This is a genomic window from Helicobacter brantae (assembly GCF_003364205.1).
Lineage (GTDB): Bacteria > Campylobacterota > Campylobacteria > Campylobacterales > Helicobacteraceae > Helicobacter_G > Helicobacter_G brantae.
Genome location: NZ_NXLV01000007.1, coordinates 1 through 57671 on the forward strand (window position 1 = coordinate 1; position 57671 = coordinate 57671).

Below are 57671 nucleotides of genomic sequence, written 5' to 3' on the forward strand. Positions count from 1 at the left end.
GGATTGGGGTGGATTGTGGGGAGAGGTGGGACTATCAATGTCAGCAATACTCTTTACAACTATAGTCTTGATTCCTCTCTTCCCTCCAAAATTGATTTGGAAAACTCTACAATTCAAGCAAAAACTCTACTTAATCGAGAAAATGGAGAAATCTATCTCAAAGACAAGGCTCACATAGAAGCTACAACCTTTACTTCAGATACTAACTCAAAAGTTGTTTTTATTGGAAATGGAGATGGATTTGGAAGTATCACAGCCCAAAATCTTACTCTCAATGGAGATAAAATATATCAAGTACAGCTACTCAAAAACGCTTTAAAACTCAAATATCTCATAGCCACATCAACAAACCTACAAGGATTAAGTGATGGGGATATCAACCTTATAGATAATAATGGGATAATTAGTGATAGATATCAAGCCCAAATTGTTACTGAAGGTAATGATACCTATATCCAACTCACGCCCAAAGATGGCTATGTCCCCCCTACACTACCCACTCCACCCACGCCACCTACAACCACACCTAGCACACCACCCACCACATCGCCCTCTCCACAAAGCCCCACTACTACTCCCAACTATATTTCCAACACCCACTCTATCCAAACCGAACTCACCAAACAATACCTCATCCTCACCACCTCAACACTAGAGCAAACCACCCAAACAATCCTCTCACAAATCGAGCAAATCCAAGCCCTCAAATCTATCAGCACCTATGCCCTAAGCAATCTCTATAATCGCTCTATCCAAGCCCAAATCAAACAACCCAAACCCCTCCTAGCCTATAATCAGCCCACACTCTACCCAATGCCTTACACACAAGGAGATTATCTCCCACCCCCACTCATTGAGAGGGAGAAAAAGCTTAGTGTTTTTGCCAACCTCATTGGGGGAGTGTTTGGATATGACAGCCATCTTGGAGGCAACTATGGGATCAATGCAGGAGCGGATTATCTTTTGGGAGATAGCCTCTTTTTGGGTGGATATGGTGTGCTTTTGGGAAAAACATTGCAACAAGAGGGATTGCAAATGCAAGGCTTTCAGTTTGAGCTAGGAGGGTATGGGCGATATTTACTCTCAGATTGGGAGTTTGATACCACTCTCTCTTATGCTCTCCTTGCTCTAAGCACACAAAGAGCTTTCACACTCTACTCTCAAACTTTCTCACAAAATGCCTCATTCAATACACATTTTTTCAATCTTGAAGAGAGGGTGGGCTATCGCTTTGCTTTGAGTGATTTTGACACGCTCAAGCCTTTTGGAGGGGTGGCATTGCATATCTACTCTCAACCAAGCTATGAGGAGAGTGGGGATTTCTCATATACCCAAAATGCAATGTTTTATGGAGCTTTAGGGCTTCTTGCTGGGCTAGAGTATCGCAAAGTTTTTCAATCAAGCTCTATTTATCTTGGAGCTTCATTTCTCTATCAGCTCCCTATTTTTGGAGATATGACTTACTCATTGCAATACCTTGATTCATTGCTGTATTTCAAAAACTCTCAAGATTTTATCGCTCAAGTTCAAGGAGGGGTGGATTTTACCCTCACACCTCGCTCTTTCCTCTCGCTTGATCTCAACTATCGCCATAGCCTTAGCAACTACTTTGATGTGGATTTTATGCTAGGGTATCGCCACCTTTTTTAGATAGCAATCTCTTTGATATCCCCCACTTCCAAAAACATTTGATAGACTTGATAGACTAGGGCTTTGCGATTTTCTCTCAAAGCTTCATTCTCTACATTTACCATTACATTATCAAAGAAGCTCTCTAGTGGAGACTTAAGTGTGAAAAGGGCTTGAATGTATTCTAAAATACTCTCAAACTTTTGCTCCCTAATGGCTTTGGCACACTCTAGCAATTCCCTCTCTTCTTTTTGCTCTAGGAGTGAGGGGGAAACCTCTTTTGCTTCTTTGATATCTTTTGTGATATTTGCCACACGCTTAAAGGTAGAAACCAATGCTTCTTTGTCACTCCCCTCAAAAACTTGATTGAGTGCTAGGGCTTTTTGCACGATTTTATCTAGCTCTCTCTCTCCTCCAGCAATCACACTTCTCAAAATTGAAGCATTGATTTTGATTACCCCCTCAATCCTCTCTAGCAAAAACTCCCATACTTTTTTTACATCAAACTCTGCATAAGAGCAAAGCTTTGCCATATCTTCTAAAGATTTTAAACTCAAAGAGATATTTTGCTCACTCACAATCCTCACAATCCCATTCCCTGCTCTTCTAAGTGCGAAAGGATCTTTAGAGCCACTAGGGATTTTCCCTACACTAAAGAGGGCAAGAAGTGAATCAAGCCGATATGAGAGAGCCACGATTGAGCCAAACTTATCGCTTGGCAATTCCCCTCCCTCGCCTTTGGGGAGGTATTGCTCTCTAATTGCTCTTGCAATCTGCTCATCTCTAAGTGCCACGCCCCTCCTCATCTCCTCAAGTGCATAATACTCTCCCATCACCCCTTGAAGCTCGGGAAACTCTCCTACCATTTCAGAGAGAAGATCGGACTTTGAGATTTTTACAGCCTCTAGCAATCGCTCTAGGCATTTAGGATTGCACCCATTATCTTGGAAAAGATATTCAGCAATCTTGCCCTCTCTTCTGACTTTATCCTCAATACTTCCTAGCCCCTCTACAAAGGCAATCTTGCTCAAATCATAGCTTGAGAGAGGTTTGTTTAAGTCGTTGTGATAGAAAAACATCGCATCACTTAGTCTTGCTCTTAGCACTTTTTCATTTCCCTTAATGATTTGCTCCACACTCTGACTCATTGAGTTAATAACGACTACAAAGCCATTGTAGAGTTTGCCCTCTTTATGGATTGCAAAATAGCGTTGATTTTCTTTCATTGAAGTGATAATCACCTCTTGAGGGAGAGCCAAAAACTCCTCATCAAAGCTCCCTAGCACTGCCCTTGGATACTCAGTGATTGCCACCACTTCAGCCAAAAGCTCTCTATCAATCTCGATACTTACCTTATGCTTCTCTTCTAGCTCTTTGAAGTCTTTGAGGATTCTCTCTTCCCTTTTCTTAGGGCTTAAAATCACGCCATTATTTTGCAAAATCTCCAAATACTCCTCAATACTTGCAAACGCTCTAGGCTCAAACCCACAATCTCGATGCACAAAAGTTTGCAAACACGACTTCACTCCAAAAACCTCAAACTCAACCCCCTTGCCACCCAAAAGAAGGGCTACATTCCTAATAGGACGGATAAAACTCTCCCCCAAGCTCCCCCATCGCATACTTTTGCCAAAGCTAAGAGACTCTAGCCACTCTTTTATCATCTTAGGCAAAAGCTTGGAGCTTTCCACTCCTACCTCTTGCTTACAAAAATACAACACTTCTTTTCCATCTTTGCTTGCTACCCCTATCTCTCCCCCACCACATTTTTTCACAAAACCCTCCCCTGCTTTGCTAAGCCCTTTGGACTTATCCCCATCAATATAGGCAATCTCCACAGGAGGGCCAAAAAGCTCAATCGTTTTATCGGCTTGTTTGAGTGGAAAATCTCTACTGATAAGCACCACTCTTCTAGGGGTATAATCAAACTCAAAATGACAATCCAAACAATTTTCTTCTAGCTTCTCCCTCCATTTCTGTAAAATCTTTGGCTCTTCTTTGAGGAAAGGAATCGCAGGAAGCTCCTCACTTAAAATCTCTATCAATACTTCTGTTTTCAAGAATTATCCTTTTTTGTCGATATTTGCTTTTCTAATTTTATCTAAACAAAAGGGCTTAGATTGAGAAAATTTCTACTCTTACTTTGTGGATTGCTAATCTTAAATGCCAATGAGAATGATCCTTGTCAAAATATTGAGAAGTTTAGCAAAGATCAGCTTCAAACCATTCGCTATGCCTATCACTATGGCAAGAAAGATAATCTAGGCTACACAATGGCAGCCATTGCTTGGAAAGAATCTTGTGCAGGGCTGTATCGTATCAATTTTGAAGATCCAAGTGCAGGGATTTATCACGCTTATCTCCCCAATGTCATCAGACGCCACTATAAACAACGCAATACCCCTTTTAGACGCAATGTCGTGGCTGAAAAACTCATCAGAGAGCCTGAGTTTGCAAGTCAGATTGCACTTGAGGAGTTGCTGTATTGGAAAAAGATTCGCAAAGGGAATTGGAAAGAGATGATTAAATCTTACAACAAAGGCTTTAGCTGGGAGAAAAACAAGCTTCGCAACAAAATGGCAGAGAGCTATTATGAGGATATTTCCAAAAAGATTCAAATCTTGCAACAATATTTTGAGAAAAATCCCAAAATGTTTCACCCAATCACAGATTTCAAAAAGCCCAATCTACCCCAAAGCATAGAGCAAATCAAACTCCTCAAAGAAAAATAGAGCTAAAACTTATATCTCAATCCTACATTCCAGTTTGTCAAAATATCTTTTTTCTCAAACCCATACTTCACCCCTACTCCCCCACTCACTGCGATATTTTCTCCCACATTCCCCACTCCACCTAGCAAGAGCGACATACTTGTATCTACATTATAAGCAGGGGTGAGTTGCAGATTTTCAGCTCCATAGAATCCCACTTTTGCCCCTGCTCCGTCATTAAGAAGCCCTTTTTGCAAAATCGGCAAGAGATAGAGGTAGTTTTCCTCTCCAAAATACTTCCTCATCTCCACCCCTACATTTACACTTAGCTGATAAGTGCTCATCGCTTGGATTCCTAGTTCTGCTTCTCCATCACCCCTAGCACTTGAGTTGATAATCAAAGCAAAGTTTATCCCACCAAAGGGTCGGAAGTAATAAGGACTATCTTCATTTCCCACCTTGAAAACATAGCCATATCTTGCCTCAATATCAGTGGTGTAGAAGTTATACCCTAGCGTTTGCTTGAGTGCTTGAGCGACATAAGAGCTAGTCCCTCCCAAATCAATTTCTGTATGATTTAATCCAATATTTTGAGAGAGGATAATATCTACTTCACTATTCTCAAAGCTCATTCTTGTATAAAGCCCCAAACCAAAGTTGTGAGAGTTGTTGCGTGCATAGTTGAAGCTATAAGCCCCATAGCCATAACTTGCAAAAAATCCTAGCAAATAATTTCTTTGCTCTCCCAAAAGTGTGTCATACCCTGCACTAAAGCCATATAAACTAGAGTTGCCATTTACTTCTTGAGAGAAACTCATCGCTCCATCAAAGTTCGCCCAAAGCTCCCCATAATTCACCCCACTCTCCTCTTCTTCTAGGAGCAAACTATCATCACTACTTGCATATCTTGTCCCTGTGAGTGATTGGATAAGAGAGGAGAGGCGAGTTTTTGCCATAAAGGGGTTTTTGCCTCTCACCATTCGATTTTCCACATTGGAAGTCCTAAGCATCGCAATTAGCTCATAAATCTTATTACTTGCAAACATACTATCCTCTAAGCTACTCATCGCTCCATCAATATACTCAAGAGCTGTTTGCACGACTGCTGTATTGCCTGAAGAGATATATTCTGCCATTCCTACTTTGAAAGCATTGTTATCGCTTTGGAGGATTGACTCTAGGATTGAGGCATTATTGCCTGAATTGATAATACTTGTCATGCTCTCTTTAGCACTGCTATCTTGAATGCTCTCTATAAGTTGAGTTACATTAGTTTGAGAGACAGAGAGATTGAGGAGAAGCTTTTGAGCCTCGATACTCTGCCCTTTGGAATCTGTGCCTGATTGAAGATAGGGAGTAAGTGTGATAGAGGTTAGCCCTGAGGTATTTGTAGTAATATCATCTAATGTAATGCTTGTATAGTTTGCTACTCCTGTCTTTTTGGTTATCCCATCTTTTGTATCAATCAGTGTGATTTCCCCCTCACGCAATGCAAAGAGAGAATCATCATAGCTAGAGCTAGAGGCTGAAGAGGTATTGAGAGAAATCTGCACCAAAGTTCCACTTTTGCTCTCAAACTTCACAGATTGTGCGACAACTTGCCCAAACTTCCCTCCCCCCAAAGGAGAGCTAGAAGTAACATAAGGCACATTTGCACTCAAAGAAAGTTTGCTTCCCTCACTGATACTTAGTGAGGCTAGAGTGGTATTAGAGTTTTGGAGTGTCAAAACCCCACCATTTCCTACTGATACATTCCCTGCTGTGGTGCTTGAGCTTACACCTTTGAGCGTGAGTGTCCCACCACTTGCACTCACACTTGCTCCACCTAGATTCAATCCACTAGCTTGAAGAGTGGAATTCCCTGTCGCACTTACAGAGCTAGAGGAAGAAAGAGTGAGAGAGGAGAGGGTATTGCTACTTCCATAGTATCCCAAGCTCCCACTCTCTAAGATAATATCTGCTGTGGCACTTAGGGCTGAAGAATCTTGAGCGATAAGCTTTAGCTCCCCACCACTAGAGCTAATCGTGTAGTTTTCTTTATCGCTTTTAGCTGAGATTGTGAAGCTTTGAGCTGAGATAGAAGAAGAGCCATAAGAGGTGATATCATCTTTGAGGGTAATGTCGTTGTATGTGCTACCTGTTCCATTTTGATAGATGAAATTCCCCCCATTTCCTCCTTGAGAACTCTCACTTCCTAGCGTGATTGCTCCGAGTTGATCGCCTTTTGTAGATTCTTTGAGAGTGAAAGTGCCACTTGAGACATTGAGGGAGTAAAGCCCTGCATTCCCACTAGAATCATTTCCGACTTTGATTGTCTTGAGTGTGAGGGAGGAAGTGCCACTAGAGGTGATTGCCGAGCCTGAGTTGAGGGTGATTGAGGCGTCAGAGCTACTATTATTTTGGAATTTTAATGCCCCACTATCTAGGGTGATTGAAGCGATTGTGCCTGAAAGGGGGTCAGTGCTTGAAGGGGTTGTAGAATCTTTAAGAGTCAAATCCCCTGTTGTGCTTGTAGGATTGCCATTTTCATCTCTCAATACTCCTACAAAAATATTACTATCTGAAAACTCTAGCTGATTTTCTGTAACACTTGCTTTCCCCTCTGCATTGATATCGTGGAGTGTTACCTTTACTGCTCCTCCATTGGTTGCTTTAAACTTTGCTTCATTGCTTGAATCTCCCGACAAATAGAGTGTTCCCACCAAATCAAGAGTGCTATTTGTTCCATTAAGATTCAATTCTGTATTTTGCACTTTGACAAAAGGGGTGCTAGTGATTGCACCACTAGAATCTGTAAGATTGCTAAATGTAAAATCTTTGGCTTTGAGAGTTACTTTGTTTGTGCTTGTCCCTATGGCTGTAACCCCTCCCCCTCTAAACTCTAGACTTAATGTATTGTCTTCAAGCTTCTTGCTATTATTGAGGCTAATCTTTAATAGACTATCTGAAGCTTGAGTGTTTATTGTGTTGTTGAGTGTGATATTTCCCCCTACCACAAAGCTATCTGAAGCCGTTGTACTTGTGATTGTGAGTTGTCCTGCTGTGCTACCACTCCCCACACTAATATCTACACCAATTCCCTGCTCATTCTTATCCTCATCTCCATAGATAAGCTTTGTAGCTGAGATTGTAGAGCCTCCCAAAATCGTGATACTCCCCTCGCTTGAGGAGAGGTCAAGGCTGTTATCTGCCGTTGTTGAACAATTAAAATTACCTATCAAACACGAAGTAAGGGAAACTTTATTAAGTGTGAGATTGGTAGGGGTAACACTTACTCCTCCACTCCCTCCATAGAGCTTGAGCGTCGAGCTTGAACCATTTGAAAAAGTGGTGTTTGTAAATGTAAAAACTCCTGAATTTTCATTTGTGCCATTGATAACCCCTGTCCCATAGGCATAAAGCTCCAAAGTCGCACCACTGCTACTATTTGAGAGAGAGATATTTTGATTTTGAAAAACAAAATTTGAAGCTTCAAACTTTGTAGTCGCTCCTGTGATTGAAACATAGGCTTGAGTTTCATCTTTTGGAGTCCCATCTTCTATAAAATCTGTCATAAAAGACAAAGTAGAATACTGACTCCCCCCTGTAATGCTTTGTTTTGTGCTAATTGTCGTGCCTTCTGTGAGAAATAATCCCTTAGAATTTGAACTATCATATGATTCTGTCCCCACAATCGTTAAGTCTTGATTTGTATTGATTGTAAGCTTTTCAAGTGTAACTTTACCTTTAAGAGTGAAAAGTGGGGTATTGAGGTTGAGGATATTGTTTTCTAAATCATTGCTTCCTTGAATCTTGGTTTCACCTCCATTTTGCTTCCCTAAAGTGAAACCCTCTTTTGCACTGATATTGAGCGTTGTATTAACCTGACTTGTATTTTTTAACTCTATTGTTTGCTCCTCAATGGTTACACTAGTCCCACTCAAAGTCGCACTTGTGCCATTGGCAATATCAATCGTTCCTGTTGTGCCTTTTGTAATTGTCAAACTAGCAAGATTTCCCTCATTATCAATCGCCTCTAGGGTGGAGTTTGAGAGTGTCATATTGGTGTTTGTGATACTAGAGCCAATCGCTTGGAGGGTTAAGCCTGTGAGAGAAAACTCGTTTGTATTGATTGTTCCACCACTCACACCGATAGTCGGAGAACCACTAGAGCCTGTGAGGGCAAAGCTTGAGCCTGTTCCATTTCCAAGATTGACAGAATTTCCCACAAAGTCTAGTGTCCCATCACCTTGGAAATTGTGAGTGCCTTGAATCGTCAAAGCCCCTGTGGTGGAAATGGTATTTTGCCCTGTGAGGGTGATAGTGGAAGCATTTGTGCCAGTGATAGAAAGTGATGAGCCTAAAGACATTGTCGTATTTTCTAGCCCTAGAGTTCCTGAATCAAGTGTCATTGAATTGGTTGTGGTGCTTGTGAGAGCAATATTTTTGAAGCTTACATTACTAGCGTTGATTGTGTTAAATCCACTTAAAACAACTTTGCCTATCTCACTGCCTTGAGGGGGTGTGATTGTGCTTGGGCTTGGATTTCCTACATCTCCTACAATGCTTACAGGAGCATTTGAATCTCCTAGCGTGAGTGTGCCAGTATTATTTGTGTTTTTGAATGTGAGAGTAGAAGTAGCGACATTGATATTACCCCCACTATCTTTGCTGACTAGATTGCGTAAAGTGATATTTTGGCTTTTGAGTGTGAGAGTGTTGTTTGCTGTCTGAATCGTCGCTCCTCCCCCTAGCACGATGACAGAGCCTTGTTTTCCACTTCCTGCAATAACTTTGAGATCATTACTTGCACTTGATTCTATGCTTGAACCCTCTTTCATCATAATCGTGCCATTGTTTGTAAGGGTTTCTTTGACCACAAGTTTGGAGTCTTTCCCCTCTAGGACAATCCCTCCGTCATTGGTAACATTCTCAATAGTGGAAACATCAAAGGTTGAGTTTGAGGCGACATAGAGATTTGAAGCAACATTAACACTAGAAAAATTCTCTATTTTTAGATTGATATTTGAGCCAAGACTAACTTTGTTTCCTGATGAAGGTGTTTGTCCTATAATCAAATTCTGAATTTTTGGGTCTTCTGTTGAAAAAACAACTTTTGCTTGAGTTTGTCCATTTCCACTTGAAGCAATATTATTTTTTATTGTCAGTCCATTACTTAGAATAAGATTTTCTGCTTGTCTATTGGAATCTGAAAAGTTAAAAGTCAAATCACTACCGTTAACATTGAGATAGTTTGTCCCACCTGTCCATTCTGTTCCGTATGTTACTTGTTGAGGTATAGTGTTTTCACTATTTGGTTTGGTAACTTTGAGATTTCCTGTGGTGGTAGAAGTATAAAAATTTGCTATCAAATTTTTATTGATTGTAACACTATCATCAGCACACAACGCTTGAGAGAGAATCAAACTCAATACAATATAACTTTTTCTCACGCTCTGCTTCCTTAAAACTTATACTTCAAGCCAACGCTCCAGCTTGTCAGCACTTCAGATTTCTCTATCCCCACCTTTACCCCTAGACTACCATTGAGAGCGAGGTTTTCTGTGAGGTTACCCTCTCCTCCTCCATAGATTGCCACGCTTGTTTGGGATTGATAATCTAGGGTATATCTTAGGCTTGGACTATCTACAAACCCCACATCTACCTCACAAGAACTTCCATAAAGATCACGCTCCACTAAAGGCATCAAGAAAAAGTAAGTCCCCTCACTGATATATTTCCTCATCTCCATTCCTACACTCAAATCCATTTTGAACAAGCTCAATGCATTGATTCCCACACTTGCCACTGCCCCACTCTCTGCCCCCTCTTGGTAGGTGTAAGATAGATTTAGTCCTACAAGGGGTTTGAGGTAATAGGGGCTTTCCTCTTCGCCGACTTTAAATGTATAGCCATAGCGTGAGGTAAGTGTGGTCCGATAGAGATTATACTGCATTGCTCCATTGAGTAGGCTTGGCATCGTGGTATTTCCGACATTGATTTCTGAAGTGATGAGGGCGACATTTTGGGAGAGGGAGAGATCAATCTCATTGCTTCCAAAATACGCTCTTGAGTAAAGCCCTAGACTGACATTGTGAGAGGTGTTGTGCAAAAATGTGCCATCAAAGATACCATAAGAGTAAGCGACAAATCCCCCTAGCAAGGCTTGAGGGCTGATTGCGTGATCGTATCCTGCACTCACTCCATTGATAGTGCTATTGCTTCCATTTCCTGTGGCAAGTCCTCCATCATAACTCGCCCACAAAGAGCCATTGCCTGAGAGAGTTTGCTCTTCTTCGCTAAGCAACCCTTCATCGCTTGAGGCATAGCGAGTATTGTGATAGGTTCGGATAAACTTAGCTAACTCAGAGCTTATCTGATGAGGGTTATTGTGTCGTGCCAATCTCCCCTCAATCACAGAGGCTTGAGAGAGGGCGATTTGGGATTGGATACGATCATTGAGGTGCAAAGACTGCGATAAGCTTGTGAAAGTGTCATCAATGTAGTTGAGGGCATTACCCACAACCACGACATTGCCTTGAGCGATATTCTCTGCAAATCCGACTTTGAGGGGGTTGGTGGGGCTTGAGAGGATAGAGTCGATGATAGTTTGGTTGTCCCCTTGAGTAAGTAGGGTTTGCATTTGGGCTTTGGACGAGTTATCGCTGATAGACTCTGCAATCTCTGAAGCACTGCTTTGAGCCACAGAGAGAAGCACTTTTATGGCATTGACTTGGTTTTCTTTGGTGCTGTCAGGGACTAGCTCTGCAGAGAGGGAGAGGGATTTGTATCCTCCATTATCTAGGGAAATATCTTCAAGGGTGATGGGATTTTTACTTCCATTGTTTTTGGTGATTCCCCCTGAAGTTTGCACCACGACTTGTCCCCCCTCTTTGAGTGTGAAAAGCTCTTCTCCCTCTAGGGGTTTATCTAGCACTTTGATGAAAATGAGTGGGGAGTCTGTCCCACCATTTTGGGTGAAATTCACGCTTTGGGCTTGAAGCACCCCAAACTTCCCTCCTCCAAGTGGAGAAGATGAGGAAGTGTAGGGAGCATTGGCTGTGAGGGTGAGGGTGCTATCTAGTTTGATATCTGTTGTGGTGCTTCCATCGCTTGTTGTCGCTGTCAATCCCCCTGCATTGTTGATTGTAACTGCTCCTAGAGTAGAAGTCGCACTCAATCCCTGCAAAGTCAAAACCCCACCACTTGAGGTAATGGTGTTGTCTTTAAAATCCAAAGAGCTTCCTTTGATAAACGAATCTCCATTAGATTGAATAGAGGTAGGAGTGGCTTGAGTGGATTCTAAAAGATTTGTTTTCTCATAAAAATAGACAACTCCTGAATTTTGTCCGAAGTTTGAATAAGTATAATCTAATCCCCCATCATTAAGAGCAATTTTTCCACTTTTGATTGTCAAACTTCTATCACTTGCACTCCTAGCATTGAGCGATAAAGTCCCTCCATTGCTAGAGATAGACACATTTCCATCACTAAAATCAAAGCTCTCTGCACTAATGCTTGAATCCCCATTAGAAGTAATCTTGGTGGTTTTGAGAGAATTGAAATCCACATTGTCTTTTATCAATTCAAGATTTCCTCCTTGTGTCCCTGAACCCAAAGTTACGCTTCCGATTCCATCCCCTGCCGAAGTCGTTTCTTTGAGCGTGAGTGTGCCACTTCCTACATTGATAGAGTAAGTGCCACTGCCATTACTTCCTTTAATGCTTGAGGCTGTGATTGTAGAATCGCCATTAGAAGTAATACTGCCATCAACATTGAGTTGAAGTTCTTGACTTGTTCCATTTTTTACTTCAAGCATTGCGTCTTTTATATCAATACTTTTGACTCCACTTACTGCACTTGATGAGCTGATTGTCAAAGTATTGGCACTATTATCGATTGAGCGTATGGCAATACTTGAATCACTAAAAGTCGCATTCTCTATCTTTGTCTTCCCTGTGGCTATGACATTTCCTAGAGAGAGATTGCCACTGCCTTTGCTGATCGTTGCCTCTGCATTGGCTACCCCCTGCAATATTGTGAGGGCTTGCTTCAAATCAATATCTCCATTTTCAGTAGCACTCAAACTCAAAGTCCCATTGATCGAGCTGACAACTGAACCCTCTCCAAAAGTAAAGCTTTTGGCTTTGAGCGTTGTGGTGGTGTTTTCTCCTGCATTTCCTTTTGCCGTCAATCCCCCATTGATAATCAAATCCACTTCTTGCTTTGTCCCATTGTTTTCTTTGCTATCAAGTTTAATCTCAATTTGCGAAGTGCTAGAATCAGGCTTACTTGCCCCTGCACTTGAGTTATCAATCGTGAGCGTTCCCCCAAAGGTAAAGCTCTCTCCACTTGTGCCACTTGTAAGCGTGAGTTTGCCATCTCCCTGCTCTCCCCCAATAATGGTAATATCCATTCCGATTCCTTGAGTTGTGCCACCACCATAGAAAAACTCACCTGTATCAATCGTTACGCTTCCTTGAGTGGTAATATCATTCCCCTTTGTGGATAAATCAATGGCGTTTTTATTATCAATCTTTGTATTATCAATCTTATAGGTTGTAAGCGTAACATTATTGAGTGTCAAGCCATTTGCCAAAACCTTTGCTCTCTCTGCACTATAAAGGTTTAGACTTGCACCACTTCCATCACTGATTGTCGTATTTTCAAAAGCAAAGTTCCCCACCCCACTGCCTTGAGTGTTACTCAAAGCGACATTACCATAAGAGTAGAGATTGAGTTCAGAGGAAGCATTCATAAGCAAAAAAGACTGATTTTCAAACAATAAAGACGAGCCTTTAATATTGGTTTTTGCTTTTACTGAAAATGTGGGATTTTTTGGAGTTTGGCTAGAAGTAAGGCTTAGAGATTGATAATTTGTATCAATACCTGAAACAAAATCTACATTTTCTACAATCAGAGAGGAATCGTCAATTACAAAAACCATTCCCTCACTCAAATCACTATTGCTACTTTGTGTAGCAACCTTCAGATTTTTTAGCGTAACACTTCCACCAAAAGTTGTAGTTAAAGAGCGGAGTTGAAGAGTTTGGGAATTGCTTGATTCCCCGACAATAGAAACATCTCCATCTTTTTTGTCAGGAAAAGAAGTTGAATCCATCAGTGGAGTGTTTGTTTTTCCCAAAACAATCTCTCCCTCATCATCAATCGTAGCAAGAGTAAGAGTGGTATTACCTGAATTACTAAGAGTGATGTCTTGCCCATAGATTTGCACTCCACTTCCTTTGAATGTGGTTGTGCCATTGTTGATTTTAATTACACCTGTTGTAGCTAAATCTTCTACGCCATTCTCAATCACCAAGACATTATCTTTGTCTGAAGTGTTGATGGCTTGGAGTGTGCCACCACTAAAGGTAGAGGAGATATTATAAGCTGTTGCCTTATCTGAACCATTGATGACTTGGAGTGTCAAGCCTGTATTTTCTACACTTTGAAGTAAAAGCTTTGTTGAGGCTTGAAACCTTAGCTTAGGGGTATTTTCACTTGAATCTGTATTGAGTGTGAGTTTGGTAGAGTCGCCATTTCCTAGAGTAATCGTATTTCCTATGAAGTCCAATGTCCCACTTCCACTGAAGCTATGAGTCCCTTGGATATTGAGGGCATTTGTCCCTGAAGAAATACTATTGGAATCCCCTGTGATTGTAAAAGTTGAGCTACTACCCTCAGCACTCAAAGTCAAGCCTGAAGTGGCACTTGAAGTGATAAACCCTCCATTTAGCTCTAGTTTGGTGTTTTTAAGATTTTCCAATGTTGAGCCACCATCGATTCTTGCATTTTTGAGGATTAGGTCTTTGGTATTGAGCGTGGTTGTGGTGGAGAGGACGACATTTTTTGTGCTTGTGGAAGTGAGGATAGAGCTATCTCCTGTAATGCTTGTGTGCTTATCTGTCGTTGTCGCCTCTGCTAAACCTATCGCTGAACTTGTTCCTGTGCTTGTGCTTGTCCCATTCCCCCCTAGAGTGATAGTGGTAGCTTTTAGAGTAAGCGTTTTGCCTTTATCAATCGTAATATCTTGGCTATCAATTGTGAGAGAACCACCTGTATTAGTATCTCCTGTAAGTGCCATACCCTCTGCTTGAGTTGCGGTTGTTGAAGAAGCGTCAATCGTAACGCTATTTTTCACAAGGATTGTTCCAAACCCATTGTTAGCAGAAGTTATAGAATAACTTCCCCCATTTTTGAAAGTAATTCCACCTTTGAGAATCAGAGTTCCATTATTTTCAATTTTGGTTTTGACTTCCTTTGTAGTCGTTATCTCACAAGTTGCTCCTGAACTGATTGTCAAATCATCAATCGTGCTACTAGCTGAAGCAGTAGAAGGGCATACTTCAGCACACACCACTTGCGACACCAATGCTGACAATGCCAAAGAAATGCCAATCCTCATTCTCACTCCATAAAGTTTTCTTACAAAAGTTTAGATTATACCCTACTCTTGGATAACCTCGATTCTGCCACGCACAGAATTGATACAAAAAATCCTACTTGCCCTCTGTATATCCTCCACCCCTAATTCTACTTCTTCTATCTCTCCACACTCTAGCAACCTCTCTCGCTCTATCCCTCTAAGCAGTTGCCCCTCATAGCGTGGGGTGTAGAGTTTGCCCCCTATTTCTAGCACGATATTGCTCCGTGATCCCTCACTTAGCACCCCCCTCTCATCATAGAAAATCACATCAAAGACTTTAGAGTAGTCTATCTCCCAAGGGCGAAATGAGGTTTTGAAAGGAAGCAAATCGCTCTTTCCTCTCCTCTCTCTCAAAATGAAGCGATTAGAGGTGTGAGGAGTGAAAGGAGTGAGAGAGAGGGTATAGTCCCCATTTCTCTCTAAAACCACTCTAAGGATCTGCTTCCCCTCACACTTCAAGCCCTCTAGCTCACGCTCTAGAGCGTTAGGATAGAGAAACCCCAAAGCTTTGGCACTTTCTCTAAGGCGTTTGAGGTGGGCGTGGAGATAGAGGATATGAGAATCCTCACAAAGCATTGTTTCAAAGAGATTAAAGGGTGGAGAGATAAACCTCATCTTCACTCTCAACTCTTCATACTCACTCTCTGCCTTGCTATCCCATACGATTCCACTCCCTACGCCATAGCTTAGCCTTTGAGTGGTCTTATCTCTAAAAAAGGTGCGTATAGGGATAGAGAAAGTCGCACTCTCTTTATGCACCACGCCCAATGCTCCACAATACACGCCCCTCTCTCTGCTCTCTAAGTCTTGCAAGATTGTTAGCGTGCTTCTCTTGGGTGCTCCACTGATAGAGCCACAGGGAAAAAGGGCTTTGAAGATTTCAAAGAGAGTGAGGCTAGGTTTGAGCGTGGCAGTGATAGTAGAAGTCATCTGAAAGAGTGTGGGGAAAGTGTGGATTTGGAAGAGTTTGGGGACTTTGACACTGCCTTTTTGAGCGATTTTGCTTAAATCATTTCTGAGTAAATCCACTATCATCACATTTTCACTGCGATTTTTTATATCGTTTTGCAAAAACTCTTTTTTGGCTCTGTCCTCTCCCTCATCTCTCCCCCTCTCTATCGTGCCTTTCATCGGCTGAGTAAGAATCTCATTGCCCTTGAGAGTGAAAAAAAGTTCAGGAGAGAGGGAAATCACCTCGCCAAAGGGGGTATGAAGCAGGGCTTGATAAGGGGTGGATTGAGAAGTGAGGAGAGAGTAGAAAATCTCGCTTGAGCTTAAAGTGGAGCTACAAGAAAAAAGCGTGGTGAGATTGCCCTGATAGGTATTGCCCTCTCTTATCTGCTCTCTTAATCTCTCCACTTGCTCTAAATATTCCTCTCTCTTTATCCATTGAGGAAAAAGTGGGGAGAAAATATCTTGGCTTGGGCTTGGAGTATAGGGGAGTGCGTGAGAGAAAATCCCAAAATAGGCTAGAGGGAAGTTTGAGGTATAAGAGGGATTTTCAAAGGCCTTATAAGCCTCATAAGAGAGGAAGCCAAAGCAGTGATAATGCTCTTTGAGGGTTTCAATCTGAGAAAATAGCTCTTGGAGTTGGCTAAGGTTGTAGGCAAAAAGCTCTTGGATTTTGCCTTCAAAAGCGTGAGTGCCAAAGAGGTTATTTGGCTTCATATTTTTCTAGCAAAAAATGGGGCTGATAAGAGAGCTTAGCTTTCCTTAACCCCTCAATCCCCAAATCCTCTTCACGATTTACCCAAAGATAGGAGCTAAAGGCATTTTCTAAAAATTGCTGATTGATAGCTTGATAAATCCCTTGAATAGAGGTGTTGGCTTTTTCGATATGCATTACTACACTTTCCTCATCGACTGCTTCCCCTAGTGCAAACGCCACGATTTCGCCCTCGATTCGGATAAGTCCTCCGATGAGTGAGAGGGAAGTGAGGTTTTGAAGTGAGGAGAAAATCCCCATTTTTTCACTCTCTAGGGCTTCATCTTTGTTTGGGTTGTCCTCATACCATCTCTCATACACGCTTTGCACCTCTTGGGCGTTGCTTGGGGTAATGGATTCAAAGACAAAGTTAGGGTAGGTTTGCAAAAATTTGTTGAGATGATTTTTTTTCTTATGATACTTTCGCCCACTTAGAGCAATGAGTTCAGGGATAGAATAAACATAGTCAAATCGATCACGATTGGGAGCGATAGAAAAACGCTTAGGGAAAAACTCTTCTAGCTCTTGAGCTTGGCTTTGGCTAAGAGATTTGAAAGTGGCATTGGGATAAGAGGTAAGCAAGGCTTCCAATACTGCTTTTCTCTCTTCCCCCTCTCTCTCCCCTAAGCTAAAGGGGTAGAAAAAGTAGGGAGTGGAGTTGGGATAGCAGGTTTTGAGGATTAAAAACTCATCAATCAAACAATAGCTAATCTCTCTAGCAAAACGCCAGATGAAGAGATTGCTGAAGTTAAAGTCTGAGAGTGGGTGGAGGTGAGTGGGCTTGAGATAGGAATCAAGCAAGTTTTTATCTTCTAAAGTGATAGGGGTAAAAGTCATAAGTTTTCCTCTTGTAAATCTTTGGTAAGGGTAAAAATGCTTTGATAAATATGAGCGATTTGATGAGGGGAGAGGGAGCTAATGCTTTGCAAACGCTTAAGGATCTCTTCCTCTCTTTGAGGGCTATATACTTCGATATTGAGCTTGTTTTTTAGCTCTCCGATTTGCTTAGCGATTTTTAGTCTTTCTTGCAAAAGGGTGATAATCTCATCATCGATTCTATCTATCTGCTCTCTTAGCTCTTGCAAACTCATAAAAGCTCCAATTCATTTGCCCATAAAGACTCTAAGCTCTCTCTAGCTTTGATAAGCTTAGGATTTCCCTCTATCAGTGCTACTTCAGCAGGACGAGTCCTTGTATTGTAATTGCTTGACATACTATAACCATACGCTCCTGCATTCTCAAACACGACTAAATCCCCACTCTCAGAGCTTGGCATCAAAACATTTTTGGCTAGAAAATCTCCACTCTCACAAATCGCCCCTACAATATCGCAAGGAGTTTTTGGCTCATTTTCTTTGCCTAAGATATAGGAGTGGTGTTTGGCTTGATAGAGGGTGGGACGCATTAAATCATTCATCGCTCCATCAACGATGATAAAGCGTTTGTGAGAATTGCTTTTCTCTCCAATCACTTTTGTGAGAAATACCCCACAATCCCCCACAATCCTTCTCCCTGCTTCACAAATGATTGTAGGCTCACAATCTTTGAGCGTTGAGAGAATCCCTTGAGCATAATCATAGAGAGGAATAATCTCTTCTCCCTCATAAGCTATCCCAAGCCCTCCCCCAATGTCAAAAAACTTCACTTCTAATCCTAGAGCTAGAAGAGATTTGTAAAAATCAGCCACTTTTTGAGAGGCTTCCAAAATCGGGGAAAGCTCACAAAGTTGAGAGCCGATATGGAAATGCACTCCCACTGCTTCAAGGAAGCTAGAGGTTTTGGCATAGATATACATCTCTTTTGCCACTTCAATCTCTACACCAAATTTGTTTTCATAAAGTCCTGTGGAGATATAGGGGTGAGTTTTGGCATCGATATTGGGATTGACACGCACAGAGATTCTTGCCCTCTTCCCTAGCTCTTTGGCGATTTTCTCTACTCTCTTCATCTCCTCAAAGCTCTCTAGGTTGAGAAACAAAATATCCTCTCTCAAAGCCTCGTATATCTCATCATCTCTTTTGCCTACTCCACTAAAGATGATTTTGTATTTGGGAATCCCTGCTAGAAGTGCTTTTTTGACTTCTCCGATAGATACACAATCTGCCCCTGCACCAAGTGAAGCTAGAAAAGATAGGAGTGAGAGGTTTGAGTTGGCTTTGAGGGCATAGCAAATGAGTGATTTTCTCCCTGCAAACGCATCTTTAAAGCCCAAAAAATTCTCTTTGAGCTTATCAAAATCATAGACATAAAGAGGGGTTTGATAGCGTTGAGCTAGAGAGTGAAAATCCATTGCTTTCCTTAGGTGGGTGAAATAAAAAAGTGATTTTACTCAAAATGTGAATGAGATTTTTAAATATTGAAATGCAATGGGTGTGTTTTGTATCTAATAATGTATAGGCAAAGTTTAGAATTTGGTTGCGGGAGGCGGATTTGAACCACCGACCTTTGGGTTATGAGCCCAACGAGCTACCGGACTGCTCTATCCCGCGATATAAAAATTGGGTGAAGTTTTTAAAGAAGTTTGGCTGGGGTAAAAGGATTCGAACCTCTGAATGGCTGGACCAAAACCAGCTGCCTTACCGCTTGGCGATACCCCAATGAATTAAAAAGCGTGATTATAGAGATTTTTTGTTTAATTGTCAAGAGAAAATCAAAAATTTGGCGAGAAGGTGAGAGAATCGAACTCCCCAGCAACTAGACACCTAGCCACTCAATGGGTTTGAAGCCCAAGGCGAACACCAGAATCGCTTACCCTCCAAAACAAAAAATGAGATAAAATTATATATCAAAATTTATTTTATTGGAGAATTCCGTGAAAGAATTATTACAAACCCTACCTAAAGTCGATGATTTACTCAAAGACTCTAAGTTTGCTTCACTCAAAAGCAAAATCTTAAAACCTCTCATTCAAGAGGTTTTACAATCCTTAAGAGATCAAATCCTCTCTCGCTCCCTCACTCACCTCTCACTTGAAGAGATAAAAAATCAAATCCTCTCTTTGTATGCCAAACGCACTCAAAGCACGATTTTGCCACTTGTAAATGCCACAGGCGTGGTGCTTCAAACCAATCTAGGCAGAAGCTTGTTTTCTAAAGAGATTTTAGATGAAGTCTTTCCACTTCTTTTGCATTACAACAACCTAGAATACAATATAAAAGAGGGCAAAAGAGGAGAGAGATATACTCACATCAAACATTTGCTTTGCACCCTTTTGGGCTGTGAAGATGCAATCGTTGTCAATAACAATGCAAGTGCTGTGCTTTTGGTGCTTAGCACATTTGGGAAAGATAAAGAAGTCATCATCTCAAGAGGAGAGTTAGTAGAAATCGGAGGGGCGTTTAGAATCCCTGAAGTGATGAAGCTCTCAGGAAGCAAACTTGTAGAAGTTGGCACGACAAACAAAACCCACTTGCAAGACTATGAGGAAGCTATCAGTGAGGAAACCTCAATGATAATGAAAGCTCATCAAAGCAATTTTAAGCAAATCGGATTTACTTCAAGTGTGGAGTTTTCTGCCCTAAGCACCCTTGCTAAGAAAAAGGGGGTGATTGATTACTATGATTTGGGAAGTGGATATATGCAAGGACTTTGCACCAAAGAAGAGCCAAGCATTTTAGATCTTTGCAAAGATAATCCCTCACTTCTAAGCTTTAGTGGGGATAAGCTCTTTGGTGGCCCACAAGCGGGGGTGATTGTAGGAAGAGCAGATTTGATAGCAAAGCTTAAAAAAAATCATTTGCTTAGAGCATTGAGAGTAGATAAATTCACTACCCTTGCCCTAGAGGCTACTCTAAGGGCTTATCTCAATGAAGAGCTAGAGAAAATCCCCACCCTCTCTATGCTAAACCTCTCGCTAGAGGTTTTAGAGAGCAAAGCCAAAGCTCTGCACTCTCTCCTCTCCCCTCTTCCCTCTCTAAGCTCTCAAATCATTGAGCTTAACTCTTTGGCAGGGGGAGGGAGTCTGCCTCAAACTCCTTTTGCTTCTTATGGAATCGCCCTCACTCACCCCACACTCAAGGCTTCAGAGCTAGAGAGAGGGCTTAGAGAGAGGGCAATCATCTGTCGAATCGCCCAAGAGAGAGTATGCCTAGATGTGCGATGTATCCAAGAGAGTGAATACCCTCAAATCTACAATGCACTCCAAGAAATCATAGGAGAGAGCAATGCAAAATAATGATATTTTGGTAGGACTTGCAGGACATATCGATCACGGAAAGACTTCATTTATCAAAGCTCTCAATGGATTTGATGGCGATGAGAGAGAAGAAGAGAAAGAGAGGGGAATCACCCTTGATATTAGCTTTTCAAACCTCAAACTCCCTAGAAGAAATGTCGCATTTATCGATGTGCCAGGACACGAGAAGCTTATCAAAAATATGATAGCAGGGGCTTTTGGGGTAGATGTGATGTGCTTGATTGTGGCAAGTGATGATGGGCTAATGCCCCAAAGTATCGAGCATATCCAAATCGCCAATTTTTTGGGAATCAAAAAATGCTTTTGTGTGATTAGCAAAACCGATAAAAGCACCAAAGAGAGGGTGGAGGAAGTAAAAAAAGAAGTGCAAGAATTTTTCTCCCCCCTCGCTCTTAAGCTTGAAGAGATTTTTCCCTTCAGCACCCTCACTCAAGAAGAGGATAAAAAGGCGATTTTGCACTACCTTGAAGCAATGCAAAAACCCCAAAAAGAAGATATAGGGTTTTTTAGATACTACATTGATAGAGCATTTTCTATCAGTGGGGCAGGATGTGTCGTCAGTGGTAGCTCTTTGAGTGGGGAAGTCAAAAAGGGGGATAAGCTTTTTGTATATGATTTAGGAAGAGAAGTGAGTGTAAGGGGGATAAAAATCCACTCTGATTTCTCTTCCTATGCCCTCCCCTCTCATCGTGTGGCACTCAATCTTGTAGGAGTGAGTAGTAATGAGCTTAAGCGTGGTTTTCTCATCTCCAAAAAGGGCTATTTAAGAGGGTTTGATAGTCTTGATGTCTTGCTCTTTGGCTACTCTTCACTCCCCAAATATGCCACTTTGCATATCGGAGCTAAAAAAGTCAATGTCAAAATCACTCCCTTGCATTCCCTCTCCTCGACTCAGTGCTTTGCAAATCTGCAATGTGAGGAGAAAATCTATTCTATCTTTGAAGAGCCTTTTATCCTAAGAAGCGATAATCTCACACTCTGTGGGGGTAGAATCCTAGCCCCAATCACTGATCCAATCAAAAAGATTCAAAAAATAGACTTGCTTTTTGCTCTCCTAAAAAAAGATTTCACTCAAGCCTTCTCACTCCTTACTCTAGCTCACCCCAGAGGGTTTGGAATCATCTCTAGCACTCAGCGATTTGCCCTCTCTCACGCCCAAGCCATTGAGATTGCTAGAGGATTAAAAGAAGTGTTTTTTGATGAGAAAAATCTAGTGCTTTACCCTCATAAAACCACACTCAAACTCCAAGAGAATATCCTAAGCACTTTTGAGAAAAACCCCAATGCCCTGCTCTCTGCCTCAAGTTTGAAGCTCAAAAACATATGGGCAAGTGAGCCATATCTTCAAAGTATCTTGGACTCTTTGCTCTCTAGTGGGAAGATTGAGCTAAAAAATGGACTTTATACAAGCAAAGAGAGTAAAGTCAAAAGTCATAGTGATTTTTTGGTGGATAAGATTTATAATATTTTACTCTCTAGCAACTACTCTCCTGACGCCCCTTACAATATCTATGAATCCCTAGATATTGATAGAAAGAGTGGAGATGACGCACTCAAAAAGCTCTGCTCTTCTTCTAAAGTAGTGCGATTAGAGCATAATCTTTTCATTACTTCAAAGGCTTTAAATGAGATTTTGGCTTTGATGAGGGGTGTGATGGATAAAAAAGGATATATCGATGTAGGGGCTTTAAAAGAGGTTTTACCCCTCTCAAGAAAATATCTCATTGCATATTTAGATTATTTAGATAGTTTTAAGGATATTGCCAAAGAGGGAAATAAACGATTCTATAAGCATACAAGGAGATAAAATGAAGCTTGATATTTTGCAAAACCCACCCATTAGCCTAGAGGATAACGCCTTTTTATTCTCTTCAAACACTCAAAATATCCCCCCAATTTCTCAAGCCATTTTCAAACGCAATCAAAAAGAGATTGAGAGGTTGAGTGGGTATTTTGGGGGAGAGAGTGGAGGGAATTTCTCGTTTTTGAGTGGAGCGTTTTTAGAACTCTTTTTCTCTCTTCACACCTGTGGGCATAAAATTGCCTTAGCACTTAGCAATCATCAGCAATGCTATGAGGCTTATAAACTTATCAAAAATTTTATCCCCATCACTCCAATTTTGCCTAGTGTAGAAAGTGGTGTGATTGAGAGTTTAGAGGGATTTAGAGATTGTGATGTGTTTATTATCCCCTTAGTCAATCAAGATTTACTCACTCTCAATGATATAAACAAACTTATCCAAGAGAGAGAAGATGCGATTTTTATCGTTGATGTTAGCTATGGAGTGAGGTTTGCCTACCCTCTCACACTTAGCCCTAGAATGATATTTTTGCTTGAGGGAGAGAGTTTGGGGTTTTTGAGAGGGAATGGCGTATTTCTCTGCCATAGAGAATATCTCCCCTACTTTCCACGCACTCGCTATATTGATGGGTTTTATAAAAAAATGCTTGAAAAGATTGAGAGCTATAAACCCCTAGAGGATAGAAAAGAAGAGTTTTTCTCACTTTTGCAAGATGAAAATATCTCTTTGTTTGCCCCACTCGCTCACTCACTTTGCAATACTTTGGCATTGCGATTTAGTGGAATCAAAGCTAGAAATTTATTGCAAAGTTTGCAGATTGAGGGGATTGAGGCAATCAATGGGCAAGAATGCCTTTTTGGATTTTCCTCTCCCTCTTTTCTTTTGCAAGAGATGGGATATACTGAACTCACCTCTCGTGAGCTACTCAGTATCAGCTTTGAGGAGTTTGATCCAAACACTCCTAGCATTCTCAAACGCCACTACTACCAACTCAAAAATTTGGAGATATAAAATGATTTCACTTAAAAACGCTTATGAGATTTTGCTCTCTCAAAAACACACTAATCCTATTGAAGAAATTGATATTTTTCACTCTTTGGGAAAGATTTTGGCTGAAGATATTATCGCTACTCGCAACCTCCCTGCTTTTAGCAACTCAGCAATGGATGGATATGTGGTGAGTGAGATTGCAGGGAGCTATAAAATCACACATACTATCCTAGCAGGAGATACTCCTCCTCACACTATCCCTCAAGGGGAGTGCTACAAGATTATGACAGGGGCGAAGACTCCTAGCAATGCTCTAAGTGTAATTCCTTTTGAAAATGCACGCCAAGAGGGAGAAGTGATGATTCCTAGCCAAGAGATTAAACCTCAAGCCAATATCAAGCTAGAGGGGGAAGAGTGCAAAAAGGGAGAGGTTTTGCTAAGAAAAGGAGAGAAGCTCACCTATCGCACCCTCTCTCTTGTCGCTTCTGAAGGGATTGGATCACTCAAGGTTTTCACTCCACTCAAGATTGCAATTTATTCAAGTGGAAATGAAGTGGTGGAGCTTGGAAGTAAGGCAAGTGAGGAGCAGATTTATAATATCAATGGGATTGCATATCACTCACTTCTAAGCTCTTATGGGTTTGAGGCAAATTATAAGGGGATTTTGAGCGATGAGCTAGAGGGGATTAGAGAAGAGGTGAGGAAGTTTAGAGATTATGATGTGATTTTCACAAGTGGGGGGGCAAGTGTGGGGGAAGCTGATTTTTTTGAGAGAGCTTTGAGGGAAGAGGGAGCAGAGATTTTGTTTCACGGAATCAATCTCAAACCTGGACGACCTATGCTTGTAGGAAAAATGGGGGAAACTTTTATCTTCTCCCTCCCTGGTAATCCCCTCAGTGGTATGCTCAATCTCATCACTCTTGCCCTCCCCTCTCTCTTTGCCCTCAGTGGTGCAACCTCCACCCTACCCTGCTCTATCAAAGCCAAAAACAAAAGGGCTTTTTCTCTCAAAAGTGGGAGAAGCAATATGATTTTGGGGAGCTTTGATGGAGAGTTTTTTGAGGCTTATAGGGGTGGTAAGTATGGTTCAGGCTCAATCTTGCCAATCAAAGAAAGCAATAGTATTGCACTTTTTGATGAGAGGGTGGAAGGTGTCAATGAGGGGGAGCAAATCAAGATTTTGCCCCTACCTTTTGAGCTAAAAAATGGGGAAAAACTGCTTGATTGGGTCAATTTTGTGGAGTAGTTTTTCTAAATAAAGAGTAAAATACGCCAAAAATTCTAAGGAGGAAACAATGAAAAAATTCAAAATTGCATTAGCTCTTGCAACAGCTCTTACTTCAGTTCAAGCCCTTGAGTTTGGGACAATGGGAAGCCAAGCCTTTGGTATGGGGGGCGTTGGAGTTGCAATCAAACATTCTCCTTGGGGACTTTACTACAACCCCTCACTTATCGCTGCTGATGATGGGTTTAAAGTAGGATTGCATTTAGGGATTCAATCAAAAAGCCACAATTTCTTTCAGCTCTTCAATCGTAATTTCAAAAACCTAAACTATGATGATATTGCTGAGATGACAAATCTTTTGCAAGATAGTCGCCTCAACCTCACAAGCCAAGATGGTGTCGTGCTTCAACTACCTGACTTTGGAATCGGTGCTTTGGCATTGGGAGGATTTATGAATATCTCTGCAAGTGGTGTGGCTAAGGCAAAATTACCAAATCTCACAAATGGTATAACCAATGTGGATAACATTGATTTGGAAACAAACTACTCTGTCCTTACGCTCCTTGAAGTGCCACTTGGATATGCGTTTGAGTTTGAAACAGTTGCAGGAGATATTAGTATCGGAACGGCTGTGAAGTATATGAACCTCTCAGGCACTTCAGGAAACTTCCAAATCGGCAACAATACAAGTCTTGGCAATACTTTCAAAGATATGCTAAAGATTGATTTGGGCAAGAGTGTTTCTAATGTGGGCGTTGATTTGGGTATCACTTATGAGCCACTTGATTGGCTTGCTATTGGTTTGGTAGGAAAATACCTCAATGCCCCAAGCTTTGAGCTAGGAAATACAACTTATACTATCAATCCTCAAGCAAGAGCAGGAGTAGCACTTAACTTCGATTTCTTCTCTTTGGGACTTGATGCAGATTTGACAGCCAATAAAGGACTAAGCTCTGATATCAAAACTCAAATGATTGGTGTGGGAACTGCTTTGGATTTCTCACTCTTTGCACTTAGAGCAGGTCTTGCAACAGATTTGCAACACACTGAAGATCTTATCTTCTCTCTAGGACTTGGAATCACATTCCTTGATGTGGGTATCCAATTTGGTAAGAAAACAAACCCACTCAATGGTATGCCAATGCCTGATTATCTTGCTCTCCAAGTGGGTGCAGGATTCTCATTCTAATCCCCTCCCTCCCCTTCGTGGGAGATTTCAAATACAATGTATGCAATCATTTTTGAACTTGACAACCAAAAGCTCCAAAAATACTATGGAGAAAACTATCATCAAGCCTACGATGAGCTTCAAATGGAGCTAAAAAGTTTAGGGTTTGAGTGGAAAATAGGGTTATATCTCACTCAAGATAATACCCTCACCACTCCATACAAAGCCATTTCTCTACTCTCAAAGATTGTTTGGTTTAGGCAATCTTTGAAGCAAATCAAAGTCTTTCGACTCAAAGATTGGAGTGATTTTACAGAATTCTTCCAAGAAGAAACAATCTAAGAATTTTGCAAATCTGCATAAAAATGCAAAATCTTACAACTATTTTCAATCACAGCAATTTTTTTAGCCAAAGAGTTCAAATCCCTATCAAAGGCATAGATTCCATAGCCTTTGATAATCAAAAAGCGTTTATTGTTTTGTGTGATGTGATCGGCTATCTCATACATTGCTCGATCATACCAAGTATCATAATTACCTATATCCCAGATCTCCACCTCTTCTCCCAAAATCTGACGCCCAAAAAAATCTAGGGGTCTTAGATGTGTGTGCTTAAGAGAGTAAGACACGCTATAAGGGGGCATTGCATAGGCAATGAATTTGGCATTTTTGTAGTTTTTGTAGATTTGAGCGTGAATAGGAGTGTCGATACTTGATTCATTCCAGCGATAATCCTTGATCGTATTGAGGGCAATCAAACTTTTCTCATTAAGATCATCAAATACAGCTTGTTTGGCATTGATAACAAAACTCTCATAAGTCAATCGTGCCGAGATTGAGCCGTGAAATATCCCAAAAAAGTTTTTTCTAAACATAGAGAGGGAAACTTGCTTTAAAGAGAGCAAAAGTTTTTCATCAATATCATTAAAATGAGCATTTATCATCATTTACTCCTTGCTCAAAAAATAAGGCAAATTATATCAGTGTATGATGAGGATATTTCTCCCTTTTGGGTGCATAATTTTTCGTTTATGATATATTCAAGCTCATATTATATTATTCTTTATCAGTCAATAAACTTTATATAGATAGACTAAAGTTTTTGATTTTTTAGCAAAGTAAATGGATTATTGCTAATTTTTGGTATAATCCATTCCGTAGTTTTTACAAACTATAAATTTTTTGAGATTAAGAGTTCAATGAGTAAAAGAAGACAAAGCCTTTTGGAATCTGTAATTGAAGAATACCTTAGAAGTGGAGAGCCTATTGGCTCACAGACTTTAAAGGCATTGGGAAATTTCAGCATCTCTTCTGCCACGATTAGAAATCATTTCAAAGTGATGATGGATATGGGATTGCTCTCACAACCCCATATCAGCAGTGGAAGGATTCCCACAGCGATTGCTCTCAAAGACTATTGGCGATCTCATTTAGAGCTTGGCTCTTGCAAAAAACTTGATGATTTAAATCAACTCCAAAAGATAAGCCAAGAGATTGGGTGCTTTGCCTCTTATCTCTATCTTGAAGAGCTTAGACTTCAAGAAGTGCAAAGCTATGAGGAAAAGTTTTTGATTTTGAAATTTAGTGAGGAAAGTGAAGTGATTTTGCGATACTCCACTCATCTAGCTAGATTTTTAAATGATCTTGTAGGAATGAGTTTAGAGGATATTCAATCCTTTTCTCATCAGGTTTGTGCCACAGAGCTTTTGAAAACTTTAAAGTCCATTAGTCAAAAAAATACCTTTTATGGTGCAAAATTCCTTGCATCTTTTATGGAGGAAAATCGAGGAGAAAAGCTGTTTTTTGAGATGATTGAGGGCAAAATCTTTAGTCGTCTTAGCAATGGAATCTATTTTGAAGATGTGCTTCCTAAAGGATATGTCTTATTTATACAAGATGTTTTGATTGAGGGAAAAAGAGCTAGAGTCCTCTTCTGTGGAGCACTTGAATGCAATTACCTAAAAACGACATCGATTTGGAAAGGAGAGTAAATGAGCCAAGAGCAAAATGAAGAGCTTCAAAAAGAGCAAGAAGAACTTCAAGACACTCAAGAGGCTGAAAACTTTGAAGAAAAGTTTAAAAATCTTGAGCAAGAATATTTACGCGTTCATGCGGATTTTGAAAATGTCAAAAAACGCTTGGAGCGAGAAAAGTATCAAGCTTTGGAATACTGCTATGAGGGGATTGCCAAAGATTTGCTTCCCATCGTAGATACCCTAGAGAAAGCTCTAGAGAGTGCAAGAGAAGCCAAAGAAGAGGCAATCAGTGATGGAATCAAACTCACCCTTGATAATCTTTTGAAAGTTTTAGGAAAACACGGCATTGAGGTTATCGCACAAGATGGAGAGTTTGATCCCCAACATCACGATGCGATTATGCAAGTGCCTTCAAGTGAGGTAGAGGAAGGACAAATCGTTCAAACCCTACAAAAAGGTTACAAATACAAAGAAAGAGTGATTAGACCTGCAATGGTTAGTGTCGCAAAAAATTAAACTATATCTAAACTAAAGAGGAGAAAAAACAATGGCAAAAGTAATTGGAATTGATTTAGGGACAACAAACTCAGCAATGGCTGTATATGAGGGAAATGAGGCAAAAATTATCGCAAACAAAGAAGGGAAAAACACAACCCCCTCAATCGTGGCTTTCACTGACAAAGGAGAGATCCTAGTAGGTGATCCTGCAAAGCGACAAGCTGTAACAAACCCACAAAAGACAATCTACTCTATCAAGAGAATTATGGGACTTATGTTTAATGAAGACAAAGCAAAAGAAGCTGAAAAGCGACTTCCTTATAAAATCGTAGATAGAAATGGTGCGTGTGCTGTGGAGATTGGGGATAAAATCTACACTCCTCAAGAGATTAGTGCAAAGATTTTGATGAAGCTCAAAGAAGATGCTGAGAGCTATCTAGGAGAGAGCGTAACTGAAGCTGTCATCACAGTTCCAGCCTACTTCAATGACTCTCAAAGAAAGGCTACAAAAGAAGCAGGGACAATTGCAGGACTAAATGTGCTAAGAATCATCAATGAGCCTACAAGTGCTGCCCTTGCTTATGGACTTGACAAAAAAGAAGCTGAAAAAATCGTGGTGTATGACCTTGGTGGAGGGACATTTGACGTTACCGTGCTAGAGACAGGAGATAATGTCGTAGAGGTTCTTGCCACAGGTGGAGATGCATTCCTTGGAGGTGATGATTTTGATAATCGAATCATTGATTGGGCGGTTGAAGAGTTCAAGAGTGAGAGCGGAATTGATCTCAAAGCTGACATTATGGCACTTCAAAGACTAAAAGAAGCAAGTGAAAATGCCAAAAAAGAGCTTAGTAGTGCAAATGAAACTGAAATCAACTTGCCATTTATCACAGCTGATGCCACAGGGCCTAAGCACTTTGTAAAAAAGCTCACAAGAGCAAAATTTGAAAGCTTAATTGATGATTTGATTGAAGAGACAATCAAGAAAATTGATTTTGTTATCAAAGATGCAGGACTAAGCAAAAGTGATATTAGCGAAGTTGTAATGGTGGGTGGCTCTACTCGTGTGCCAAAGGTTCAAGAGAGAGTCAAAGAATTTATCGGAAAAGAGCTTAACAAATCTGTAAATCCCGATGAAGTTGTAGCAATTGGTGCAGCAATTCAAGGAGGAGTTCTCAAAGGTGATGTCAAAGATGTGCTTTTGCTTGATGTTACTCCTCTAAGTCTAGGGATTGAGACAGCAGGTGGAATCTCTACAAAAATCGTAGAGCGTGGTGTAACAATCCCTACTAAGAAATCTCAAATCTTCTCAACTTATGAGGACAATCAACCTGCTGTGTCAATCAATGTCCTTCAAGGAGAGAGAGAGCTTGCAAAAGACAATAAATCTCTAGGAAGATTTGATCTTACAGGTATTCCTGCCGCTCCTCGTGGTGTGCCTCAAATTGAAGTTACATTTGATATCGATGCAAACGGAATCCTCACAGTAAGTGCAAAAGATAAAAACACAGGCAAATCTCAAGAGATTAAAATCAGTGGTTCAAGTGGTTTGAGTGATAGTGAGATTGAAAAAATGGTCAAAGATGCTGAGCTTCACAAAGAAGAAGATATGAAGCGAAAAGAGGTGATTGAGCTAAGAAATCAAGCTGACTCTATGGCTCACCAAACTCAAAAAATGCTTGATGAAAACAAAGCAAATGTAACTAATGCTGATGAGATTCAAAAAGCAATTGATGAGCTTAAAGAAGTGGCAAAAAATGAAAATGCGACAAAAGAGCAAATCGAATCTAAGCTTCAAGCTCTTAGCCAAGTAGCTCAAAGCCTAGCTCAAAATGCTCAAGCCAACGCACAAAATGGTGCAACACAAAACAAAAAAGATGATGATGTCATCGATGCAGAGGTAGAGTAATCTCCTCTTCCCCTTTGGGGGAATCTCCTATCCCATTTTGCACTACTCTAAATTTATATTCCATTTTATGATTTTTTAAGTTATTATAGAGTTCTTACACTTATAAAGGACATATAATGAATTTAGAATTAAAAATATTTACTTTAGTTGTATTTATTGTAGGAATCTTCTCAAGCATTATAGAAATTGCCTCTTTATTTTTGTCAATTGATATGAATTTTTCTTTTTTGTTTTACATTGCATTTTTTATCCAAATCATATTGCTCTATTTCATCACAAAAGAGCAAAAGATCTTTTATTGGAGTGGAGCTTATGTCTTTTTCTCATTGCTCTTTGGAATGGGAGTGAAACAAACAGAAGAGCTTGATTATATGTTTTATATCTATACAGCTCTTACATTGCTCTTTGGGGCTTTGAGTGCTTATACACTCTACAAACTCTACACTTTGCTCTACACACTTACCCAACAAAGTGTTTTTAAATATGCTCTAGTGTTTTCTATCATTGGAATTATTGTCACATTTTTTGCAACAACATTGCAGGGCTACACTCTCAAAGAAGAAATCTCAATGCTTTTGTATCTTTGGCTTATGGCCTATGTCTTTGATATTTTGGATACTACGCTTTACTCTATTGGGGTTTTTAGAGCAAATCCCAAAATATAAAAGAGAAATATCCCACCCCTTACTTCTGCAACTCCCACTCACACAAGCCCATTGATTTGCTTGAGCTCTCTCTTCTAATACCCCTTGCTTCATTCTCCTAGACTTTATGATTGTCTTCTTCACAACAGGTTGGGGATATAATTTAAAAGAGGAGTTTTAAAATCTTTTGAGATCAAAAGTTGAAACTTGCACTGCGTTATTGCTCAAAAAGAGAAATTTTGATTGATTGTTGTTTTTGAGGTTAGACTGCAGAAGGAAGAGGTGCTAAAAATGATTTTAGAATTTATTGAATAAATCTCCCCAAAGGGAGATGAAGTTTTAGAGAGCTTTCTTGGCACTCTCTACGATTTTTGAAAATGCACTCATATCATTCATTGCCATATCAGCAAGAATCTTTCTATCAAGTTCAATATTTGCCAATTTTAACCCGTGCATAAATTTAGAGTAGCTGATATCGTGCATTCTACAAGCTGCGTTGATTCGCACAATCCAAAGGCTTCTAAATTCTCTTTTCTTTTGCTTTCTATCGCGGAAAGCATAATACATACTTCTTTCAAGTTGCTCTTTTGCTTTTCTGAAGTGTTTTCTTCTACCGCTATAAAAACCTCTAGCAAGTTTTAAAATTTTCTTGTGGCGTCTTCTTCTTACCACTCCTGTTTTTACTCTCATTTTTTCTCCTTTACCTATTTCTTAGGTGTGATTTAAATCAAACTTTCCCTTCTTCTTACTATAAGGGGGACAACAACTCATTCTGTAATTACGCCATACACAATAGCTTTTTTACAGAATCCATATTTGCATCATGAACATACTTGGGTGCATTTAGGTTAGCTTTTCTTTGGTGATCTTTCTTAGTCAAGATGTGACTTTTGAAAGCACTACCACGCTTTACAAGGTTTTTCTTCACCTTGAAACGCTTAGCCGCACCGCGATTTGTTTTCATCTTTGGCATTTTCACTCTCCTTTCATAAGATTAAGACTATTTCTTTTTTGGAACAAATAGAATATTAACATATCGTCCTTCAAGTTTTGCCTCTTTTTCTGCAACTGCTATATCTTCTAGCATTTCTGCAACCTTAGCAAGTAAATCCATTCCAATATTTGGAATACCAATTTCTCTTTGCTTGAGGAATACTCGAAATCTCACATGCTTACCATTTTCTAAGAACTCTCTAGCGTGTTTGACTTTGTAATTGATATCATTTTGTGCAATTTGCACAGAGAGTTTGATCTCTTTGATTTCAATTTGCTTTTGCTTTTTCTTAGCTTCCTTTTGCTTCTTTTCTGCCTGATATTTGAATTTTCCATAATCCATAATCTTGCATACGGGTGGATTGGCATTGGGTGAGATTAGCACCAAATCCAAATCGTGCTGAACCGCAAGCTCTAAAGCCTCTCTTGAGCTCATTATCCCAAATTGTTCCCCACCCTCTCCAATACAACGCACTTCCTTTAGTCGGATATCTTCATTTAACAATGTTTCTTCTTTACTCAAAAACTAACCTCTTTCATTTTGGTTTCTACAAGTTTGAGGAAATCATCTTCACTCAACTCATATTGTGATTTTTCTCTCCTATCTCGGATTGGCAAGACTTTGCTTTGCATCTCTTTCTCACCTAGGACAATAATCATCGGCACTCTTTGCTTCTCAGCTGTTCGCACACGCTTACTCAAAGTCTCATTTTTGCTCAAAATCTCTGCATAAGCCCCTAAAGAGAGCATTTTATCTCTCAACTCATTGGCATACTCCACTTGCTCAGAAGAGATAGGAATAATGATGACTTGAGTAGGAGCGATAAAGAAAGGCAATTCCCCTCCAAAATGCTCAATCAAAATAGCAATAAATCGCTCAAATGAGCCTAGAATGGCTCTGTGAATCATTACAGGCTGTTTGGCTGTGTTGTCCTCATCAATGTATTCTAGGGCAAATCTTTGAGGCAAGTTCATATCGATTTGCACCGTGCCACACTGCCATTTTCTACCGATAGCATCTGTGATTTTGATATCAATCTTTGGTCCATAGAATGCTCCACCACCCTCATCAATCCCATAAGGTATCCCACAAGAGCTTAGAGCATCTTTAAGTGCTTGAGTGGAAATCTCCCACACTGCCTCATCTCCGATAGATTTCTCAGGTTTTGTAGAAATCTCCATTTCATATTTGAATCCAAAAGAATCCATAATGCGTTGAGCAAATTTCACAATAGAGACAATTTCATCTCGGATTTGATCAGGTTTGCAGAAGATATGAGCATCATCTTGAGTAAATTCTCTCACTCTCAAAAGTCCGTGCAATACCCCACTTTTCTCGTGTCGATGCACCACACCATACTCATAAAATCTCAAAGGCAATTCACGATAAGAGCGAATAGAGCTTTGATAAACCTTGATATGCCCCACACAATTCATCGGCTTGATTCCATACTCCACTTCATCAATCTCTGTGAAATACATATTTTCACCATAGTTTTGATAATGCCCACTGATTTTCCACAAATCACTTTTGAGGATTTCAGGCCCTCTTACAGGCTCATAGTGGCGAATGATATGAGCTTGGGTAAGGAGTGATTCTAGTGTGCGTCTAAGCCTTGCACCCTTTGGCAACCAGATAGGCAACCCTGCTCCCACATCTTCATCAAATGTGAATAACCCCATTTCATTGCCAAGCTTTCGATGATCTCGCTTCTTGGCTTCTTCAAGTTGGAAGAGATAATGCTTGAGAGACTCTTTATCGGCAAAGGCGATTCCATAAATCCTTGTAAGCATTTTTGCACTCTCATCTCCCCCTAGATATGCTCCTGCAATTTTGGTAAGCTTGAAAGAGTGCAAAAGCTTGGTATTGGGCAAGTGAGGCCCACGACAAAGATCCTCAAAATCCCCTTGAGAATAAATGCTAAGAGTAGGAGAGTCAATCTTAGAAATCACTGCCATTTTGAGATCATCATCTCTAAATCTTGCGATGACTTCCTCTCGTGGCAAAGTGGTTTTGCTGATAGTAAAACCACTTTTTGCTAATTCTTTCATTTTCTCTTCAATCTTTGGCAAGTCTTCTTCAGAGATTTTGCTCCCTACCTCAAAATCATAATAAAACCCCTCATCTACCACAGGACCGACAAAAAACTTGGCTTCAGGATAGAGAGATTTGATCGCTTGTGCCATTAGATGAGCACAAGAGTGGCGAATGATAGAGAGAGAATCGCTAGAATTGTCAAAAACCACTTCCTCACCACTTACTCCCATTTCTTGGGCTGTGGCAAGGTCCAAAACCTTATCTTGATACTTAATGCCTATAACCTCAGACATACAACCTCTATATAACTAAAATTTCCATGAAAGTGTGATTATACACTAATTTTCTTTTTTGAAAACACAATCATCAAAAGCAATAGCCCTACTCCAATATTTATAAACACATCAGCGAGGTTAAAAACTGCAAACTCAAACTTATAGTGCCAAAAGATATAATCCACCACACCCCCACGCTCAAAGCGATCATAGAGGTTTGAAGCTCCTGATCCCACTAGCAAACCAAAGGGGATAAAATACTGCCTTATCAAATCTTTGGAAACCAAAAACACATAAGCCAAGATAAAAATCAGTCCCACCTGAATCCACTTCAACCCCTCTCCAAGGAAAGCAAACATCGAAAATGCCACGCCTTTATTGAGAACAGAAATGATAGAAATCACACTTCCCTCATATCTATATCCCCCCAAAATCAAGCCCTTGATATATTGATCTAGCACAAAACACACAATACTCAACACCAAAAAAACGCTCACTCTCCCATAATAGAGTTTGAAATTTTTGTAAATATTGCAAGGACAAAAAAAGATTTTATTCTCTCCACTCTCTTCCATCTTATGCCTCTCCTAAAGCTTCTTTGAAATACTCTACTAGCTCTTCCATCATCTCCAAAAGCACTTTTTCACTTTTGCCCTCTAAGAGGATTCTAAGCTTGTTTTCTGTCCCTGAGTAGCGAATAAGATGTCGCATTTTAAGGCTTTCTATCTTTTGGATTTTCTCTTGAAATCCTTTGAGGGTTTGCAAATCCTCTTTGGAAGCGACATTAAGATTGACAAGTTTGCTAGGATAGAGAGAGAAAGGATTGAGAAGCTTACTTGCACTCTTTCCACTCCTCTTCATCATCGCCATCACTTGCAAGGCACTCACAAGCCCATCTCCAGTCTTGGCAAAATCCCCAAAGATGATATGCCCACTCTGCTCTCCCCCAAAGTTTAGCCCATAGCGTTGCATTTCTTCTAGCACATATTTATCCCCCACTCCACATCGCACCAAAGAAATTTCATTCTCTCTCAAAAACTCTTCTAGTGCAAGATTACTCATCAATGTAGCAACGATTTTGCCCCCCTTTAACATATCATTATCTTTGAGATAGAGTGCCAATGCCCCCAAAAGCTTATCCCCATCAATCACACTCCCCCTCTCATCAACCACTACTAGCCTATCTGCATCGCCATCAAGAGCAAACCCCACATCAGCCCTGTATTGCTTCACAGCTTTTGCCAAGCCTTGAGGGTGCAGAGCTCCACATTGCTCATTGATATTAAACCCATTGGGCTCATCATTTAGCACCACCACATCAGCCCCTAGCTCACTGAAAATCGCAGGAGCGACACGATAAGAAGCACCATTGCTGACATCTAGCACAATCCTTGTGCCTTGCAAGTTCAAATCTTTGGGGAAAGAGTTTTTAATCTGCACGATATATCGCCCCACCACATCATCAATCCTCTTAGAGCTTCCAATCTCTAAGCCACTTTTGAGGTATTGCTCCAATCCTGCACTATCATTAAAAATCCTCTCTATTTCCTCTTCTGCTTCCTCTCCAAGCTTGTATCCATAACGATTGAAGAATTTGATTCCATTATCTTCATAAGGGTTATGACTTGCTGAAATCATTATCCCCCCATCACATCGCAAATCCTCTGTCAAAAAGGCAATCGCAGGGGTTGGCATAGGTCCTACTTGAATCACATCATAGCCCACTGAAGTGAGGGCTGAAACTAGAGCGTTTTCTATCATATAGCCACTGCGTCGCGTGTCTTTACCTACAAGGATTTTATTGGTAATAGAGTTTTTTCTGAAATACACTCCTGCTGAGATCCCAAGCTTCATTACTTTAAAGGGTGTGATATCCACTCCAGCCTTACCTCTGACGCCATCTGTTCCAAAAATTTTCATTTTTTTCTCCAAATTGTGAGATTTATCTAGCTTTTTATCAAAAATCAAGGCATAATTTTACGCTAAATTTTTCAAAAAAAGGATTAAGCTCAAATGGCAAATCATAAATCAGCGGAAAAAAGAATCCGACAGACAATCAAAAGAACAGAGAGAAATCGCTATTACAGAACAAGAATGAAAAACATCATTCGTGCTGTAAGAGAGGCAGTAAGTGCAAAAGATTTGAGTAAAGCTCAAGAGAGTCTCAAAATCGCTAACAAAGAATTGCATAAGTTTGTAAGCAAAGGGATTTTGAAGAAAAACACAGCTTCACGCAAAGTTAGCCGACTTAATGCGTATGTGAAAAAATTCGCTTTACAATCTGCATAATCTACCATAAGCAGGGCTTCCTGCTTGACTTTATCTCACTCTCAAGGCTATATCTATGCTTGTAGAAAAACTAAAACCTATCATTGCACGCTATGAGGAAATCACGCAATTGCTCTCTTCTCAAGAGATTATCAATGATATCAAAGCTCTCACCACTCTAAGCAAAGAGCAAAGCGACATCGCTCCTATCGCTCAAAGTGCCAAGCAATACATCGCCACACTTGAGGGAATCGAAGAGAACAAAATCCTCCTAGAAGACAAAGAGCTAGGCGAACTTGCAAAAGAAGAGCTAAAAAGCTTGGAGGAGAGGAAGCTAGAGCTTGAAGAAGAAATCAAAATCTTGCTTATCCCTAAAGATCCCAATGATAGCAAAAACATTTATCTTGAGATTCGAGCAGGGACGGGGGGAGATGAGGCAGGGATTTTTGTGGGAGATTTATTCAAAGCTTATTGTCGCTATGCAGATTTGCAGAAGTGGAAAGTAGAAATCATCAGCTCAAGTGAAAACAATGTGGGAGGATATAAAGAGGTTATCGCCCTCATCAAAGGTAATGGAGCGTATTCCAAACTCAAATATGAGGGAGGGACTCACCGAGTGCAGAGAGTGCCTGAGACAGAATCTCAAGGTAGAGTGCATACTTCAGCAGTAACCGTGGCAATAATGCCAGAGGTTGATGATGTGGAAGTGTCTATCAACCCAAATGACTTAAAAGTAGAGGTATTTAGAGCAGGAGGACACGGAGGGCAATGTGTCAATACCACAGATTCTGCTGTGAGAATCACCCATATCCCCACAGGCATTAGCGTATCAATGCAAGATGAAAAATCTCAACACAAAAACAAAGACAAAGCCCTCAAAATCCTCAAAGCTAGGATTTATGAAGCTGAGCTTGAAGCACAAAGAAGCCAAAATGCTGAGGCTAGGAAATCTCAAGTGGGAAGTGGAGATAGAAGTGAGCGAATTAGAACCTACAACTATCCTCAAAACCGCTTAACCGATCATCGAATCAACCTCACACTTTATAGCCTAGAAGAAGTAATGCTTGGGGGGAAACTTGATGAAGTCATCGATCCCCTCATCGCCCATGCTCAAAGTGAAGCTATGGGAGGAATGGGGGAGTAAAACTCTGCTTTCACTCCCACAATTCAAATTTATTAAAAATTCATAAATCTGATTTTATCATAATTTTAATATGTTAAAAAATCGAGAGATTTTTAACATATCCGTGCTAATATGTTAAAAAAATGAGAAGTTTTTAACATATTAAGGAAAAAGATGCAAAACACTATCCAAGAATTCCTCCCCAAACCACTCCCCTATCCTCTAGAGCTTGGCAATGAGATTTATACAAAGCTTATCAAGACTTCAAGAAAACTCAGCGAACTCAAAGGAGTGGCTAGAAGCATCCCAAATCAAAATATTCTCATCAATACCTTGATTTTGCAAGAAGCAAAAGACTCTTCAGAAATTGAGAATATCATCACAACGCACGATGAGCTTTTTCTCTCTCATTTTGATAATCAACACATTTCACAAGCCACAAAAGAGGTGCGTGATTATGCTAGGGCTTTGCAAAAAGGTTTTGAACTTATCAAACAAGATTGCTTGCTTAAAAAATCTCATATTCTCCAAATCCAAGAAATTTTGGAGCAAAATCAAGCAGGATTTAGAAAACAAGCAGGAACAAAACTAAAAAACCAAAAAGGAGAAATAGCATATATTCCACCACAAAACCCTCAAGACATCATCAGACTAATGGATAATTTAGAGCAATATATCAATGATGATTCTCTCCAAGAGCTTGATCCACTCATCAAAATGACACTTATTCACTATCAATTTGAGAGTATTCACCCATTTTATGATGGGAATGGACGCACAGGAAGAATCCTTAATGTCCTTTATTTGGTTTATAAAGATTTGCTTGATTTGCCTATTCTTTATTTGAGTAGCTATATTATTAAACATAAAACAAAATACTATGAACTTCTAAAACACATTCAGCAAAATGGGGATTTTCAAGAGTGGATAGCATATCTCCTTGAGGGGGTTTTGCAAACATCACAAAAAACGATTGAAACTATCGAATCTATCAAGGCACTAATGGATCAAGCCACACTTATTTTGCAAGAAAAAGATCCAAATATTTACAGCAAAGATTTGATAGAAAATCTTTTCTTGCACCCCTATATCAAATCAGAGTCTCTAGTCAAAAATCTTGAAATCACACGCCAAACTGCCTCAAAATATCTCAAGATTTGTGAGAAACACAATATCTTGCATTGCAAAAAATTAGGACGAAATCATTTTTATATCAATACTCAGCTTTTTGAGATTTTGCAAAAAAGTTTTTAGAAGAAATCCCCCAATTCCCTACCACTAGAGGATTCCCCCCATTTTTAGAAGCTTAGAGTTTCCTTCTCTTCTTTGTGTTCGTGGATTATATCTCCTGCTTTGGGTTTATAGAATTTTCTCACCCAGTCATCTACGGGGGCTAGGATTCGATAAAACGCTGGGACGATAAGAAGACTTAGAATCATTGAGATTAAAAGTCCTCCGATGACTGAAACCCCCATAGGAGCTTTCATCGCCGAGCCACTTCCTGTGGCGATAGCTAGAGGAATCATTCCAAACACCATTGCAATAGTTGTCATTAGAATCGGACGCAATCGCAACTCTCCTGCAGTCTCTAGTGCCTTCTCAATCGCCATTCCCTCCTCACGCTTCTCATTTGCCACATCAATCAAAAGCGTTGCATTCTTTCCTACAAGTCCCATGAGTAGCATAAGCCCCATAAAGGAGAACATACTTAGAGGTTGTCCTGCGATGAAAAGTGCGATGAACGCCCCTGCAAAGCTCAAAGGCAATGTAATCATAATGATAATGGGTTGCACCAAAGATTCATAAAGGGCCGCAAGGATAAGATAGATAAGCACAAATGCTGTCATAATCGCCACACCAAAGGCTTCAGCAGTTTCTTGCATTCTCTCACTCTCTCCTTGAGACTTAAAGCCTGTCCCCTCTACCATCCACTCATTTGAATGCTCACTTGTAGCTTTCATCATCACATCAAGTGTCAGCCCACTACCAGGTCTTGGAGTGGCATAAACGGTGATATTTTTCTGTCTATCCATACGAGAAATGCTTGAAGGAGATGAAGTCTCAACCACTTCTACCAAACCATCTAAGAACATCAAATCTCCATTGGAGTTTTTGATTTGAATCTTTTTGAGATCATCTGCACTCACTCTTTGATTATCAGGCACTCTCACGGTAATATCATATTCTTTCCCACCCTCTTTATAATAAGCCACTGCGATCTCTCCTGAAAATGCTGAAGCAATCGCATTCCCCAAATCTTGGGCATTGATACCATATTTGTTGATATAGGCTCGATTGACTTTGATTTTATACTCAGGTTGATCTCCTGTCCAGCTTGAGTGGATTCCTTGCACATTTGGGTTTCTAGCCAAAAATGCCATCAGTTTATCTGCACTCTCTCTTACTTTGTCTTGCTCTACTCCCACGACATTGACTTGATAAGGAGAGTTATCCCCACCACCAAAATCACTCACCTCACTTGCACTGATAATCATTCCTTTTGCATAAGAACTTCCCTTCAATCTCTCCACTACTTCGTTCATAATCTTAAACTGCCCCCGATTACGCTCTTTGATAGGTTTGAGTGAAGCATAGATTTTGGCTTTATACACAGCACCATTAGAGTATCCGATTTCAAGAGTAGTAAATTCCACATCAGGATCTTGACCTACCATTTCTTGGAGTGCCAAAGTTTTGATTTTCATCTCTTCAAGGCTGATTCCTGGATCTACGCTCATATAGACATTAAACTTGCTTTTGTCTTCTTTGAGCATAAACTCAACTCCTGTTTTGCCTAGCAAAAATACAGAGCCTACAAAGATTCCAAAAGTGGCAACAATCAAAAGATATTTGAATCTCAAAACAAATTTTAAAATCTTGAGATAAAAGCTATCAAGCTTTCTGAAGAATGGTTCTGTGATATGGTAAAACTTCGAGTGTTTTGGATTAACCACAATCGCACTCACCATTGGGATTACCGTTACCACAACAATATAAGAAAGGGCGATTGCTAGAGCGATTGTGATACCAAAACTTTTGAAAAATCTCCCCACAACTCCACTCATACTTCCCACAGGGATAAATACTGAAAGAAGCATTGCTGAGATTGCTACAAGTGCAAATCCAATCTCACTCACTCCCTCATAAGCTGCCTCACGCTTACCCATTCCATGCTCTAGCTTTTTGTGGATATTTTCAATGACAACAATCGCATCATCGATGATGATACCAATTGCCAAAGTAACAGCTACAAGGGTAATCATATTGAGCGTAAATCCTGCAAAATGCACCAAGGCAAAAGTCCCTAGAACAGATACAGGGATAGAGATAGCTGAAACAAGCGTAATTGTCGCACTTCTTAGGAATAAGAAAACAATCATTACTGCCAAAAATGCACCCAAAACAAGGTCAAACTTCACATCTGCAATTGAATCCTTGATATATTCTGTGGAGTCATTAACGATATTGATCTCATAGCGATTATCCATCTCTTTGATTTTTGGCAAAAGCTTTTTGACACCATCAGCGATTTCAATATCATTTTTCCCTGCAATCTTTTGGATATCCAAAATCACACCCTGAGTTTTATTGAAAGTCGCAAAAGTGGTATCTTCAGACAATCCATCTTTGATTAGGGCAATATCTTTGAGTTTTACTCCATCAGCCACACGAATATCGCCAATATCCTCAACGCTTTGGCTATTGGAATCAGTGATGATTGACCACTCATTGGTTTTATCTACGATTTTTCCTCCATCAACCTCGACATTTCCATTTTTGAGGGCATTTGAGATTGTCCCATAAGTCAAGCCATATTTATTGACTAAAGTGGGATCAGGTAAGACTTTGATTTCTCTCTCTCTATAACCTTTAAGATCCACAAGCCCCACACCTGAAACTCGCTGAAACACAGGCTTTACTCTATCATTGACATATTTCATCAATTCTGTTTCAGGCACTTTATCACTGCTGACAAAGAGTGTAACAATAGGCGATCCACTTGTATCAGCCTTTTCTACCACAGGGGATTCCACTCCACTATCTAGCTGGATAGAGGACACTTTATCCCTCACATCATTAACGGCTTCATCAATGGGTTTTTCAAGCTTAAACTTCACAACTACAACACTTGCATTTCTCACACTTGTAGAAGTAACTTGATCTACCCCATCAATCCCCATAACAGCCTCTTCGATTTTATCAGTTACCTTTGTTTCAATCGTTTCAGGACTTGCACCCACATAAGTAGTGGAGATTCGCACGATAGGGAAATCCACATCAGGGAAGAGTGAAACAGGCATTTTTTTGAGTGATAAAAATCCAAAAAAGATGAGTGCCAAAGCAAACATCAATGTCGTAATCGGACGACTAATGGCAAACTTATACATTATTTTGTCCTTATATATCCATCACCAAAAGTTCCGGGGATTAGCCCCTCTACAATCGCCTCTGCCTTGACTTTTCTAGTCTTATCATCTGCTGTGGGATAAACCTTGCTAAGCTTTACAACTCTTTTCTTATCATCTCCCAAAGAAAACTCAAACTCATCTCCCTCTTTCACACTCCCTGCATATTTCACATCAAATTCCAAGATGATTTTTGTCTCTTTACTAATAAGTCGGAAAAGAATTGTATTGTTGGCTGACACACCATCTCCAAGCTCCACTTCTTTGCTTGCAATAATTCCATCAAAAGGAGCTTTAAGAATGGTTTTGTTGAGAAGCTCTTGTTGATATTCGACATTATGCTGAGATTGTAAATAACTGCTTTGAAGATTTTTATAATCAAAATAATACTTATCTAGCGTATTGCGATCAACGGCATTTTTGGTTTGCTTATATCTTTGATATTGCTTTTGGGCAAAGAGATATTGCTGTTGGATAGCTTGAGATTGAGCTTGTTGCATTTTGACATTGGCAACTTTATCTTTATTGGCAAGTTGCAAGAGTTGATTTCCTTTCTTAACCACACTTCCTACATTCACATTGATTTCTGCAATCGTTCCACTACTATCAAGAGTAAGATTGGCATCTTGAGTTGGAACCACATTGAAAATCGCATAAACATTTTGTGCTTGGAGCAACCCCAAACCTAAAGCAATATATAAAAGAATCTTTTTCATCTCTTCTCTCCTCTACTTAATATAGTTTTGCAATTCTTGTCCGCTATAAAATACAAAATTTGCCTTTTGCATTTCATAGTTGTTTAAGCTCTCCACATAAGTGGCTTCTGCTGTAAATTTCTGACTTAAAGCATTGAGATAATCCACATAAGTTACAAGCTGGGCATCATATTGTTTGCTGACATTCTCAAATGCAATCATTGCTGATTTCAATCCTGCTTCAGCAGATTTAATCTTAGCTTTGGCTATCTGAAGAGATTTGTAATAAAGTCTAATATCTCTTTTTTGCTCCTCTTTTTTGTAAGCCACATTTTTTGTCGCTTGTAGATAGCTTAGCCCCAATGCCTCTTTTTGCATATATCGCGACATTGAATCAAATTGCATACTGATTTGAATCCCCACAGTGTTTGAAAACTTATCATTTGTCAATGAAGAGATTCCATCAGGATTGTAGTTGAAATTATCATAAAGCGAGATTGTAGGAGCATAAGTAATCTGTCGCTTTTGATAATCAAGACTTTGAGCTTGTTCTGAGAGTGCCACAATGTCTGAACGCACACTTAGATTTTTGAGCTTAGGATCGGCTAATCCCACACGATGCATATTTGTAACCTCTTGGCTAGAGAGCAAAGAGAGATTGAGGCGATTTTGCTCCAAATCAAGCTCTGATTGTGCGATTTGATACTCTGTAAGTGAAGCCTCAGCTTTGAGTGCTTCTACATCGTTAATTGTGCTAAGTCCAGAGTTATAGAGCTTTTGTAATCGCTTAACATTAGAATCAAGCAATTTCTTTTTTTGCTTGAGTGAAGTGAGATTGGAGTAGTTTGTAAAATACGCATAATACTCTTGAACGATTTGCAGATACAAACTCTCAAGAGTGTATTTTTTCTCAGCAATACTTGCACGGATTTCAGCAGACTTTTGCTTGACTTTATTGACAGAGCTAAAGCCTGTGTAGAGATCATAGTTTAAGCCTATGCTCACACTTTGATCTCCGATATAGTCTGTCTTGCTTGAGCTAGGATTGGTTTGATAGCCATAGTTATAGCTTGCAGTGATATTTGGGCCAAACTCCAAATACGCTGACATTTTTTCAGCCTCACTTTTGGCTATCCCATCATTTTTGGCTAGGACTTGATAGTTGTTTTTTGCACTATCAATCAAATCTCTTAATCCAATAGAGCCATCTTTTTCTTTTGGCAAAAGATTATCAATACTAAACTTTGGAGCTCCAAAAGCCTCACCCAAAAAACCTAGACAAAGCAAACATACTGAAAATATATACCTCTTTTTCATTCCCTTTCCTTAAAATTTGGTGTTAATTTGAGTAATTTAACACGATTTTGTAAAGTATATATAAATTACTTATAGCTCTCAATCGCTTTTTGCAAAATTGCTTGAGCTTCTTCTTTGCCTTTGTAATCCTTCACCTTTACCCACTTATTTGGCTCTAGCATTTTGTAGGTTTCAAAGAAATTTTTGATCCTATCCAAAGTGATTTTAGGCAAATCTTGCAAAGATTTAATATCGTCATATCTTGGATCAATTTTACTTACAGGCACAGCCAAAAGCTTCTCATCAATCCCACTCTCATCTTCCATAAGCAATACTCCAATAAGACGACATTTAATCACACTTCCTGCTTGAAGAGGGTATTCATTGAGCACAAGCACATCAGCAGGATCGCCATCATCACTCAAAGTATTGGGGACAAAGCCATAGTTTGCAGGATAAAACATTGCACTATACATCACACGATCCACTACAACTGCTCCACTTTCTTTATCAAGCTCATACTTGATATTTGAGCCATAAGGGATTTCAACTACAACATTGATTTTTTCAGGATTCTCTCCTACGGGGATTTTTGCTAAATTCATTTTCTTTCCTTTTTTTGATTTTTGACTTTTAAGTCTATGATTATACCCCCCCCCCCCTTAAAGCATTTGTCAAGGGGTAAAAATCATTTTTATAGAATCTTATATCTTTGACTTGATATGTTTTTCTATATCAGCGACGATTTCTTCGATAGTTCGCTCACCATTGATTTTAATAAGCAAATTTCTTTCCACATAGAAATTTTGGATTTGTGGAAGTGGAGTGAGATACACTTTCATTCTGTTTTTGAAAACTTCCACATTATCATCATCTCCTCTAGCTCTTCCTAGCACTCTCTCACACGCAACTTCTTCACTTACAACCACTTCAATCACACTAGCGATTGCCACATCACTTCTAGTCTGAAGCACTTTATCCAAAGCCTCCATTTGCTCTACACTTCTAGGATACCCATCAATTAAGACATTTTCTCTTGGAGCTTTCTCAATCGCTCCTACAATCGTCTCAACCACGATATCAAGTGGGACAAGATTACCCTTGCTTACAAAACTATCAATGAGCTTCCCTCTCTCGCTTCCACTTGCCACTTCTGCACGCAATAAATCTCCTGTGGAGTAATGCACCATACTCTCAGGATTGTTTTGTGCGATGATTTGAGCATCTGTGGTTTTCCCACTTCCTGGTGCTCCGATGATCAAAAATAACTTCTTCATTTTATTCTCCTTTCTTTTCTCTAAGTCTAATATGCAATTCTCTCAATTGCTCCAAACTCACTTCACTTGGAGCGTCTGTGAGAGGACAGGTGGCTTTTTGGGTTTTGGGGAATGCAATCACATCACGGATACTATTTGCACCACTAAGCAACATTATGATTCTATCAAACCCAAAGGCGATTCCTCCATGAGGTGGAGCTCCAAAGCTCAATGCCTCAAGCAAGAAACCAAACTTCTCATTTGCCTCTTCTTTGCTAATCCCTAGCAAGTCAAAGACTTTAGCTTGGATATCACTTTTGTGAATCCTGATACTTCCTCCTCCTAGCTCCACGCCATTTAGCACCATATCATAAGCCACAGATTCAATCTCTTCTACATCTTCTTTATCCATATCTTTTGGCATAGTAAAAGGGTGGTGGAGTGCTTTTACTCTACCCTCATCTCTCTCAAACATTGGGAAATCCACAACCCATAGGAATTTGAGTGCGTTTGGATCAATCATACCCATATCATTGGCGATTTTTAATCTCAATCGCCCCATATAATCCCATACCACCTTCTTCTCCCCTGCTCCAAAGAAGACAATATCCCCTACTTCAAGTCCTAGTCGCTCAGAGAGTTTTTGATAACTTGCCTCACTCATAAACTTATACAAAGGCCCTTTAACCTCATCTTCTTTGATTTGGATATAAGCTAGTCCCTTTGCTCCAAACTTTCGCACAAACTCTTCAGCCTCACCCAAAGTCTTGCGAGAGAAGAAACTATCTCCTCCTTTGACTTTGAGGGCTTTGAAGCGATTGTTTTTGCTATCTTTTGCAATTTTGGCAAACATTTCATTATTGGAATCCACAAAGCAATCTGCCACCTCAACCAAAGGCATTTCAAACCTCAAATCAGGCTTATCACTTCCATAGCTCTCCATTGCTTCAGAGTAAGGCATTCTCATAAAAGGAGTTTGCACACTCTTGCCACAAGAGTTGAAAATATCAGAGATGATTTTCTCTCCGATTCCCATCACATCTTCTTGATTGCAAAAACTCATCTCCACATCAATTTGAGTAAATTCAGGCTGACGATCTGCTCTCAAATCCTCATCTCTAAAACATTTTGCGATTTGAAAATAACGATCAAACCCACTCATCATCAAAAGTTGTTTGAAAATCTGAGGGCTTTGAGGGAGAGCAAAAAACTCTCCTTGATGCACCCTACTTGGCACTAGATAATCTCTTGCACCCTCAGGAGTGGCTTTGGTGAGGATTGGAGTTTCCACTTCCAAAAACCCAAGATTATGCAATGTATTTCTCACTACCACACTTGCCTTACTTCTAAGTGCAAAGGTTTGATAAGCCTTAGGAGAACGCAAATCCAAATAGCGATATTTTAGCCTTAAATCCTCTCCCACACTCTCATCACCTATGGCAATAGGAGGAGTAGCAGATTTATTCTCAATCACCAAAGAGCTTAACACCACTTCGATTTTCCCTGTGGCAAGTTTGGGATTTTCTAGCCCCTCTCCTCTAGCTCTCACTTTTCCTTTGATATGCAATACAAACTCATCTCTCACACTTGAAGCAAGTGAGTGAGCTTCACTGCTAGGATCACAAACTAGCTGGATTAAGCCACTTTTATCCCTTAAATCAATAAACACCACACCGCCGTGATCTCGGTAGGTATTACACCATCCACAAAGCTCAACTTCCTCTCCGATATGAGACTCATTAAGCTCTGCACACAAATGACTTCTTAACATAGATTTCTCCGATTGTTTGAGTTTTACAAAACTTTTGATTATATCAAATTCCCCCCAACCCCCTTTGAATTATTTTGCTTTTTTGGGTGCTTTTATGTTTTTCATTCTGTTATGATTTCTAAAATATTTTTCACCAAAAGCAAGGAAACACGATGCAAAACTATTCTGAAATGGTTGAGAAGCTTAAAAAAATGGCTTATGCTTATTATGTGCTAGATGATCCCATAGCCACAGATGAAGAGTATGATAAGCTCTACCACCAAATCAAAGAGTTTGAATCTCAAAACCCCCACCTCATCGACCCCTCCTCTCCCACTCAACGAGTGGGGGATACCCCACTTGATGAGTTTGAGAAGAATGAACATTTACAAAGAATGTGGAGCTTGGACGATGTGTTCAACTCTGAAGAATTGCAAGAGTGGGTTAATCGTATTCACAAAGTCTATCCTTATGCCACCTTTGTTTGCTCTCCCAAATTTGATGGAGCATCACTCAATCTTTGCTATGAAAATGGATTGCTTCAGACCGCAACAACAAGAGGTGATGGGCTAAGAGGAGAGCTAGTAACCCAAAATGCCAAGACAATTCACTCTATCCCCCTTCAAATCCCCTATCAACAAAAAATCGAGATTCGAGGTGAGGTTGTCATCACAAAAGCAAATTTTGAGAAAATCAATGCTGAGAGACTAGAGAGTGGAGAAAACCTCTTTGCCAACCCACGCAATGCAGCAGCAGGTAGCCTAAGACAGCTTGATAGCAAAATCGCCTCCAAACGCAAACTCAACTTTATCCCTTGGGGGTTTGGATACAACCCAAGCACACTTCAAAGCTTCTATCAACTTCTAGGAGAGATTTTCTCCTATGGGTTTTTCACTCCCCCATTTCTCAAACATTGCAAAAGTATTGAAGAGATTGAAAGTGCTTATCAAGAGATTCTCTCCTGTCGTGATAGCTATCCGATGATGTTAGATGGAATGGTGATTATTGTTGATGAGATTTCTATCCAAAAGCAACTAGGTTTTACAATCAAATCCCCTAGATTTTCTTGTGCATACAAATTCCCTGCTATTGAAAAAAGCTCTAAGATTCTTAAAGTGAGTTTGCAAGTGGGTAGAAGTGGAGTGATTACCCCTGTGGCAGAGCTAGAGCCTGTGGAGATTGAGGGGGCGATGATTGGCAGAGCGACATTGCATAACTTCTCAGAGATTGAACGCAAAGATATAAGAATAGGCGATGAAGTGATAATCATTAGAAGTGGAGATGTGATTCCTAAAATCATTAAACCTCTCACTTCTTTAAGAAATGGGAGTGAGAAGCCTATTGCTAAACCCACACATTGCCCCATTTGTCAAAGTGAGCTTTTGATTGAAGAGAAGTTTATCAAATGCCAAAATCTCTCTTGTGAGGCTAGAGTGAAAGAATCTTTGGCTCACTTTGTTTCCAAAAAAGCCCTAAATATCGATGGTTTGGGTGAAAAAATTGTCTTTCAACTCTTTGATGAAGGACTGATTTCTTCAATCAAAGATTTCTACTCACTTCAAAAAGAAGACTTACTTAGACTTGAAGGGTGGAAAGAGAAAAAAGCCCAAAATACTCTTGAGGGGATAGAGAAAACCAAAGGGGTGGAACTATGGAGATTTATCAATGCCTTAGGGATTGAGCATATTGGAGAGGGAGCAAGTAAAAAACTCCAAAGTGTTTTTGGACTAGAAGTGTTTAAGAAGAGATATGAGGATTTTATCACTATTGATGGCTTTGGAGAAGAGATGGCAAAATCACTAGATGAGTTTATCTCTGTCAATTCTCAAGAGATTGCCACTCTCCTCTCTATCATCTCCCCCACCTCTCCTAGCAAACTTCTCTCCTCTACTTCGCCATTTTTTGGCAAGAGCATTGTTCTTACAGGGACAATGAGCCAAGAGAGAGAAATCATCAAAGCCCATTTAGAATCTTTGGGAGCAAAGATAAGCTCAAGTGTAAGCAAAAAAACAGATTTCCTCATCTATGGAGAGAGTGCAGGAAGCAAATTTGATAAAGCCCAAGAGCTAGGGGTGGAATGTCTGAGTGAAGAGCAATATTTAGCTATGGCTAAAGAGTGATTTGAGGTAGGGCATTTGTCTTTTGAGATTTAAGGGGGTGAGGTAAAAATCTCTATTTTTAATTTGAGAGTAAATCTCAAAATTGCTTTGCATTAAGTCTTTGGACTCTTTGTAGCTTTGAGGGATTTCAAAGCCTAGCTTTGAGTTCTGAAGTGAGCTAAAAGTTTGAGGAGAGAAAATAGGCATAAAGTTAAGAAATGTGGGGAAAGAAAAGGTAGGGAAGTTTTCATAGAGGGGTTGAGTAATGCAATGTGTTAGCCCCAAAGCCCTTTTTTCTTCTAGTTTAGTAGTGCTAGAGATAAGATACTCAAACCCTTGAGCGTTTTTAAGTATCTCAATTGAGCTTATTCCCTCTCTATCTCCACTCACACACGCTATCCCCTTAAGCGAGGCATATCTTGCTCCCAAAATCAGCGATTTTGCCACTTCAAGACTTTTGCCACTCCCACTAATACACGCCACAAAGGGGAGTGAGAGAGCGTCTTGAAGCATTTTTGCTGAGATGATTGGAGAGATTTTGACCTCAAATGCAGGATTATCAGGAATAAGCACAAAATCAAAAGGCAAAAATCCCCTCAACTCCCCTAAAAGCTCAATATCACTCTCAAATTCACTAGGGATAAACTCAATTCCAATCATCTTTGTTATAATCCTTGCCATATTTTAATCTTAGGAGTAATTGTATGGATAAAAATCTAATCAATCAAGGGTTTAGTCTATGGTGTGATTTTATTGAGAGGGATTTTCTCAACTCAAAATTCAAAACCCTCATCTCTGAGGGCAAAATCTTAGGAGCGACAAGCAATCCTAGTATTTTTGCTAATGCCTTCAAAAACTCTCCTGCTTATCAATCCCAAATCCAAGCCTTGCAAGGAAAAGAAGCAAAAGAGATTTATGAGAGTTTGGCTATTGAAGATATTCAAACTTCAGCAAGACTTCTGCGAGCACTTTGGGATGAAAATAAAGACAATGGATATATCAGCATTGAGATTGATCCACTCTTTTGTGATGACTCTAAAGCAAGTATAGAAGAGGGAAAAAGGCTATTTCAAAGCATTGGAGAGCCTAATGTGATGATTAAAGTCCCAGCTACAAAAGCAGGATTTGAGGTTATGGAAGAGCTTTTGGCTCAAAATATCTCTATCAATGCCACTTTGATTTTCTCCCCCGCACAAGCCCTTGAGTGTCTTGAAGCTTTTAAGAGAGCAAGGAGCAGAGGTGGGGTAGGAAAAAGTGTCATTAGTGTATTTGTCTCAAGACTTGATCGCTGTGTAGATAGCTCTCTTCCAAAAGAGTTTCAAGCCCAGCTTGGAATCATCAATGCAAAGCATATCTATAATCTCATTGAAAACTTTGGAGACAAAGATACTAGGACACTTTTTGCAAGCACAGGAGTGAAAGGTGGAGATTTGAGGGCAAGTTATTATGTTGATGAGCTTTTATTGCCTCACTCTATCAATACAGCTCCACTTGAAACAATTGAAGCATATTTCTCTCACAATGACACAAGGCTAAAAGATTCAAATGTTGATTTTGATTCTTTTGTAGGCAAACTTCAAAATATCCAAGTGCAAAAAGTATATTCTCAACTCTTAGAAGAGGGATTAAAAGCTTTCAAAGAGAGTTTTGTAGATTTATTGCAAACACTGAAGCGATAAGGGGACCTCCCCTTATCTTAGAAGGGGTTAATAACCTGCCTCATTGAGCTTTCTATAAACTTCACACCCCTTTTGATCTCCAAAATCACACGCTTTTCCAAAAAGCTCTTTTGTCATTGCCTTATCTTCAGGTGCACCTTCTTTATTGTAATACATTGTCCCAGCAGAATAGCACCCCAAAGCCAATCCATTATTACAAGCCATCATATAAAACTCTATGGCCTGTTTGAGATCTTGACGAATTCCTTTACCCTCTTTAAGCATTTTTGCAGCCGCATTACAAGCAATCCCAATCCCACCATTACAAGCTTTGACATAATGCTTGTATGCTTTCATTGGATCTTGTTTGACAGATAATCCCTCCTCAAACATTCTTGCTGTGCTATAACACATAAATGAATCACCCTCATTACAAGCTTCTGAATAGACTAAAAAAGCCTTATGATAATCACCAAACATATACGCTTTTGTCCCTACATCATAGGGGTTAATCTTTTTTCCACAACTCACAAAGAGCAATGAAACCATACAAGCCAAAATAATACAAGCCTTCTTAATCATATTCTATTCCTAACCTCCCAAAAATTTTACAAACCCCTTATATAGAGGATTTGCAAGGACAAAAAGCAAGAAAACCTTTGTAACTATACTTAGATTCTCATCTTTTTGCAACTAAATTATGAAAATGCGTATATAATTGCAAATTTTATTCCAATTTTCAAAGGACACAAAATGTTAGAAGGACAAATTAGAGAGAGTATTTCAAAATCCAATGCAAAAGCATTGAAGAATGATGGTTATCTAATTGCCAATATCTACGGAAAAGGGCAAGAGAATATTCATTGTGCGTTTAAACGCAATGATTTTATCAAAGCAGTGAAAAGCAAAAGCACTTTGGTATTCCCTGTCAAAGTAGGTGGGAAAGAAATCCCAGTAGTTATCCAAGAGTATCAAAAAGATCCTGTAACAAACGACATTTTACATGTTGATTTGATGATGGCTCAAAAGGGTGTAGTTGCAAAATACAAAATCCCTGTCAAAACTCACGGAAGTGCAAAAGGACTCAAAAACAAGGGTGTTTTGATGATTTCTAAGAAAAGAGTAGCAGTGCAAAGTGCCCCTGAAAACTTGCCAAACTTCTATGATCTTGATGTAACTAATCTTGATACAGGAGATGCAATCTTAGTGAGAGATTTGCCACAAAATGAGGGTGTAAAAATCCTTGAGAAAGACTCTGTTGCAGTCGTTGGTGTCATCAAAGCTAAGTAATTATGCAAAAACTTCTCATTGTCGGACTAGGGAATCCTGGTCGGCAATACACAAACAATCGCCACAATATTGGATTTCTAGTCTTAGATTCTCTAGCCAAAGAATTTAACCTTAGTTTTTCTGAAGACAAAAAGCTTGTCAGTGAGTTAGCACAAAATTCCCAAATCATTCTTTGCAAACCCACAACCTTTATGAATCTCTCAGGAGAAGCAGTGCAAAAGGTTTTGCATTTTTACAAAATCCAAGAATTTTGCGTCATTCACGATGATTTAGATTTGCCTTTAGATGAGCTAAGATTTAAGAGGGGTGGAGGCAATGGAGGACACAATGGGCTAAAGTCCATTGATGCTCTTTGTGGGAGTGAGTATGTGCGTATTCGCTGTGGGATTGGACGCCCAGAGAGGAAAGAGCAAGTCGCCTCTTATGTGCTTTCTGATTTTACCTCTCCTCCAAATCACCTCATCACTCAAAGCTCACAAGCCCTAATGCACTTTATCACTCACAGAGATTTATCCTATTTGCAAAATCACTTCACTCACAAAGTGGGACAATGAAAGCGTTTTTATTTATTGGCAAAAATTATATGAAATATTTTTTCATCATCTTTTTGGCATTGGAAATGTTTTTTTTGGGAGCAGATACGATCAAATACGCCGACAAGCTTCCTGATTCAGCAAACCTTATCATTCTTTTCTTCTTCTATGACGCTCTCTATGCACTCAACTATACTCTCCCCCTCTCTTTGGTGCTTGGAAGTATCCTTTTTTATATCAATTTTTTGAAATCCTCTCAACTCTCAGCCCTCCTAGCTTTGGGATATTCAAGGAGAAAAATCCTCTCCCCTCTTCTTATCCTAAGCTCTCTTATCATCTGTGGCTATATTGGGCTTAATGCCACACCCTTTGTCTATGCACAAGAAAAAGCTGAAGTGATTGTCAATAAAAATGCTCTCCAAAATGCCCAAGAAGATATTTTTGTCAAATACAATCAAGACTATGTGTATTTTCAAAAAGTCTATCCCTTACTTAATCGTGCTGAAAATATCAAAGTCTTTGAGTTAAAAAATGGAGAGCTCACCACATTTATCCAAGCCAATAAGGCTACTTTTGAGAATGATTTTTGGGTGCTAGAAAATGCTGAACTAATTAAAATTGATAACAATCGCTTCTCTTTCAATGAAGAGGTTTTGGAGCACCAAAAAATCAAACAACTCAAAATCCTCAAAAACTTTCGCCCCAAAGTGCTAGATACTTTTAGCAAAGACAAACCCACAGTTTCAATCATCGATGCAATCCTCTCAGCCAAAATCCTCATCTCTCAAAAGATTGATTTTGAGAAAGTGAGGGCGATTCTTTATAGCTTTATCATCGTGCCACTTTTTGTGCCACTTACAATCATCATCATCGCCTCTTATATCCCCTCACTTGCACGATATGGTAACCTCGCCCTGCTTACCTTTGCTCTTGTGATTTTCTCCCTTATGGTTTGGGGGGCATTTTTCTCAATCTCAAAGCTTAGCATTAGTGGGATTATCCACCCTGAATTTGGAGTCTTGCTCCCCTTTGCTCTTTTGCTTATTTTCTCGCTTCTAAGCTATGCTCGATTAAATTCTCATCAATAAGGAGATAGCACAAAATGCAAAGCTCTAGTCCTTTTTTCTCTATTGTTATCCCTGTTTATAATACAGAGCAATACATCTCACGATGTCTGACAAGCTGTATTAAGCAGACTTTTGAAAATATTGAAATCATTGTGGTGGATGATTGTGGAAGGGATAACGCAATTCAAATTGCTCAAGAATATGCCCAAAATGATTGCAGGATTCAAATCATCCATAATCCAAAAAATTTAGGATTATTTTTTACAAGGATTGCAGGAGAGAGGATTGCAAAAGGAGAATACATCATCTGTTTAGATAGTGATGATTTTCTTTCTCACTCAATGTGTCAAACTCTCTATGAAACAATCAAGGGGGGGGGGGCTATTGACATCTTGGGATTCTCTTCAGAGATTACTCCACAACCCACAAAAGGAAATTGCCTTATCACATCACCTCTTGGAATATATCAACAACCCAAAATTATTGAAGAGATTAGCTTCCATTGGATGATTTGGAACAAAACCTATCACAAATCTCTTATCAGCAAAGTAATTGATTTTCTTGATACTCATTTTCAATCAATTCCAAAAATCAATATGGCAGAAGATGCACTAAAATTTTTTATCATCTGTCTTTTTGCCAAAAACTATTATGGGATAGAAAATGTATTGCACTATTACTACAAAAATCAGAGTTCTATCACTAGAGATTTAAACAATCTCAAACGCCACAAATCTGCGATTCAAGGCTTTTCTCAAACAATCCTAATGCTAGAGAAAATCAAAGATATTCATCCACTAGCACACAATCAAGCAAAAATTCTTATCCAAATTCTCTCCAATCACAAAAGAGAAACGCAATATTCCTATTGGATTACTCGTGCAAAAAAACAAAAAAACTATATTGGAAATTTACTTAAAGCCATTAAAGCAACAAAATCTCCAAAAAAGAAAATTGTTGCTTACAGAAAGATTTTGGTTTATATAATGAGTTTAGGACTTTTAAAAGCCTAAACTCTCTCTTCTTAGTGCAAGTGAGAATGATCTTGAGTGGGTTGGATAGAGGTATTATCTACCCCACCTTTTTGCTCCACCTCATCTAAAAACGCAATTAGCTTTTGCCCAGCTTTGAGATATTCTTGAGCACTTTTGCTTGTGGGGTGAAAGAATGTAATAGGCTTACCGCTATCTCCTCCCTCTCTCACCATTGGCTCTAGTGGGACTTGAGCTAGGACTTGAGTGCCAAAACTCTCAGCCAATGCCCCTGTCGTGCCTTTACCAAAGATATCATACTCTTCTCCACAATTAGGGCAAATAAATCCACTCATATTCTCAATAATCCCTGCCATTGGGATATTGAGCTTTTTAAACATATCCAAACTTCTAGCACTATCATCTAAGCTCACACTTTGAGGAGTGCTAACTGTGATTCCTGCACTCACAGGCACACTTTGAGCCAAAGTAAGCTGAGCATCTCCTGTGCCCGGTGGCATATCAATCACTAGCACATCAAGCTCACTCCAAAGCACATCTGTTAGAAGTTGCTCAATAGCTCTCATAATCATCGGACCTCTCCAAATCAGACTTTGTCCCTCCTCATACAATACCCCCATACTCATCATCTCTACTCCATAAGCCTTGAGGGGTGCAAGTTTTTTTAGCTCCTCACTCACTTGGGGGCGAGTTTGATTAAGTCCTAGCATTCTAGGGATATTTGGGCCATAAATATCTGCATCTAATAATCCTACTTTTTTACCACTTTGAGCTAGAGCGATAGCAAGATTGACGCTTGTAGTGGATTTTCCAACCCCTCCCTTACCTGAACTCACCATTACAAAATGCTTGATTTGTGGAGCGATATTTTTCTTCACTGCTTTCTTTTCTTGGATTTGTGGGGTTTTGATTTCCACCTCATTTTTTTCAAATCCACACTCTTTGAGAGTCTGTGTAACTTTTTGTAACAACTCTTGAGAAACTTCAGGATTGCTTGAGGGGATTTCTAGTTTTACCACTGCCTCTCCATTCCCACATTCAAGGGATTTGACAAAGCCAAAGCTCACAATATCCTTATCAAAATTTGCATATTTTATCTCAGAGAGTTTTTTCAAAATCTCATCTTTTGTCATCTTTTTTCCTTTCTTTTTTTACAAAATTACTCATTTTCCCAACGCATTTTTAGGCTTTTTATCTTCAAAGCTTAAAAGTTTTGTAAAATTAACCAAAAATACTTCACCGAAATTCTTTGGTGTAACAAGGTAGAATGAATATAATGGACTATATATCACATTTTAAACAAAATACAACCATAATTCTTTTGGGTGCAGGAGATTCTACTCGCTTCTCTCATCACAACCTCCCCAAAAAACAATGGCTTAGAAGTGGGCAAAAACCCCTATGGCAAATCGTATATGAACGATTCCTCTCTCTTGGATTCACTCATTTTATCCTCACTGCTTCCAAAAGAGAGCTTTCTTATATGCAAAGCTACACCCAAGAGCAAGTCGTATGCGGGGGTAACACTCGCTCCCTCTCTATCCTAAACGCCCTAGAGCAAGTCAAAACCCCTTATGTGCTAATCAATGACATTGCAAGGTGGAATATCCAACCTCAAGTCATACAAGAGCTTTTCTCCACTCTCTATCACAACCCCTCTGCCTCTTGTATCGCCCCTGCCCTAGAAGCAGTGGATACAATCTTTTGCACTCAAGGCTATTTCCCTCCTCGCTCACAGCTAAAACTTATCCAAACCCCACAACTCTCAAAAACTCAAATCCTGCAAACTGCCCTCTTGCAAGATCAAGATTTTAGCGATGAAAGCAGTGCGATTTTTTCACTCAAAGAAGAAGTGATTTACACTCAAGGCTCTCCTTTGATGAACAAGCTCACTACCCCTCAAGACTTGCAATCCCTCTCCCTTCCACTTCCCTCAAAGCAAATCTTTGTAGGCAATGGGCTAGACATTCACGCTTTTGAAGAGGGTAAAGTAATGGTGCTAGGGGGAGTAGAAATCAACTCACCTCTAGGATTCAAAGCCCATAGCGATGGAGATGTGGTGTTACATTCTGTGATTGATGCGATTTTGGGAGCGATTGGAGGAGGAGATATTGGAGAGTGGTTTCCTGATACACAAGAAGCCTACAAAAATGCTGATTCTAAGCAATTAGCCAAAGAGATAGTGGATTTTTCAAGAAGTGTGGGCTATGAAATCATCAATCTTGATATTACCATTTTGGCTCAATTCCCCAAAATCTCACCCTACAAAACCCAAATCAAACAAAGTCTCTCCTCTCTCCTCTCCCTCCCTCTCCACAAAATCAATATCAAAGCCACCACAGGAGAGAATCTAGGGTTTGTTGGCAGAAAAGAAGGAGTATGTGTGATGAGTAGTGTGAGTATGCAATTTATTGATTGGAGTAAAAGTGATGAATGTCTTAATTATCGAAAATGAAATCTATCTAGCACAAAGCATTTCTACAAGACTAGAGAGTGCAGGTTATGAGTGCCATATCGTTTCTACAATCCATGAGGCAATGCAAAGAGAGAAAGCTGATGTGATTTTGCTCTCTTCCAATGCTGGAGGCTCACTTTGTGAAATGTTTATCCGTCAAAACTCTCAAGCTATTATCATTATGATGATTGCCTATGTAAGCGAAGACACCGTAACCAAACCCCTCAAAGCAGGGGCAAAGGACTATATCCTCAAGCCCTTTATGATCGATGAATTGATGCGAAAGATAGAGCATCAAAAAGACTTTCAGATGCTAAGCAAACAGCTGATTTTTTATGAAGAGTATTTTTCATTTTTGGAGAGTGAAATCTCCCCACTAGATACAGCCAAATTCTACCCTCCCTTTGTGATAAGGAGCGATTCTCAAAGAGCAGCAGATGTGTATGCAATCAAATTTGCAAGAGACAAAAAACTCACAATGCACTTCTCTACTCTCAAATTCTATCGTTGGAAAGAGTGCTTGCAAAATGCCGATAAAGACACGATTTTATATATCACACATTCAGAAAACCTAAAAAAAAGTGAATTTAAAGAAATGTTAAGCAAAATTGCAGGAA

46 protein-coding genes and 3 tRNA genes (1 of these 49 running past the window's edge) are annotated in these 57671 nt (G+C 39.7%); 23 read left to right on the top strand and 26 right to left on the bottom strand.

Annotated elements, in window-relative coordinates:
* Nucleotides 1-1650, top strand: a 1650-nt coding sequence (locus CQA58_RS04725; RefSeq protein ID WP_147288605.1) for an autotransporter outer membrane beta-barrel domain-containing protein, incomplete at its 5' end; no start/stop codon positions are given.
* Here the strand turns inward: CQA58_RS04725 and glyS are convergent.
* Nucleotides 1647-3689, bottom strand: coding sequence for a glycine--tRNA ligase subunit beta (glyS, locus tag CQA58_RS04730; protein ID WP_115569578.1), 2043 nt, complete (start codon nucleotides 3687-3689; stop codon nucleotides 1647-1649). The two genes, CQA58_RS04725 and glyS, sit on opposite strands and share 4 nt — an antisense overlap.
* 60 nt (nucleotides 3690-3749) lie before the next feature.
* Between glyS and CQA58_RS04735 the strand changes: the two genes are divergently transcribed.
* Nucleotides 3750-4361 (top strand): hypothetical protein, encoded by a 612-nt coding sequence (locus tag CQA58_RS04735; RefSeq protein ID WP_115569579.1) that lies wholly within the window; start codon nucleotides 3750-3752, stop codon nucleotides 4359-4361.
* A 2-nt stretch (nucleotides 4362-4363) separates the two neighbouring features.
* Here CQA58_RS04735 and CQA58_RS04740 read toward each other — a convergent pair whose 3' ends face one another.
* From CQA58_RS04740 to CQA58_RS08245, 9 genes are all read right to left on the bottom strand, one after another.
* A complete protein-coding gene (locus tag CQA58_RS04740) occupies nucleotides 4364-9772 on the bottom strand; it encodes a hypothetical protein (RefSeq protein WP_115569580.1) in 5409 nt (1802 codons plus the stop codon).
* An 11-nt stretch (nucleotides 9773-9783) separates the two neighbouring features.
* Nucleotides 9784-14727 (bottom strand): beta strand repeat-containing protein, encoded by a 4944-nt coding sequence (locus tag CQA58_RS04745; protein ID WP_115569581.1) that lies wholly within the window; start codon nucleotides 14725-14727, stop codon nucleotides 9784-9786.
* Nucleotides 14728-14769: 42 nt separating this feature from the next.
* On the bottom strand, nucleotides 14770-16416 hold the full coding sequence (locus CQA58_RS04750) for a chorismate-binding protein (protein ID WP_115569582.1): 1647 nt from the start codon (nucleotides 16414-16416) through the stop codon (nucleotides 14770-14772).
* Complete coding sequence (locus CQA58_RS04755) at nucleotides 16403-17290, bottom strand: DUF2156 domain-containing protein (protein WP_115569583.1); 888 nt, start codon at nucleotides 17288-17290, stop codon at nucleotides 16403-16405. Before CQA58_RS04755 ends, CQA58_RS04750 begins: the two co-directional genes overlap by 14 nt.
* Nucleotides 17287-17544 carry a chorismate mutase gene (locus CQA58_RS04760; RefSeq protein WP_115569584.1) on the bottom strand — a complete coding sequence of 86 codons (258 nt, stop codon included), beginning with the start codon at nucleotides 17542-17544 and terminating at the stop codon, nucleotides 17287-17289. Before CQA58_RS04760 ends, CQA58_RS04755 begins: the two co-directional genes overlap by 4 nt.
* Nucleotides 17541-18743, bottom strand: a complete 1203-nt coding sequence (lysA, locus tag CQA58_RS04765) for a diaminopimelate decarboxylase (RefSeq protein WP_115569585.1) — start codon at nucleotides 18741-18743, stop codon at nucleotides 17541-17543. Before lysA ends, CQA58_RS04760 begins: the two co-directional genes overlap by 4 nt.
* A 122-nt stretch (nucleotides 18744-18865) precedes the next feature.
* Nucleotides 18866-18942 (bottom strand) — tRNA-Met (locus CQA58_RS04770).
* Between the two features lie 33 nt (nucleotides 18943-18975).
* Nucleotides 18976-19050, bottom strand: a tRNA-Gln gene (locus CQA58_RS04775).
* A gap of 62 nt (nucleotides 19051-19112) precedes the next feature.
* Nucleotides 19113-19210, bottom strand: a tRNA-Sec gene (locus CQA58_RS08245).
* 55 nt (nucleotides 19211-19265) lie between these two features.
* Here CQA58_RS08245 and selA point away from each other — a divergent pair.
* The 6 genes from selA to CQA58_RS04800 are packed head-to-tail and all read left to right on the top strand — an operon-like array spanning nucleotide 19266 to nucleotide 26175.
* Nucleotides 19266-20627 carry an L-seryl-tRNA(Sec) selenium transferase gene (gene selA, locus CQA58_RS04780; RefSeq protein WP_115569586.1) on the top strand — a complete coding sequence of 454 codons (1362 nt, stop codon included), beginning with the start codon at nucleotides 19266-19268 and terminating at the stop codon, nucleotides 20625-20627.
* Nucleotides 20617-22455 carry a selenocysteine-specific translation elongation factor gene (gene selB / locus CQA58_RS04785; protein WP_115569587.1) on the top strand — a complete coding sequence of 613 codons (1839 nt, stop codon included), beginning with the start codon at nucleotides 20617-20619 and terminating at the stop codon, nucleotides 22453-22455. Before selA ends, selB begins: the two co-directional genes overlap by 11 nt.
* A 1-nt stretch (nucleotide 22456) precedes the next feature.
* Nucleotides 22457-23461 (top strand): hypothetical protein, encoded by a 1005-nt coding sequence (locus tag CQA58_RS08250; protein ID WP_170126747.1) that lies wholly within the window; start codon nucleotides 22457-22459, stop codon nucleotides 23459-23461.
* Nucleotide 23462: 1 nt separating this feature from the next.
* Nucleotides 23463-24686, top strand: a complete 1224-nt coding sequence (locus tag CQA58_RS04790) for a molybdopterin molybdotransferase MoeA (protein WP_170126748.1) — start codon at nucleotides 23463-23465, stop codon at nucleotides 24684-24686.
* Between the two features lie 49 nt (nucleotides 24687-24735).
* Nucleotides 24736-25854 (top strand): conjugal transfer protein TraF, encoded by a 1119-nt coding sequence (gene traF, locus CQA58_RS04795; RefSeq protein ID WP_115569589.1) that lies wholly within the window; start codon nucleotides 24736-24738, stop codon nucleotides 25852-25854.
* 36 nt (nucleotides 25855-25890) lie between these two features.
* Nucleotides 25891-26175: a hypothetical protein gene (locus CQA58_RS04800; RefSeq protein WP_115569590.1), complete on the top strand. Its 285-nt coding sequence runs from the start codon at nucleotides 25891-25893 to the stop codon at nucleotides 26173-26175.
* On the opposite strand, the gene CQA58_RS04805 is transcribed toward CQA58_RS04800, so the two are convergent.
* Nucleotides 26172-26777, bottom strand: coding sequence for a class II aldolase and adducin N-terminal domain-containing protein (locus CQA58_RS04805; RefSeq protein WP_342767783.1), 606 nt, complete (start codon nucleotides 26775-26777; stop codon nucleotides 26172-26174). The genes CQA58_RS04800 and CQA58_RS04805 overlap by 4 nt on opposite strands.
* 255 nt (nucleotides 26778-27032) lie before the next feature.
* Here CQA58_RS04805 and CQA58_RS04810 point away from each other — a divergent pair, with 255 nt between their 5' ends.
* The 4 genes from CQA58_RS04810 (at nucleotide 27033) to CQA58_RS04825 (ending at nucleotide 30881) form a co-directional block, all read left to right on the top strand.
* Nucleotides 27033-27824: an HrcA family transcriptional regulator gene (locus tag CQA58_RS04810; RefSeq protein WP_115569592.1), complete on the top strand. Its 792-nt coding sequence runs from the start codon at nucleotides 27033-27035 to the stop codon at nucleotides 27822-27824.
* Nucleotides 27825-28325, top strand: a complete 501-nt coding sequence (gene grpE / locus CQA58_RS04815) for a nucleotide exchange factor GrpE (protein WP_115569593.1) — start codon at nucleotides 27825-27827, stop codon at nucleotides 28323-28325.
* Between the two features lie 31 nt (nucleotides 28326-28356).
* Nucleotides 28357-30216, top strand: coding sequence for a molecular chaperone DnaK (gene dnaK / locus CQA58_RS04820; protein ID WP_115569594.1), 1860 nt, complete (start codon nucleotides 28357-28359; stop codon nucleotides 30214-30216).
* Nucleotides 30217-30332: 116 nt separating this feature from the next.
* Nucleotides 30333-30881, top strand: coding sequence for a hypothetical protein (locus CQA58_RS04825; RefSeq protein ID WP_115569595.1), 549 nt, complete (start codon nucleotides 30333-30335; stop codon nucleotides 30879-30881).
* A gap of 318 nt (nucleotides 30882-31199) precedes the next feature.
* Here the strand turns inward: CQA58_RS04825 and rplT are convergent, their stop codons facing one another.
* The 6 genes from rplT to glmM all read right to left on the bottom strand — a co-directional run bounded on the left by rplT (nucleotide 31200) and on the right by glmM (nucleotide 36086).
* Nucleotides 31200-31550 (bottom strand): 50S ribosomal protein L20, encoded by a 351-nt coding sequence (gene rplT / locus CQA58_RS04830; RefSeq protein ID WP_115569596.1) that lies wholly within the window; start codon nucleotides 31548-31550, stop codon nucleotides 31200-31202.
* An 88-nt stretch (nucleotides 31551-31638) separates the two neighbouring features.
* Nucleotides 31639-31833 carry a 50S ribosomal protein L35 gene (rpmI, locus tag CQA58_RS04835; RefSeq protein WP_066339116.1) on the bottom strand — a complete coding sequence of 65 codons (195 nt, stop codon included), beginning with the start codon at nucleotides 31831-31833 and terminating at the stop codon, nucleotides 31639-31641.
* A gap of 27 nt (nucleotides 31834-31860) precedes the next feature.
* Nucleotides 31861-32376, bottom strand: coding sequence for a translation initiation factor IF-3 (infC, locus tag CQA58_RS04840; protein ID WP_115569597.1), 516 nt, complete (start codon nucleotides 32374-32376; stop codon nucleotides 31861-31863).
* Complete coding sequence (gene thrS / locus CQA58_RS04845; protein ID WP_115569598.1) at nucleotides 32373-34184, bottom strand: threonine--tRNA ligase; 1812 nt, start codon at nucleotides 34182-34184, stop codon at nucleotides 32373-32375. Before thrS ends, infC begins: the two co-directional genes overlap by 4 nt.
* 38 nt (nucleotides 34185-34222) lie before the next feature.
* Entirely contained in the window at nucleotides 34223-34741 is a 519-nt protein-coding gene (gene lspA / locus CQA58_RS04850) for a signal peptidase II (RefSeq protein WP_115569599.1), read from the bottom strand.
* Between the two features lies 1 nt (nucleotide 34742).
* The gene (gene glmM / locus CQA58_RS04855; RefSeq protein ID WP_115569600.1) at nucleotides 34743-36086 is read right to left on the bottom strand and encodes a phosphoglucosamine mutase; all 1344 of its coding nucleotides are present in this window, start codon (nucleotides 36084-36086) and stop codon (nucleotides 34743-34745) included.
* A 93-nt stretch (nucleotides 36087-36179) separates the two neighbouring features.
* On the opposite strand from glmM, the gene rpsT reads away from it, so the two are divergent.
* From rpsT to CQA58_RS04870, 3 genes are all read left to right on the top strand, one after another.
* Nucleotides 36180-36455: a 30S ribosomal protein S20 gene (gene rpsT, locus CQA58_RS04860; RefSeq protein ID WP_115569601.1), complete on the top strand. Its 276-nt coding sequence runs from the start codon at nucleotides 36180-36182 to the stop codon at nucleotides 36453-36455.
* 49 nt (nucleotides 36456-36504) lie between these two features.
* Nucleotides 36505-37578, top strand: a complete 1074-nt coding sequence (gene prfA / locus CQA58_RS04865) for a peptide chain release factor 1 (RefSeq protein ID WP_211305716.1) — start codon at nucleotides 36505-36507, stop codon at nucleotides 37576-37578.
* 165 nt (nucleotides 37579-37743) lie between these two features.
* Nucleotides 37744-38811, top strand: coding sequence for a Fic family protein (locus tag CQA58_RS04870; protein WP_115569627.1), 1068 nt, complete (start codon nucleotides 37744-37746; stop codon nucleotides 38809-38811).
* A gap of 44 nt (nucleotides 38812-38855) precedes the next feature.
* Here the strand turns inward: CQA58_RS04870 and CQA58_RS04875 are convergent, their stop codons facing one another.
* The 6 genes from CQA58_RS04875 to aspS all read right to left on the bottom strand — a co-directional run bounded on the left by CQA58_RS04875 (nucleotide 38856) and on the right by aspS (nucleotide 46981).
* Nucleotides 38856-41945: an efflux RND transporter permease subunit gene (locus CQA58_RS04875; protein WP_115569603.1), complete on the bottom strand. Its 3090-nt coding sequence runs from the start codon at nucleotides 41943-41945 to the stop codon at nucleotides 38856-38858.
* The gene (locus tag CQA58_RS04880; RefSeq protein WP_115569604.1) at nucleotides 41945-42679 is read right to left on the bottom strand and encodes an efflux RND transporter periplasmic adaptor subunit; all 735 of its coding nucleotides are present in this window, start codon (nucleotides 42677-42679) and stop codon (nucleotides 41945-41947) included. The genes CQA58_RS04875 and CQA58_RS04880 overlap by 1 nt, the downstream gene beginning before the upstream one ends.
* Nucleotides 42680-42691: 12 nt before the next feature.
* Nucleotides 42692-43975: a TolC family protein gene (locus CQA58_RS04885; protein ID WP_115569605.1), complete on the bottom strand. Its 1284-nt coding sequence runs from the start codon at nucleotides 43973-43975 to the stop codon at nucleotides 42692-42694.
* Between the two features lie 65 nt (nucleotides 43976-44040).
* Nucleotides 44041-44559: an inorganic diphosphatase gene (ppa, locus tag CQA58_RS04890; RefSeq protein WP_115569606.1), complete on the bottom strand. Its 519-nt coding sequence runs from the start codon at nucleotides 44557-44559 to the stop codon at nucleotides 44041-44043.
* A gap of 99 nt (nucleotides 44560-44658) precedes the next feature.
* On the bottom strand, nucleotides 44659-45231 hold the full coding sequence (locus CQA58_RS04895) for an adenylate kinase (protein ID WP_115569607.1): 573 nt from the start codon (nucleotides 45229-45231) through the stop codon (nucleotides 44659-44661).
* A gap of 1 nt (nucleotide 45232) precedes the next feature.
* Entirely contained in the window at nucleotides 45233-46981 is a 1749-nt protein-coding gene (gene aspS, locus CQA58_RS04900; protein ID WP_115569608.1) for an aspartate--tRNA ligase, read from the bottom strand.
* A gap of 152 nt (nucleotides 46982-47133) precedes the next feature.
* Here aspS and ligA point away from each other — a divergent pair, with 152 nt between their 5' ends.
* The gene (gene ligA, locus CQA58_RS04905; RefSeq protein ID WP_115569609.1) at nucleotides 47134-49080 is read left to right on the top strand and encodes an NAD-dependent DNA ligase LigA; all 1947 of its coding nucleotides are present in this window, start codon (nucleotides 47134-47136) and stop codon (nucleotides 49078-49080) included.
* On the opposite strand, the gene CQA58_RS04910 is transcribed toward ligA, so the two are convergent.
* Nucleotides 49060-49740, bottom strand: coding sequence for a hypothetical protein (locus CQA58_RS04910; protein ID WP_147288606.1), 681 nt, complete (start codon nucleotides 49738-49740; stop codon nucleotides 49060-49062). The two genes, ligA and CQA58_RS04910, sit on opposite strands and share 21 nt — an antisense overlap.
* A gap of 23 nt (nucleotides 49741-49763) precedes the next feature.
* Between CQA58_RS04910 and CQA58_RS04915 the strand changes: the two genes are divergently transcribed.
* The gene (locus CQA58_RS04915) at nucleotides 49764-50738 is read left to right on the top strand and encodes a transaldolase (protein ID WP_115569611.1); all 975 of its coding nucleotides are present in this window, start codon (nucleotides 49764-49766) and stop codon (nucleotides 50736-50738) included.
* Nucleotides 50739-50765: 27 nt separating this feature from the next.
* Here CQA58_RS04915 and CQA58_RS04920 read toward each other — a convergent pair whose 3' ends face one another.
* Nucleotides 50766-51299, bottom strand: coding sequence for a tetratricopeptide repeat protein (locus tag CQA58_RS04920; RefSeq protein ID WP_115569612.1), 534 nt, complete (start codon nucleotides 51297-51299; stop codon nucleotides 50766-50768).
* A gap of 171 nt (nucleotides 51300-51470) precedes the next feature.
* Between CQA58_RS04920 and CQA58_RS04925 the strand changes: the two genes are divergently transcribed.
* The 4 genes from CQA58_RS04925 to CQA58_RS04940 are packed head-to-tail and all read left to right on the top strand — an operon-like array spanning nucleotide 51471 to nucleotide 54620.
* Entirely contained in the window at nucleotides 51471-52007 is a 537-nt protein-coding gene (locus tag CQA58_RS04925; RefSeq protein WP_115569613.1) for a 50S ribosomal protein L25/general stress protein Ctc, read from the top strand.
* Between the two features lie 2 nt (nucleotides 52008-52009).
* Complete coding sequence (gene pth / locus CQA58_RS04930; protein ID WP_115569614.1) at nucleotides 52010-52561, top strand: aminoacyl-tRNA hydrolase; 552 nt, start codon at nucleotides 52010-52012, stop codon at nucleotides 52559-52561.
* Complete coding sequence (locus tag CQA58_RS04935) at nucleotides 52558-53628, top strand: LptF/LptG family permease (RefSeq protein WP_115569615.1); 1071 nt, start codon at nucleotides 52558-52560, stop codon at nucleotides 53626-53628. Before pth ends, CQA58_RS04935 begins: the two co-directional genes overlap by 4 nt.
* Before the next feature lie 14 nt (nucleotides 53629-53642).
* Entirely contained in the window at nucleotides 53643-54620 is a 978-nt protein-coding gene (locus CQA58_RS04940) for a glycosyltransferase family 2 protein (protein WP_115569616.1), read from the top strand.
* A gap of 11 nt (nucleotides 54621-54631) precedes the next feature.
* On the opposite strand, the gene CQA58_RS04945 is transcribed toward CQA58_RS04940, so the two are convergent.
* Nucleotides 54632-55732: an Mrp/NBP35 family ATP-binding protein gene (locus CQA58_RS04945; RefSeq protein ID WP_115569617.1), complete on the bottom strand. Its 1101-nt coding sequence runs from the start codon at nucleotides 55730-55732 to the stop codon at nucleotides 54632-54634.
* Between the two features lie 143 nt (nucleotides 55733-55875).
* On the opposite strand from CQA58_RS04945, the gene CQA58_RS04950 reads away from it, so the two are divergent.
* On the top strand, nucleotides 55876-57054 hold the full coding sequence (locus tag CQA58_RS04950) for a bifunctional 2-C-methyl-D-erythritol 4-phosphate cytidylyltransferase/2-C-methyl-D-erythritol 2,4-cyclodiphosphate synthase (protein WP_115569618.1): 1179 nt from the start codon (nucleotides 55876-55878) through the stop codon (nucleotides 57052-57054).
* Nucleotides 57029-57671, top strand: partial view of a response regulator gene (locus tag CQA58_RS04955; protein ID WP_115569628.1) — the 5' portion only. It continues 260 nt past the right edge of the window; 643 of the gene's 903 nt are visible here — the first part of the coding sequence; it begins with the start codon at nucleotides 57029-57031; its stop codon lies off the right edge, out of view. The genes CQA58_RS04950 and CQA58_RS04955 overlap by 26 nt, the downstream gene beginning before the upstream one ends.

Excerpts from the sequence above, each read along its gene's own strand:
- CQA58_RS04745 (WP_115569581.1), bottom strand. The coding sequence starts at position 14,727 with ATGAGGATTGGCATTTCTTTGGCATTGTCAGCATTGGTGTCGCAAGTG.
- CQA58_RS04750 (WP_115569582.1), bottom strand. The coding sequence starts at position 16,416 with ATGAAGCCAAATAACCTCTTTGGCACTCACGCTTTTGAAGGCAAAATC.
- CQA58_RS04755 (WP_115569583.1), bottom strand. The coding sequence starts at position 17,290 with ATGACTTTTACCCCTATCACTTTAGAAGATAAAAACTTGCTTGATTCC.
- CQA58_RS04760 (WP_115569584.1), bottom strand. The coding sequence starts at position 17,544 with ATGAGTTTGCAAGAGCTAAGAGAGCAGATAGATAGAATCGATGATGAG.
- lysA (WP_115569585.1), bottom strand. The coding sequence starts at position 18,743 with ATGGATTTTCACTCTCTAGCTCAACGCTATCAAACCCCTCTTTATGTC.
- selB (WP_115569587.1), top strand. The coding sequence starts at position 20,617 with ATGCAAAATAATGATATTTTGGTAGGACTTGCAGGACATATCGATCAC.
- CQA58_RS08250 (WP_170126747.1), top strand. The coding sequence starts at position 22,457 with ATGAAGCTTGATATTTTGCAAAACCCACCCATTAGCCTAGAGGATAAC.
- CQA58_RS04790 (WP_170126748.1), top strand. The coding sequence starts at position 23,463 with ATGATTTCACTTAAAAACGCTTATGAGATTTTGCTCTCTCAAAAACAC.
- traF (WP_115569589.1), top strand. The coding sequence starts at position 24,736 with ATGAAAAAATTCAAAATTGCATTAGCTCTTGCAACAGCTCTTACTTCA.
- CQA58_RS04800 (WP_115569590.1), top strand. The coding sequence starts at position 25,891 with ATGTATGCAATCATTTTTGAACTTGACAACCAAAAGCTCCAAAAATAC.
- CQA58_RS04805 (WP_342767783.1), bottom strand. The coding sequence starts at position 26,777 with ATGATAAATGCTCATTTTAATGATATTGATGAAAAACTTTTGCTCTCT.
- CQA58_RS04810 (WP_115569592.1), top strand. The coding sequence starts at position 27,033 with ATGAGTAAAAGAAGACAAAGCCTTTTGGAATCTGTAATTGAAGAATAC.
- grpE (WP_115569593.1), top strand. The coding sequence starts at position 27,825 with ATGAGCCAAGAGCAAAATGAAGAGCTTCAAAAAGAGCAAGAAGAACTT.
- dnaK (WP_115569594.1), top strand. The coding sequence starts at position 28,357 with ATGGCAAAAGTAATTGGAATTGATTTAGGGACAACAAACTCAGCAATG.
- CQA58_RS04825 (WP_115569595.1), top strand. The coding sequence starts at position 30,333 with ATGAATTTAGAATTAAAAATATTTACTTTAGTTGTATTTATTGTAGGA.
- rplT (WP_115569596.1), bottom strand. The coding sequence starts at position 31,550 with ATGAGAGTAAAAACAGGAGTGGTAAGAAGAAGACGCCACAAGAAAATT.
- rpmI (WP_066339116.1), bottom strand. The coding sequence starts at position 31,833 with ATGCCAAAGATGAAAACAAATCGCGGTGCGGCTAAGCGTTTCAAGGTG.
- thrS (WP_115569598.1), bottom strand. The coding sequence starts at position 34,184 with ATGTCTGAGGTTATAGGCATTAAGTATCAAGATAAGGTTTTGGACCTT.
- lspA (WP_115569599.1), bottom strand. The coding sequence starts at position 34,741 with ATGGAAGAGAGTGGAGAGAATAAAATCTTTTTTTGTCCTTGCAATATT.
- glmM (WP_115569600.1), bottom strand. The coding sequence starts at position 36,086 with ATGAAAATTTTTGGAACAGATGGCGTCAGAGGTAAGGCTGGAGTGGAT.
- rpsT (WP_115569601.1), top strand. The coding sequence starts at position 36,180 with ATGGCAAATCATAAATCAGCGGAAAAAAGAATCCGACAGACAATCAAA.
- CQA58_RS04875 (WP_115569603.1), bottom strand. The coding sequence starts at position 41,945 with ATGTATAAGTTTGCCATTAGTCGTCCGATTACGACATTGATGTTTGCT.
- CQA58_RS04880 (WP_115569604.1), bottom strand. The coding sequence starts at position 42,679 with ATGAAAAAGATTCTTTTATATATTGCTTTAGGTTTGGGGTTGCTCCAA.
- CQA58_RS04885 (WP_115569605.1), bottom strand. The coding sequence starts at position 43,975 with ATGAAAAAGAGGTATATATTTTCAGTATGTTTGCTTTGTCTAGGTTTT.
- ppa (WP_115569606.1), bottom strand. The coding sequence starts at position 44,559 with ATGAATTTAGCAAAAATCCCCGTAGGAGAGAATCCTGAAAAAATCAAT.
- CQA58_RS04895 (WP_115569607.1), bottom strand. The coding sequence starts at position 45,231 with ATGAAGAAGTTATTTTTGATCATCGGAGCACCAGGAAGTGGGAAAACC.
- aspS (WP_115569608.1), bottom strand. The coding sequence starts at position 46,981 with ATGTTAAGAAGTCATTTGTGTGCAGAGCTTAATGAGTCTCATATCGGA.
- ligA (WP_115569609.1), top strand. The coding sequence starts at position 47,134 with ATGCAAAACTATTCTGAAATGGTTGAGAAGCTTAAAAAAATGGCTTAT.
- CQA58_RS04910 (WP_147288606.1), bottom strand. The coding sequence starts at position 49,740 with ATGGCAAGGATTATAACAAAGATGATTGGAATTGAGTTTATCCCTAGT.
- CQA58_RS04915 (WP_115569611.1), top strand. The coding sequence starts at position 49,764 with ATGGATAAAAATCTAATCAATCAAGGGTTTAGTCTATGGTGTGATTTT.
- CQA58_RS04920 (WP_115569612.1), bottom strand. The coding sequence starts at position 51,299 with ATGATTAAGAAGGCTTGTATTATTTTGGCTTGTATGGTTTCATTGCTC.
- CQA58_RS04925 (WP_115569613.1), top strand. The coding sequence starts at position 51,471 with ATGTTAGAAGGACAAATTAGAGAGAGTATTTCAAAATCCAATGCAAAA.
- pth (WP_115569614.1), top strand. The coding sequence starts at position 52,010 with ATGCAAAAACTTCTCATTGTCGGACTAGGGAATCCTGGTCGGCAATAC.
- CQA58_RS04935 (WP_115569615.1), top strand. The coding sequence starts at position 52,558 with ATGAAAGCGTTTTTATTTATTGGCAAAAATTATATGAAATATTTTTTC.
- CQA58_RS04940 (WP_115569616.1), top strand. The coding sequence starts at position 53,643 with ATGCAAAGCTCTAGTCCTTTTTTCTCTATTGTTATCCCTGTTTATAAT.
- CQA58_RS04945 (WP_115569617.1), bottom strand. The coding sequence starts at position 55,732 with ATGACAAAAGATGAGATTTTGAAAAAACTCTCTGAGATAAAATATGCA.
- CQA58_RS04950 (WP_115569618.1), top strand. The coding sequence starts at position 55,876 with ATGGACTATATATCACATTTTAAACAAAATACAACCATAATTCTTTTG.